The following is a 41,427-nucleotide window of genomic DNA, read 5'->3' as shown; positions in this document are numbered from 1 at the left end:
AAATTGTATTTTTACCCATGTCTAACTTTTTGGTGTGGTAACTCAAAAGTAGACATACCGGGTGGTTCTTTAAAATGTACTGCCCGGTAAATTTTTACCGGACACTAATGTTTAAAAATGTAAAGATGACATCCTTTTTCAATTATCCGAGCTGCGAGGATTGAGTATCCAGAAATCAATATCCAATATTGAATGTTCAATACCCAATATTGAATGTTCAATACCCAATATCCAAAGACTCTACAAAAAATAAGGTTTATAAGGTTATTGCAGGGGGAACAATGATGGCTACTAAGGTTTTCTGAGGAGGGAATAAGGTTATATGGCAGCACAAAAAAAACTTGGAGCGTTTAAACAAAACAATCAAACAATTCTATAGCATCTGGTATCCAGCATCCGATATCCTTTTTCAATTTCTCGATTATCCGAACTGCGAGTTCTCATTTAAGCATTATCGCAATAAAGCATTTATGCATTTTTCTTTCAATCCTTCGCAAGGCAAAAGTAAAAAGTAAAAAGGCAAAAGTAGCCGCTAGCCACGAGCTACTAGCGGTGAGTTGATAGGCGGAGATTGCTTCTACCGATTGGAAGAGGTAGTGATAAAGTAGGACGGATGAATCAAGTAAAAAGGCAAAAGTCGCTTCTAGCTGTGTGACACGAGCTGCAAGTTCTCATTTAAGCATTAGTGCAATAAAGCATTTAAGCATTTCTTCTTTTAATCCTTCGCAAGGCAAAAGTGATTCGTGGGTTGAGCAGCGAGTATCGAGATTCCAGCATCCAGTATCCAGTTGAGCGAAGCGAAATCCCGACCGGAAACGTCGGGGTATCCAGACAAAAAAAATCCCGACAAAATGCCGGGATAAATTAAAAACGAAAATGTATCACTGTTAATTATCAGTTGTTAATTCTGAACCAGTTTATTTTTAATCTTGTCTTCAAAGGCTGAGAGGGCAGCTTTCGATCCTTCGCCCATTGCAATTACAATTTGTTTGTAAGGCACCACCGAAACATCTCCGGCGGCGTAAATGCCCGCTTGTTTTGTACGGCAATGTGCGTCAATCTCAATTTCTCCTATCCGGTTGGTATCAACCATTTCGGAGAATACCTTACTGTTGGCTTGCAATCCAATCTGAACGAATACGCCATCAGTGGTAATTGTTTCTGTTTTTTCTGTTTCTCTGTTTTTGTATTCCAATGCGATAACTTTGTTGCCATCACCTTTAACGGCAGTTGTTTGCGCATTGGTGTGAATTTTTACATTCGGTAATGTTTTTAGCTTGTCTTGCAGAACCTGGTCGCCTTTTAGCTCGTCCATAAACTCAAGCACTGTAACTTCGGCTGCAATTGATGAAAGGTCGATGGCAGCTTCCAAGCCAGAGTTTCCTCCACCCACAACAACCACTTTTTTGCCTTTGTAAAACGGGCCGTCGCAGTGCGTACAGAATGCCACGCCAGAACCGATGTATTCGTTTTCTCCGGGAACGCCCAAACGTCTCCAGCTGGCACCGGTAGCAATAATCAGTGCCGGAGTTTTAAATGTTTCGTTTAACGAAGTTTTCACTTCTTTAAGGCCGTCTTTTAATGATACGTTTTCAACCCGGCGGTTTTCAAGTACGTCGATTGGGTAGTCTCTTAAGTGGCTCATTAAATCGGCCGAAAGTTTTGTTCCGGTAGTCTGAGGGATCGAAATCATGTTTTCGATTGAAACGGTTTCGTTCAGCTGGCCTCCAACTTTCTCGGCAACCAATGCTACCGAAAATCCTTTTCGTGCTGAATAAACTGCAGCAGAAACTCCGGCAGGTCCGCCGCCTACAACAACTACATCGTATTCTTTTTCAACGGGTGCACTTGCAACCGGTTCCGATCCTACTTTGTCTTCCAGTTTTGCCAGCAACTCACCAATTGATGAACGGCCTACATGCAATTGTTCGCCATTGGCGTAAACCGTTGGAACAGCTTGTATTCCCAGCGCTTCAACTTCTTCCTTGTTAATTTGTCCGTCGATAATTTCGTGACGAATATTTGGGTTTAACAAGGTTAAAACATTCAAGGCCTGAACCACTTCGGGGCAATTGGTGCAGGTTAAGGAAATGTAGCTTTTCAGCACAATCTCGCCTTTTAATCCTTTAATTTGATTGGCAACCGCTTCGTCAGGAAGGTTCTTGCCAATACCGTCGAGGTTTAAAATTGCGGTTAACAACGATGGAAATTCGTGTCCGTTGGGTATTGCACGAAAAATAATATTCGTAGGCGTATTGTTTTTTAAAATAGTAAATTCCAGCCCTTTTCCTTCTTCAGCAGTAACATTAATTTTTTCAGAAGTAGATGCAACATCATCCAACAAACCGGTTAGTTGGGCTTTGTCTGGATGTGAATTTGCAACTGCAACCTGAAAGGTGTAATTGTTTTTTAGCGGGCTGAAAACTTCTTGTAATTTATCTTTAATGGTTTGTTGTAACATGACTTTGGTTTTTTGAAGGAGCAGCAAAAAATGCTGCTCCTGGTTTTTTGAGTTTCTTTTCTGGCGTATTATTAGATCACACCAACAAGGTCGATGCTTGGCTCTAATGTTTTCTGTCCTTCTTGCCATTTTGCAGGACACACTTCCGATGGGTGCTCAGCAACAAACTGAAGTGCTTTCAAACGACGAAGCAGCTCGTCTGCATTTCTTCCAACGTTTCCGGCTACAACTTCGTAAGCAACAATTTCGCCTTGTGGATTTACAATAAAAGTTCCACGCTCGGCCAAACCTGCTTCTTCAATCATTACATCAAATCCGCGAGCTAAAACACCTGTTGGATCGGCCAACATCGGGTAATTGATTTTTTTGATTGTATCTGAAGTGTCGTGCCATGCTTTATGAACAAAGTGTGTATCGGTTGAAACCGAGTAAATTTCTGCGCCGGTGGCTTTAAATTCTTCGTACTTGTTTGCCAGGTCTTCCAGCTCGGTAGGACACACGAAAGTGAAATCGGCAGGGTAGAAGAAAAAGATTGACCATTTACCTAATACATCTTCTTTTTTTACGGTTTTAAAAGCGTTGTTTGCAAATGCTTGTACTTCAAAATCTACTACTTGTTTTCCAATTTGTGACATAATTTTTTCTTTAAATATTTAACTTAATTGTGTTGTTCTAAAATTCTGTTGCAAACATAATGCGAGTTGATTTATTAATCAAACAGATAAATTGTATATTTGTATTGATAAAATCAATATTATGACATTGCAACAATTGGAATATATTTTGGCGGTGAATAAATACCGGCATTTTGTAACTGCATCGAAACAATGTGGGGTTACACAACCTACTTTAAGTACGATGATACAAAAGCTGGAGGCCGAACTGGAAGTTGATATTTTTGACCGGTCGAAACACCCGATAGAGCCAACTGCGCTGGGCAAAAAAATTATTGAACAGGCTGAGCGGTCGATAAAAGAGATACAAAAAATCGGTGAATTGGTATCGAATGAAACGGATTCGTTAAGTGGGGCCTTACATGTTGGTGTTATTCCCACTTTGGCCAACTATCTGGTGCCTCGTTTTATTAAATCGTTTGGCGAGAACTGTCCAACAGTACAATTGACCATATCGGAAATGAACACGGCCACTTTGGTTGATATGCTAAAAAAGGACCGGATTGATATGTTTATTGCGGCCACACCGCTTGATGAGCCCGACTTTTTGGAGATACCTCTGTTTTACGAACGGTTTTATGCCTATTTCGCTGCCGATCATCCGCTGAAAGATGTTCCGTTGAATCCTGCAAATATGCCCCAGGAGAAACTCTGGGTACTGGAAGAAGGGCATTGTTTGCGCGACCAGGTTTTTAATTTTTGCACCACTAAATTGCCGTATAATCATGTTTTCGAAGCGGGAAGCATTGATACGCTGGTGCGAATTGTTGATATAAACGGTGGCTATACTTTGATACCGGAATTGCATTTGCCTCTGTTAAGTGATGAGCAGCGCAAAAATGTACGCGAAATAAAAGACCCGCCGGCTATTCGCGAGGTGTCGATTGTTATTCACAAGAATTTTGTGAAAGAGCGGATCATTAATGCTGTTGGTGATGCGTTTAAAACAATTATCCCCGATGAAATGATTAATGAGCGTTTAAAGAGGTTTGCGATTCGTTTGTGAATGGTTAGTAACTATATTTAGAGTCCGGGGCTGTATATACGAAATTCATACAGCCCCGGACTTTTTTATTTACTATGAGCTAATCAAGCTTCAAACTCTTTCAGCGTAGTTTTTATAATTTCAATTGCATGCATCAATTGCTCTTCGGTAATTACCAAAGGAGGGGTAAAACGGATAATGTGTTCGTGTGTTGGCTTGGCAATCAGTCCGTTTTCTTTTAAGGCAAGGCACACATCCCATGCAGTTTTTCCGTTGATTGGTTTTATGGCAACAGCATTCAGCAATCCTTTACCGCGCACCATTTCAATCAGTGGCGAATCAATCGATCGCATTTCTTCACGGAATATTTTGCCCAGTCGCTCGGCATTTTCAACCAGCTTTTCTTCCTGAATAACATCAAGTGCAGCCATGGCCACTTTTCCGGCAATCGGGTTTCCTCCATAAGTGCTGCCGTGCTCGCCGGGTTTTATGGTCAGCATAATTTCATCGTCGGCCAGCACGCACGAAACCGGGTAAACCCCACCCGACAGTGCTTTTCCCAGCACCAAAATATCGGGGCGAACATTTTCGTGGTCGCAAGCCAGCATTTTTCCTGTGCGGGCCAATCCGGTTTGCACCTCGTCGGCCACAAATAACACATTATATTTTTTACACAACTCACTGGCTTTTTTCAGGTAGCCATCTTCCGGAACATAAACGCCTGCTTCGGCCTGAATGGGTTCAACAAGGAAACCTGCCACATTCGGATCCTGCAACTCTTCTTCCAATCGATTAAGATCGTTGTACGGAATATTTACAAAACCGGGTGTGTATGGCCCGTAATGGCTGTAGGCATCCGGATCGCTCGACATGGAAATGATGGTAATCGTTCGCCCGTGGAAATTACCATCGCAAACTACAATTTTGGCTTCGTTGCCTGGTATTCCTTTTACTTTATAAGCCCACTTGCGAATCAGTTTTAAGGCTGTTTCATCCGCTTCGGCACCCGAGTTCATGGGCAACATTTTATCGTAGCCAAACAATTTGGTCATGTATTCTTCCCATTCGCCCAGCACATTGTTGTAAAAAGCCCGCGATGTTAATGCCAGCGTTTGTGCCTGATCGGTAAGTGCCTTCAGAATTTTTGGGTGAGAATGTCCCTGGTTTACCGCCGAATAGGCTGCCAGAAAATCGAAATACTTTTTTCCCTCAACATCCCATACAAACACGCCTTCGCCTTTCGATAGAACTACCGGCAGCGGATGGTAATTGTGAGCGCCAAATTTATCTTCTTTGGCCATGTAGTCTGCAGAACTTAGTTTAGTCATAATAAGTTGTTTAATTTTAATGCAGAAATACAATTTTTGCGCCGAAAAAGCAACCGGATTAGTGGTGTTAAAGAGCAGTGAGAAAAATCAGTTAATTAAGTTGATATTAACTGTAAGGTTTATTTCCAGAAACGCGCAATGAGCACTTCACAGAGAATAAAGAACAATGCCAGCAGTAAACACCACTTCCATAATTGGCGGCCGTTCTGAATATCGTCGAATAGTTCTGAAAAATTGCGGTCAACTTCTTTAATAACCGTTGCGTTGGTTAATTGATTGGTTTGCAGTCGGGTGATCAGTTCGTTGCTCTGAAAATAACGCAAGTCCGATTCTAAACGATTATAATTGAAGGCCATTGAGGCAATAGTATTGTCGTCGTTTTCAATCAGGTAATGGCCGTCGGTAGTTATCTGTTCGCCAAACTCGAGACGTATATTTCTGCCGGTAATATTTTTTACTGGAATAAATTTTTCGTCTGTTCCGGCATGCTCGATTTCTATGGATGAGTTTAGGTCAACCGTCAGGTTTCGGGGCAGGTTGATAAAGCTGTTTTTACCAACAATAAACGACATTTCCTGTTTGGGCAAACTATTCAGAACAATATTGTACAGTGTTGGCACAAATAATACATCGCGGGCAAACGATTCGTTTTTTTGCGACAGCGGAAATGCAAATACCCACACTTTGCCATCCCGGTAATTGAGTTGCGAAAGTGCTTTGTCGCCATTTTGAAATGCCAGCAGTGTGTGTTCATCGGTTTGCATGGTTTGAGCAAAACGGAAGTGACCATCAACCTGTGGCAAAACCGGGTTTTCTTCCCGCTTTTTAAAAACATCGGCGTAAAACTTATTCTCGTAATCGATGGCCGAAATATCTTGCTTTGTGGAGTCGATACGCACCATCCGGTTGGCTCCAAAAGTGGCCAGTAAACGGTTGCCTGCCGTCATGTCGCTTATCCATTTCGGGAATAGCACTATTGAAGTTCCGGCGCTTACAACAGATTCCAGCTCGTTTAACAAGCCGCTTGAGAAATTGTCGATATTCAGCAAAAATATAGTGTTGTAGTCGCTCAGTCGGTTGGCCTGCAGGTTTTTCCGGTTCATCTCGTCGAGCACCACGTAATCGTCGTTATTGAAGAGGGCGCGTAAATAATTCAGCCCTTCCTGCGAGTCGGCAGCATCGGTGTAAAGTGCCAGTGCTTTTAATTTGGGCTCCACAAAATAACTGATGTACCAGTTGTTATCGTGCGTAAACGGATAATCGGTGATTTCAATTTTCCCCAACTGCACTCCGCTGTTGGTATTGTTATATTTCAGACTGGCAATAATTTCGTTTTTCGCTTCAACCGAAAAATTCGTTATTGATTTTATCGAATCGTTCAGAAATAGCTTTAAGGGCAAATTCCGGTAATTGTGGTTTGAGCTGTTTTTAATGCGTACGAACATATTTTCTTCCTGCCCCAAGCGGTGCGCCGGGTATTCCACCCAACACGAATCGATATAAAGATTAGCCACCTCGTTGGCAACCAGCGGCAGATAATAGCTGAAAATTCCGTTATCCGAAAAATTATAGATGTCGGTAATGCTGCGTTGAAAATCGGAAATAAAATACAGGTTTTTGTCGGCCTCGTTATCGTTCGTTTCGCTGGCAAAGCGGTTGTAAATAATCGATAACGGTACCACTGCTGGGCTGGCCTGAATGCCTGAAACCTGCTGAATAAACTGTTCTTTATTAAAAATGTGCCGGTGTTTCGGATTTAAATCGTTGGTAAATAACCTGAATTTTGTTCCGGGAGGGTAGGCCATACAAATCTCCAGGGCTTTGTTGCGCGCCACTTCCAGCAGCTGTCCCTGTTTCGAAAGGGCATTCATCGAAAAGGAGTTGTCGATGTAAACGGCTACCAACTGTTTGTTTTGTTTTTGTGTATCGGTGTTGGTGGGAATAAAAGGCTGCGCAAAAGCAAAAACCAGGAAAATGATGGTAAGAATTCGTGCGGCAAGAAGGAGCAACTGTTTCAGCCTCGATTTCTTTTTCGACTCTTTTTTGATGTCTTTTAAAAAACTGACATTGCTAAAATACACGGTTTTATAGCGCTTGAAGCTAAACAAGTGTATCAATATTGGGAGGACAACTGCCAGTAGTGCAAACAAAAATGTTGGATAAAGAAACTTCATGCCGTTTTATTGCTGTGTCTTTTTTATTATGGGACAACAGGTTTTTTATTCGTTTTCAAAAATAGCAATTTCTTTTTCGCCGCTCGATTTTATGTAACCACGAAACATTCCGCTGGTATTAAATTCCATGGCAATATTACCATCGGCATCAACAGCAATAACGCCGCCGGTGCCTTCAAGTTCGCTCAGCTTGCCGATTTCTTTTTTACAGGCTTCGGTAACACTCCGATTTTGGTATTCCATCATGGCCGAAATGTCGCGGGCAAAACCCAGCCGAATGTAGTATTCGCCATGGCCGGTGCACGAAACCGCGCATGTTTTATTGTTGGCGTAAGTACCGGCTCCAATAATTGGCGAGTCGCCAATGCGGCCATATTTTTTGTTGGTCATTCCACCGGTTGATGTTCCTGCGCATAAATTTCCGTGCGTGTCGAGCACTGCACAACCCACCGTTCCGGTATTGTCTTTTTGGGTGCGCTCGCGTTCGTGTTTCAATAAACTTTGCAGCGACTGGTAACGGCGTTCGGTATAAAAGTATTTGTTCGGAACGATTTCAAGTCCCTGTTCTTTCGCAAACTCCGAAGCGCCTTTGCCGCTCAGCATAACATGTTCAGAGTTGTCCATTACAGCGCGTGCCGCATTTATCGGATTTTTAATATCCTGAACACCGGCAACGGCACCGGCATTTAATGATTTACCTTCCATAATTGATGCATCCAGTTCGTTTACTCCGTCGTGTGTAAATACGGCGCCTTTGCCCGCATTAAAAAGTGGCGAGTTTTCCATTACGTTAATCACTTTCACCACAACATCGGTGGCGGCAGCGCCATTTTTTAGCAGTTGTTCGCCCAACTCAAGTGCTTCGTTTAACCTGGCTTTGTATTTGGCGCGGGCCTTTTCATCCATTTTGTCTTTCGACATAACGCCGGCTCCTCCATGAATAACAATGGCGTATTTCTGAGCATGAACGGTGAGTAATCCTGCCACAAAAAACAGGGCGAGAAATAAGGTCTTTTTTAACATGGTGTGCAATTTCTTACAAAAATGACATAAAATTTAACATGTTGAAGCATTCAATCTTCAATGTTTCAAAAATTTATTTGAGCAGAATGTAATGTATTTTTGTTTATTATTTATAGTTTTAACATTAAACAAAAAACCGGTTGCCTGTGTTGTAAGTATAGTTTTGATACGCATGACAACATAATTTCTCGAAAAATGAAAACAGAAGGATATTCAATAAAAGACTTGGAAACCCTATCGGGTATAAAAGCGCACACGATACGAATTTGGGAAAAGCGGTATGATTTACTGAAGCCCGAACGAACCGATACCAATATAAGGTATTACACCGATGACGACCTAAAACGCATGTTGAATGTTTCGTTGTTGGTACGCAACGGCTACAAAATTTCGAAAGTAGCCGCCTGGAAAGAAGATGATATTAAACAAACGGTGCTTGATGTTGCCAAAACAAAAAAAACGGAGGCAGATTATGTCGATCAGCTTCTACTATTTATGGTAAACTTTGATAATGTTGGTTTTACTGCACTGGTTAACGAGATTATTGAGAAATATGGCATCGAAGAGGCAATGCAAAATTTATTCTTCGCCTTGTTCGAGCGTATTGGTACCTTTTGGCAGGTTGGTTCTATTTTTCCTGCGCAGGAGCATTATGTTTCCAATATTATTCGGCAGAAGATGATCGCTGCTATCGATGCGCATGGTATTACCAATACCAAGGGAAAGACTATTCTGTTTTATCTCCGTGAAGAAGAATTGCATGAATTGAGTTTGTTGTTTTATTCTTACCTGGCGGTAAAGTCGGGGTACAACGTTATTTATTTGGGGCAGTTTGTGCCGTTTGCCGATTTGGAGAAACTTCGGAATCACGTGGAGCTGGATTTTATTTTTACTGCATTCATCACTCCAATTCAAAAAGAGGATTTGGAAAATTACCTTGAAAAATTGAAAGAATTGTACCAGCACCAAAAGGTATTTATAACCGGTTGGCAGGTAAAAGAACATGCTCCGAAATTACCCCGAAACTTTAAGGTGGTTAAAGATTATCGAGAGTTTAAAAAATACCTCGGATAAGTTGCTGATACTAATCGGGGTAATGGTTTTTGTGCTTGTCGGGGGCAAAAACATTCACCCATATCAGAAATAATAACAGCAAAAGAAGTATCGCTATCGATGTATAGATAATGATGGTGTAAATTCTTTGATTATCAAATGCTATTGGAAAAAACAGAACTATCGATGTTAGAATGGTAACCACGCCAACAACGGGTGCTGCATTATTTTTTAAGATTTTCATTTCCCCTCCTTGTATGATTTACAATTTAGGGAAAATAACAACTTAAGTCAATCAAAAACAGTAAAATGAACAAAGATTTTATAACCAATCGGTTATTTACAAAACTTATTTTTCTTTAGAAGTGGTATTGGCTTCCTGTGTCATTCCGGGGTATAGGCTGAAGCGTTTTACATCGGTGGTGTAAATTTCAATCATCTCGTCGTCATCGTTTTGTGGGGTGTTACTGAAATATAAATTGTAGGCAGCGTGCATGGGCACCATTACTTTGCAGTTTAATTTCGGAGGAATACGAATATCCATAAAATCGCAGTAGTTTTTATCGTCCCAAACCAAATCTGTAAGCATATTCACGTAAATGGTATCGTTTGTGGGATTTATCAGTTTGAGCTTTTTAAATTGCTGTTCAGAAGGAATGTAGTCGATTTCGCACTCCAACATTGCACCAACAAAAGCCGATCCTAATCCTACCATTACTTCGGCAAAAATATTTCCTCCCCGGCTGCTGCGCAATTCTTTTTGTCGTTCGTAGCTCGATTTATCATAAATATACCTGGGGCTCGAACAACTTTGAAAAAGAAGAAGGATGCTTATAATCAGTAGAAATGGCAGGTGTTTTCTCATGGCCAATTTGTTTTGAAAGTAAATTTTACAATTTTCATGCCTGAATTGTGTGGAAAAGATACGGAGACATTTATAAAAACAAAGTATACTTGAAACCGAAATTTAGCGTTATAAACAAAATACAAAACGAATAGTTATGAAACGAACATGAATTTTCCTCATTCTAAATTCACAAACAAGAATGATTAAAATTTATGTGAGTTCCTGAATGTCTTCAAATTTTTTGAACATTCAGAAATCAAAAAATTTTAAACAGATGAAACGATTCCTTTTTGCTTCTCTCTTTGTTTTAATTGCAACGATTGGTTTTGCCCAACCTTTTTTTGATTTGGGAGTGAAAGCCGGTGTACATTACTCAAACATGAGTTTTGAAGGAGATAACGACCTTAGTTCAGATGCCATTACCAAAATGCATTGGGGAGCCTTTGGTCGGGTAGGGGTTAACCGTTTGTATGTTCAACCCGAGGTTTATTTTAGTAAAAAAGGTGGCGATTTATCTTTCAATGCCTTATCTGGAGGTTTCGATTATAAAAACGTTGATGTACCGGTTCTTTTGGGATACAAACTGGTAAAAACTCCTGTACTCGATATTCGCGTTATGGCCGGCCCGGTATTTAGTTTTGTAACCGATGCTGATTACCCGGACGGTTCGGATAGATTTAATGATGAGTTTCTCAACGATAATTTATTTGGGGTGCAATATGGTTTGGGTGTTGATGTTCTGTTCTTTACACTTGATGCCCGCATGGAGCATGCAGGAAAAGTGTACGACGACCCGGATTTTGTTGATGGAAAATCAACATCGTTTATGTTAACACTTGGTTTTAAAATTTTGTAATAGAAAAACAGGAGGCTTCGGTTTTAATCGAAGCCTTTTTTTGCACTTAATTTTCAACAACTTCAATAAGTGATTTGAATCGTTCGTATGAAATGTTTTTTGTTTATTTCTATCGGAATTCAATGAACCATCTTTCTTTTAAGAATTGATTTGATTTCTGCCATCTGGCTCTTATTAAGCGGGCCAAACTCCAAAGCACCGGCATTTTCTTTAACCTGTTTTACGGTTTTAAATCCCGGAATTGGAATCGTTCGTTTGTTTTTGCCCCATATCCACGATAGTGCTCCCTGTGCCAGTGTACGGCCATCGCTTCTTAAAATCTCGCCGATAGCTTCCAGTTCTTTCAGTAGTGCAGACTTTGGTTTTCCTTCTTCGAAAAACATGTAATATTCATCGCCCAAAAGATGTACGATTGAGCGACAGTCATCTTCAGGAACGATTGACTGGTTGTTGTATTTTCCGGTAAGTACACCCATTGCCAGTGGTCCGCGGTTAATGCTGGCGAGTTTTCGGTTTTTGCACAGTTTCAGTATTTTTTTGTTGCCAACAAAAACATTCAGCTCGTGTTGAACGGCAATACAGTTATCTCCGTCGGCAAAAAAGGCGGCACGTTCTTCATCGTCGGTACTCCAGCCATAACCTCTTATTTTTCCTTCCTGCACGAGGTCTTCAAGCGTATCGCGAATAAGTCCGGCAGCTTCCAGGTTCAGATTGGCAATGTGCAGCTGGTATAAATCAATGTAATCTGTTTTCAGGCGTGCAAGGCTGCTCTCCAATGCTTTTCGGGTGTATTCAGGTGTTACTTTTATCCCGAGAACAGCTTCCTTCGTTTGCGGATTATAGCCCATTCCAAATTTAGTGGCAATCACCAATTTATCGCGACGGCCTTTAATCACCTGAGAAATCAATTTTTCAGAATGGCCGGCACCATAAACATCGGCTGTGTCGATAAAATTAATGCCCATTTCAATTCCTTTTTCCAATGCCCGTATCGATTCCGCATCCTCCACTTTCCCCCAGCCAAGCGGTAACGATTGAAGGTTTGTTGGGCCGCCAATAGCCCAGCAGCCTAGTCCCATGGCACTTACTTCAATGCCAGAATGTCCCAGTTTTCTTTTTAAATTGTTTTCCATAATTGTTGCTTTAATTTATTTTACCACATATTCCATTTAGTTATCAGGTCGCATATTTGTACCTGGTTTTTTTTGTCGTGATATTTATCGGAGAATTTTCCATTAACCATCACGTCTTCATCCATAAAGGCTGCAACCGGTTTTGCTACAAAAACGGTGTGATCTCCTGTGATATAACTGATGATTACTTTGCATTCGATATTCATAAAACATTCTTTTATCAGCGGGGCGCTAATTTTTTTGCCGGTCATGGGTGTTAAACCGGCTTCTGAAAACTTGTTTACCACGTTGCTGTGTGTTGTTCCCACTTTTAAAATGGCCTCAGTTAATTCCGTTGTTGGAATATTCAGCCCGAATTCTTTGGTTTCGTTAATCAGCGAATGACAAAAGCGATAGGCCTCGGTGCCTTCTTCTCCATTTCCAATAGATGCTGTCAATAAGAGCGGATCATGAGAAGTTGGTGTTATCCAGCAAGCTGTAATTATTCCGTTTATCGTTTTATCGGCATTGGTACAACTGAGCATAAAAACCTGGCCATTACTGAGTAACCACGATAGTTTTATTGTATCTGGGCCGTTCAGATCAAACTCTGTTTTTTTCATGATTATTCGTTTTATTGATTTTTAAAACTGATTAAACCTTCCTCTTCATCCTTCTCAATTTTCGATGTGTGCAGCGTTAGCAATTGAGATTTGATCGGGCTAATTAAGGCATCATTTCAATCTGATTAATCACAATGCCCAAACCTGTAATAATATCCGATTCTTCAATGGTACAATGTCCGAAGTTCGATACAGGAAGACTTGTGTGCAGCATTTCGTTACCATTTGATACTATCTTCCCCTGGTAAATTTCATCGTGCCAGAAAGGCGTAACGTGGTCTCCAGTAGTGTGTATGGTTACAAACGGGATTTGGATGTTGCCTGTGGTTTCATATTTTTTTACGCTCATCGTTGCAGCCAGGTAACTGTTTGCGTTAATTCGCAGAATGTTGTTGTTTAGTGCGTCATCGTTCATAGAACCACTGTAAACGGTTTCCAGGTTATTAAACGGAACAATTCCATCCAAACGATCAATCAAATCGTCGGTAATCATTATGTTGTAACGCAAACATTGGAGTGCTGCAGTTCCCATGGCCACCGGATCTTTCATGTCTGTTGTTACATGGGCACAAGTTAATAGTTGTAATAGTTTTAGGCCTCCTTGCAATGCATCGGCATATAAAACCTGTTGCACGGCCGCAGAAAGTTCTCCTGATCGCCACTGGTCCATAATGTCTTCGCCAACTCCCAGAGGACTGCCGATACTGTAACCTAGCGCAGCAAGGTCTTCTCCAAAGAAGTAATTGAATAGAACATGGAAATTTCCGTTGTACTGAACTTGTTCAAAGAAGTTTCCGATGGGACCGCATATCGACAGAGCTCCGTCAAAGCTCTTTGGGTATCTTTCAAGTGTAAGCGCAGTAACCAATCCTCCTTCTGATGGACCTCCAAGAATGAAAACATCCGGTGGCATTTTTTTTAGCACTTTACATACTTTTTTATGTAGCGCCTGAATATCTTCTACTGCTTCGTAAGCAATAAAACCATCATCACGGTAACTGGTGGTAGCATAACCCAATCCCATTCCGGTTATAATATCCTCAACTGACCTGTTACTTATTGTGTCGTTTGGTAAATTGGGACCTTCTTCCGGATCTTGCAACCCGTGGGCATAAAAAATCATGTAGCGGGGATACATGTCTTCCCAGCCTTCGGGTAGCGAAATATACCACTCGGCTGCTCTTGGGAGGATTCCTTTATATTTTCCTTCTTCAATTTGATGACTTTTTAACAAGTCATCGTCATCGAGAACTTCTTCTGCAACTTCATCTTGAACGCAGGATGCCATTGCAAATAGCAAAAACGAAATAAGAATTGATAAATAAGTTTTCATGACAATCAATTTTTAGTTTGATTAAAGTTGATTTTATCACAAAAACGGGCAGTAGGCAGGGCGTGTAAACGTCAGAAAGTCAGGTGTTCAATATTTTCTTCGTTCATTACATCGCTCAGGCTCCAGAAATGTACATCGCCGGCACTTACTTTGAAGATCTCGCTAAACGGCTCCAGGTTTCTTCCTGAGATATCGTCGAGGTACAGGCGTTCTTTGTGTAGTCGGTGTATCAATTTCGGATCGTCAACAAATTCTACGGTACCAGTTAAACGAAGCTGTTTGGCTTGTGCCTGATTGTGGGGATTGTTATAGAAACAAACTTCAACTTTGGGGTTGAGGTGAAGTTGTTTCGACATGTCTTTTGGTGAGAGCGTGCCAAAATAAAAGCCCGTTTTATCGGCAAAAAACAAAAGTACGGTTCGCACACGGGGCTGGTCGCCTTCGCAGGTTGCCAAATAGCAAACCGGGTTTGCTGAGGCAAACGAAATATAGTCATTTATATTCATGGATAACGATTTTTGGTGTAACACATAAGTTACAAAAAATCGGTGTGAAATGCAAGATGAGAGACTGCTCTTACGGGGTGAAATTCAAGTGGTTTTATTGGGTGGGAATTCTTAAGTTTTAACCGTTTTGTTCCTTCTTTTTAAACCAGTTTAGCGGATTTAACCGGTTTTTATATTTGGTGAAAAGTTCTTTGCCAACCAGTAGTCCTCCGGCCCAAAACACCACTTCCATCAGTATAAAACTGGTGGTTGATGCAGCCACTTTGGTTTTGGTGGGCAAATCAAAAAACGGGATGATTAGTGTGGCGGCAAAGAATACCCCGGAAAAGATCATCAAGAAAATCCCGATTTTTATTTGTCTGTTTTTTCGACTCATAAAATCCAAAACAGCAAACGCGGGGGATTGTTTCGTCATTTATTTTCTAGTTAATGGTTAAAACCCTGCAATTTTATTGCAGCTACTTTAATTTCTATAAATTTCCATTAGAAAAGGAAGTAGATTTGAGTACAAAGATTTGAGTATTGAGACTCATTTTGCTTTTTATCTCTACTCAATACTCATGTCTGCTTTGTCAATTATTCTTTTTTTGAATTTCATTCAATCTTAAACCTATGTACTTTCAGTGACAATGGTTTTTTTTTGCTGCAAACTTTGCAAAAGAATGGTGTAAGCATTTGGCCCTTCGTTAAAAAGCAGATCGAGGATGCTTAAATTCGGTAAAAAACCGTATTTGTCGGAGAATACCTGGGTATAAGTTTGCGGTTGAAAGTCCGCATCAGGACTGTGTTTTAGTTTTGGCGAAATACCATCGCGCAAATTGAAGGTGTTTTCTGGTACTTTTTCAAAGTCATCGGTTAAGCGGATTTTATTTTCTACCTCAAAAAAATCGCAAAGTTGTTCGTGAATTTGCAGGTTGTAGTCGAGCAGATATTTTGTTTTGCGCTCAAAAAACGGATACAGTTCATCCTGGTAATACTCGAAATATGGTGACGAGTTGTAGGCCGAAACAATGGTTTGCCAGTGGTTGCGCTGCCAGTTTTCTTCGTACGAAATCTGCAGATCTTTTATCAGCACTTTAGGGCCGCGCCCTTTTACCACCGGAATAACGAGCGAAATTGGCCCGTTTCCTCCCAATATCTGGCAGCGGTTGCGATAGGTTTGTTTGGTGAAGTTCTCGAATTGTTCGATGTAAACTTCATAATGGTGTAAATAGCGTGTATAAAAATGTACCGGCGCAAAGTATGCGGTACTTAGTAAAAGTGCTCTGTTATCCATGTTTAGTCTTTAAAAAAGGTGTCGTCGGTATCGTCGTCATCGTCCAGTTCAATACCTTCCGGATCGGTTTCTTCCTCCGGATTTTTAGTAGCGTTCATCTGGTGTAATTCCTGTAGTTCTGTGTTGAATTTCAGCATTTGTTTGTATTCGCGTTTTACCTTCCACAGGCGCGGATAAAAATAAAATGCTGAGATTAAATAACCCAGAAAAATACAGCTTAGTAAAACCAGTACCAACGGAGCATCCTTAATTTCCCAGAAAAATATATTGAGGGTGATGTCCATAGCATTTTGCAGGGTGAAAATTACCAGCAAAACGGCCAGAATAAGTAGAATGACAACGATTAACTGCATAACTGATGGTTTTCAAGTATCAATCCCGAAATTATAAAAAAAAGGATAACAGTTGTCTGCTATCCTTTAAACGAATATAATTTGTGTAAATTGTTAATGCACTTTGGTAAACAGACGTTTAAAACGAATGTTTGCCGGGAAGCCTTTGTCTTTATCCAACGAAAGCCAGATAAATTTAGCTTTTCCAACCACGTGGTCTTCCGGCACAAAACCCCAGTAGCGCGAGTCGGCCGAGTTGTGGCGGTTATCGCCCATCATCCAGTAATAATCCATTTTAAAGGTGTAGGATGTGGCTACTTCTCCGTTAATTTTTATCTGGTCGCCGTTCACTTCCAAATCGTTCGCTTCGTATATGTCGATTATACGTTCGTAAAGCGGCAGATTATCAACAGTAAGATCGATTGTTTCGCCTTTTGCCGGAACGGTTAGCGGCCCAAAATTGTCAACATTCCAGGGGTAACGACTGTCGGTTGGGAAAATAGCCTGTTCCCAGTCGCCGGGCTCTTCCAGCATTTTTTCAACCGAAGTAACGTTGGCAAATTCTTTAATTTTTCCAGCTGCCTCTTCGGTTAGCGGCAATAAATATTGTTTGCTTGAAAAAGTGTTGCGGTCGGCTTCCGAAATGTGCAGTCGGTCGAGCGCTTTCGGATTAATTGCTGTTCCGTTGGTTTCAACCAGGTAGTTGTACTGAACGCCATCGTACTTTTTCTGCGCCTCGTCGTTAACATACAACTGGCCCATTTTAATTTCGATTTTATCGCCCGGAATACCAACACAGCGTTTAATGTAGTTTTCGCGTTTATCCACCGGTCGCGAAATAATATCGCCAAAATTTCTTTTATCTGTCCAAACTCGGTTACGCCCATACGATCTGATCAGCTGGTAATAACTTTGCGTTGGCGCTCCTGTAGCTACCGTGTCGCCTTCCGGAAAGTGGAAAACAACCACGTCGTTATTCTTTACTTCGGTAAAACCTGCCAGTCGTTTGTAAGGTCGCTGAATGGCTTCAGAGTACGATTTTCCGCCAACAATTGGCATGGTATTGTGCACAAACGGAAACGATAGCGGCGTGTTTGGCGTTTTTGGCCCGTAAGCCGTTTTGCTAACAAAAAGGTAATCGCCCACCAACATCGATTTTTCCATCGATGAGGTTGGAATGGTGTATGCTTCAATAAAAAACATACGAATAAAAGTAGCTGCAATTACTGCGAAAATAATAGCGTCAACCCATTCAACAACTTTGGTTTGTTTGCCGTTGGGCGGGTTTTTCTTTTTCCAAAAAGCCCAGTGTACTTTTTCGGTAATGTAAATGTCGAAAATTATGGCCAGTCCCAGGAACCACAGGTAGCTCCCCAGCCAGATTACCCAAAGCGAGTAAAGAATTCCTACAGTGATGAATTTAAACCACTTATTTGTCAGGATGGAACGTATCATTAATTCTTATTTTATAGTTTTAGTAAGTCTTTCATTGTAAGAATGCCTTTGTTATCAAGGCAATATTCGGCTGCCAGTACGGCGCCCGATGCAAATCCGGTGCGACTTTTTGCACTGTGTGTAATTTCAATAAAGTCGATTTCCGATTCGTATTTTACCGTGTGAATACCGGGTACTTGTCCAACGCGCTCCGATTTTATGTTCATTTCATTGTTGGCAGGCGTTTTGTCGTTTACCCAGGCATCTTTTCCCGGAAGGTTTTCCAGAATATCTTCTGCCAGGCTAATGGCTGTTCCGCTAGGAGCATCAAGCTTTTTGGTGTGGTGAACTTCGGTCATTTCAACACCATACTCCGCACGTGGAGCCATCAACTCGGCCAGTTTTTTATTCAGCTCGAAAAACAGGTTTACACCCACCGAAAAGTTACTTCCATAAAAAAATGTACCATCGGTTTCGGCACATTTACCATACACTTCGTCTTTTTTATCGAGCCATCCGGTTGTTCCGCTAACCACGGGAATGCCCGCTTCGAAACATAATTTATAATTATTTACTGCCGATGCAGGAATAGTAAATTCAATGGCAACATTGCATTTTTTGAGATTCTCTACCGTAAGGTCGTTTTGATTATCGAGATCAATGATAAGGCCAATTTCGTGCCCGCGTGATACCGCGATTTTTTCAATTTCCTTTCCCATTCTCCCGTAGCCAATTAGTGCTATTCTCATTATTTTGCTGATTATCTGTTTTTAGAATAAGCCACAAATATAAAACAATACTCAAATGTAGCCATAGTAGTTATGCACTTAAAATTATTTCGATGAACACAGGTGGATAAGGGGTGAAAAGGGTTAACAGAAATTTAAAGCCGCAAATATTCAGACAATTGATTTTTAGCTAATTTTATCGGAATAATTGAAGGTGATGAAAAACATAAAACTGGTTGCAACCGATTTGGATGGTACTTTTCTGAAAAACGACCGTACCGTAAGTGCCGCAAATATTGATGCCTTGCACAAACTGGGCGAGAAACAGATTGTTCGGGTCGCAGCAACGGGCCGGAATTTGCAGAAAGTAAAAGAGGTGTTGCAGCCCGATTTGCCGTTTGATTATGTGGTTTTTTCGTCGGGTGCAGGCGTTTACAACTGGCAAAAAAAGGAATTGATCGCCAACCAGAATATAAAAGTTTCGTCGGCACAAAAACTGCTAGCTCACTTTATTAACCGCGATGTAAACTTTCATGCTTTTTACCCGGTTCCCGATAATCACAAACATTATTACTACCGCGGGAAGGACGATTGCGAAGAGTTTGAACGTTACTTTAAATTTAATGTCGCTCATGCCGAACCTTTAAAAACCGACGATTTACCAAAAGGAGAATTGTGCCAGTTTCTGATTATTATTAAACAAAACGAAGAGCGGTTTAATTGCCTGAAAGCAGAGATTGAAGCCTTATGCCCCGAGATCAGAGTTATTCGTGCATCGTCGCCAATTACGCCTGGATTTATTTGGATTGAGGTGTTTCATCATTCCGTTTCGAAAGGAAACGGTGTGAATGAAATTTGCAAGCGACTGGGAATTTCGAAAGACGAAACCATGGGGCTGGGAAACGATTACAACGATTTTGATTTGCTCGAGTTTACCATGCACTCGTTTTTAACCGACAACTCGCCCCACGAAATAAAACATAAATATCCGGTGGTGCCCAGCAACGAAGAGGATGCCTTTGCTTTTTCAGTGAAGTCGTTATTTGCATAGCATCTTTACCCAATACAGGAAACTTTTCTTTCTGTTAAAGTTGGTAGCACTATCTCTTTTTCGAAAGGCCGTAAGGCTTAATTCTTAACTTATTAAAGCCATTGGTTCGGGGGTGTTGTTTTGCGCTTGTGGCAGGAACTCCGGAGAACACTATTCTTTCCAAAAAAATGTTGCTTTACCGGGCGGCAGTATTTCACATTGGTTTAATTATATGCCTAAAAACGAGTTGAATTGTTCCAATTTTTCTAATTTTGAAGCTTCTGGAAAAATTAATTTCGATATAAATAATTATGAAAAGAATTTTAATATCTTTTTCGCTACTGTGCATAGTAGCGATTTCGGCGCATGCACAAATGGATAACCTGGCCAATATGAGTGCCAAATGGATTCGGTCGAATGTGCGTAATGCAGCCCTTGATGGTGGTGCTGATATGGTAAATTATAACCCGGCCGGGTTAGCCATTTTACACGATGGTATTTACCTTAGTTTTAGTAATCAAATGTTGTTTCGGAGTCCGCAGCATGCCTTTAATTTTGGAGCCGGAGAGCTTTCGTACGAGCAAGATGGAAGCGATCCGTTTTTGCCCATGTTTTACGCGGCATATAAAAAAAATAAGCTGGCCGTTTCAACCGGTGTTTATGTAGTTGGTGGCGGTGCTACCGTGGATTATCCGTATGGCTCGTTTAATACCAACTTAATCGGAAATATGATGCTTCCGGTAATGGGAGGTGATTATAGCTCGCTGGATAAGCAAATGCTGGAGGCTTCATCGTATTACCTGGCAGTGCCGCTGAATTTTTCTTATGCCATTTCTGAAAAAGTGGCCGTTTCGCTTGGTGGTCGTTACATTCGCGGGATTAACAACACCAAAGCCGGAATTACTTTCTCTGGCTCGAACCTGGCTCCCGATTATGCCTTAAACATCGATTATAAAAGTAGTGCAACTGGTTATGGCGCAATTGTGGGAGTGAATTATAAGGCCAACGACAAACTAAATATTGCTATTCATTATGAAAGCAGGGTAAAACTTGAGTTTGAGGTTGACGATAACAGTGGGAACTACGAGTTGGAAAGCGATGGAACAAAACGCCGACGCGATTTGCCGGCAGTGCTGAATACCGGACTTACCTACCAGTTAACAAGTAAGTTGATTGCCGGTGCCGATTTTAACTACTATTTCCAAAAAGGTGCCGAATGGGGAAAAATGCAGCATCCGGAAACTGGCCAATATGTTGATGCATCGGACGCAGCAGGCGATTGCTTTACTGCCAACCTCGGATTTACCTATTTGTTAAACGACAAATGGCAATTGAGTGCCGGGGGTAGTTTTACGAATTTTATGTACGATGATATGGAATTGTATTATACAAAAATGGGGCTTTACGAAGCCTTAAAATACGATAACCTCAATATCGGGCTGGGTGCCGGCTACAACATCACCAAAAATATTATGGTTGATTTGGGTGTGGCACGAGCTTTCTGGCAAGACAAAACAATTCGTTCGTTGCATGCCGGAATTCCGGTGTCGGTAACCGATAAAAGTTATGTAGCCGCCATTGGTGTCGACATCCGGTTTTAATCCGTTGAATCGCCACAAAATTAAAAAGTGTAAAAACTGATTATCCTTTTAATGGGAATGAATACCTGGAGAATTTATACCAATTTGATTATAAAATGCCGTATTGGATATGCCGGTTATTTTCTGTTTATACAAGGCGAAAAATTTTAGCATAGCCGAGCTACGTTATAATTTTTCAACGCAGTAGAAACGGAAAAGAACAAATTTATATGCGGCATTTTGTGGTCAATTTGGTATAAATTCTTCAGGTATTTTTTTTGCTAAAAGATTCGATCCTGAATTGCGAAGTTATGTAAATGCCGGGTAGCAGAAATGATAAAACTAACAGTAAACCTTCGCTGACTTAGTCGTTTTTCAAAAGAATTACCAACACAACTTTTTACGCATTAGCTGCCATAAATCCGGCGGGCCTCCTCCAGTTGAGCCGGTTTGCCAACATCCATCCACAATTCAGAAGTGTCGAAATAGCCTTTTATACTTTTTGTTTTTGCCAGTTCGAGGTACACCTGAACAATTGAAAAGCGATCTTCTGCAGGCATAAAATCAAAAATCTGTGGCTCAACAATGTGAATTCCGCTAAAAGCCATTTCTGTGGCTTTCTCGAAATTTCCGGGCCGCGATACTTTTGTTTCGCTCGTTTTTTTATTGATCCAGCCCACCAGGTTGTGCTCCGAATCAAATTTAAAGTAGCGTTGCGTTTCGCGCTGCCGAACCACTAAAGTCGCAATTGCATTTGATTGTTTATGTGCCGAAATAACATCCTGCAAATTAATGTTGCTCAGAATGTCTACATTATAAATAAGTATCGGTTCGTTGGGCGTAAAAAGATGAGATGCGAATTTTAGTCCGCCACCTGTTTCCAACAGTTTGTTGCTTTCATCGGAGATAAGAACCGGAACGCCCCAATCTTTACTGTTTATAAAATTGATTACCTGAGGCGCAAAATGATGAACGTTCACCACGATTCTCGAAGCACCTTCATCACTCAGTTTCTCAATGGCATGCTGTAGCAACGGTTTCCCGCCAACATCAACCAGGGCTTTGGGTTTATCGGCCGTTTCGTCTTTTAAACGGGTGCCCAAACCGGCGGCGAATAGCATTGCTTGCATAGTTCAGATTTTAGGATTTGAATTTCGAATGTAGATTAACGAATAATGATTTCAGAAGTCGCTAAACACGAGTGTTGTTTGTGCTTCAACAAATCATCAATCAAAAATCGTTAATCAACATTCGTCATTCGGTTTCTATCTTATTCGATCCAGACTTCTTACCAAAGCTTCGTCTTTACCGATGGCGCGAATAGCCAGCCAGTCCAGAATAACACAAACAAGCGGTAGGGCAACGGCAACTTTAAAGGCCACTTTTACTTCCTCGAAACTGGCGTAGGTGAAATAAAAGAAAAGTCCGAAAAGGCCCAGCATCAGGATTATTGTAAATGCAAGAATACGGATTTGCAGTATCCGCTTTTTGTATAAAAAGATGGTTACCAGGTGAAGCACGGCAATAATGCCAATTAAAATCATAAGCGGCAAACCACTAAAAAGCAGCTCTTCGTCTTTAAAAATTCCAAAAGCGTTGAAAATATGCAGTTGGTCGTTAACGATGATGTTTGCAAATTTCTGAAGGTATAACGAACCGATCAGCATGCCGGCTGCCAGTATAAACAAGGTCTGAATTCTTTGAATCATTGTCGTAATTTTTCAGCAAAAATAGCCAATCAAAATATTTCTCAAAACCAAAATGGCTGTGCGTGGCTAAAAATCATCAGGAAAGCTTAATTTTGATAGGAAAAAACTATGATTGCCGATAAACAATAAAAAAACTGCATTGTTTCTTGAATATCATATAAAAGTTAATTAAAAATCAACTATGGATAAATTTTCGTCTGTGGGAAACCAGGAAATCGAGGCGATTGAGAACCTTTACCAGGCTTATCTTGAAGACCCGGAATCGGTAGATAAAAGCTGGCAACAGTTTTTTTCGGGTTTTGAACTGGCCCGGAAGCAATACCCTGAAAAAACGTCGGGAATAAAGCTCGATAATATCGATAAAGAATTTGCCATTTTAAATCTCATTCATGGCTATCGTCAGCGTGGACACTTGTTCACCAAAACCAACCCTGTTCGTGCGCGTCGTAAGTATTCACCAACGCTCGATATCGAAAATTTCGGACTGGAAAAGGCTGATCTCGAAAAAACATTTCAGGCCGGTAACGAAATTGGAATCGGGCCGGCAAAACTAAAAGACATTATTTCGCATCTTGAGGCTACTTATTGCCGGTCGATTGGTGTAGAATACGTATATATGCGGCATCCGGAGGTAGTGCAATGGTTGCGCGAGCGAATGGAAAGCACCAAAAACTCGGAAGAGTACACTGAAGAAAAACGAAAACACTTTTTCTATCACCTGAAGCTGGCTGTTGGATTCGAAAATTTTATCCATAAAAAGTTTGTTGGGCAAAAGCGATTTTCGCTTGAAGGAGCGGAAGCAATAATTCCGGCGCTTGATGCGGTTATTGAACGTGGAGCCGAACTGGGCATGGAAGAATTTATCATGGGAATGGCACACCGCGGACGTTTAAACATTTTGGCAAACATTCTGGAAAAGCCTTATCAAAATATATTTAAAGAATTTTACGGAACGGAATACGAAGATGATATTGCGCAGGGCGATGTAAAATATCACCTGGGTTACGAAAACGAAGTAGTGACCGATTTCGGCAAAAAAGTAAAGCTGAAACTGGTTCCCAATCCGTCGCACCTGGAGACGGTTGCCCCGATTGTGGAAGGAATGGTTCGGTCTCAGATTGAATACGAATACCAGCGCGATTACAGCAAAGCAGCAGCCATTGTAATTCATGGCGATGCGGCAATTGCAACGCAGGGAGTGGTTTACGAAACCGTACAAATGGCGCAGTTACCGGGCTATAAAACCGGTGGAACCATCCATTTGGTAATCAACAACCAGGTTGGATTTACAACTCCATATCTCGAGGCGCGTTCGAGTACCTATTGTACCGACGTGGCCAAAGTAACACGTTCACCCGTTTTTCATGTAAATGGCGACGATGTGGAGGCGTTGATCTGGACGATAAAACTGGCTATGGAGTTCCGTCAGAAGTTTCATTCTGATGTGTTTATCGATATTCTGTGTTACCGCAAATACGGCCACAATGAAGGCGATGAACCGCGTTTTACGCAGCCGATGTTGTACAAAGCCATCTCAAAACACAAAAATCCACGCGATATTTATGCCGATAAACTCAACAAGCTGGGAATTATGACTCATGAAGAATCGCGAGAGAAAGTTCGTGAGTTCGACCAGTTACTGGAAGGTAAATACAAGGAATCGGAAAAGATTGAAAAGTTGAAGATTCGTAAATTCCTTGTAAAGGAGTATGAACAATACGAAATGCCTTCGAAAGCCAACTTTAATGAGCCGGTTGAAACAGGCGTTGGAGAGGAAACCATTCGAAATATTGCTGAAAAGATTTATACGCTACCTACTGATGTTCCATTTTTCAAAAAAGTAAATCGGATTATTTCCGACCGGAAAATGATGATTCATGATAACCGTTTGGATTGGGCAATGGGAGAGTTGCTGGCTTACGGAACACTGGTTGCCGAAGGTCATCCGGTGCGTTTAAGCGGACAGGATACCGAGCGCGGAACCTTTGCACACCGTCATGCAGCTTTTGTTATTGAAGGTACGGAAGACAAATATTTTCCGCTGAAACATGTGTCGGAAAATCAGGCGCGGTTTAAAGTATATAACTCACCGCTGTCGGAGTATGCCGTAATGGGGTTTGAATACGGTTACGCCTTGTCGGAACCCAACGGACTAACCATTTGGGAAGCCCAGTTTGGCGATTTCCATAATGTGGCGCAGGTGATAATCGATCAGTACATTACTTCGGCTTTCGAGAAATGGGGGCTGATGAATAACCTTACGCTGTTGTTGCCTCATGGTTTTGAAGGGCAGGGGCCGGAACACTCGTCGGCACGCCTGGAGCGTTTCCTTGAGCTTTCGGCAAACAACAACATTCAGGTGGTAATGCCAACTACGCCGGCCAATATGTTCCACCTGTTGCGCCGCCAGGTGAAAATGAAAATGCGCCTGCCGCTGGTGGTGTTTACGCCAAAGAGTTTGTTGCGTCATCCGATGGTGCATTCAACCATTGAAGAGTTAGCAGAAGGACATTTTAAAGAAATTATCGACGATCCGGTTGCAGAACCCGATTTGGTGGAAAAGGTGGTATTTGTTTCCGGTCGTTTGTATTACGATCTGGCAAAATACAAAACCGAGCACGGCATTTCGAATACGGCAGTTGTGCGTTTGGAGCAAATTTACCCGATTCCGAATAAGCAGATCAATGAAACATTGAGTAAGTATTCAAACTCAACCGAGTTGATTTGGGCACAAGACGAACCCGAAAATATGGGAGCGTGGCCGTTTATCAATCGTAAGTTAGACTGCCTGGGCTTTAAAGTTGTTGCCCGCCCTGAAAGTGCCAGCCCAGCGGTTGGACTGATGGAAAAACACAAAAAAGGCCTCGACCAGATTTTGGAAACCGTGTTTAAACAAAAAGAAGTTGTAGCGTCATAAAAAACCAAAATATGATTATTGAAATCAAAGTTCCCAGTCCGGGAGAATCCATAACCGAAGTTGAAATTGGCAGCTGGCTTGTTGAAGACGGAGCCGTTGTTGCCAAAGATCAGGAAATAGCCGAAGTGGAATCGGACAAAGCCACACTGACCATTGTTGCCAGCGAAGGTGGTAAAATAGCCATTAAAGCCGAAGAAGGAGAAGCCGTGGAAGTTGGTGCAGTGGTTTGTACCATTGATACAAGCGTGGAAGCACCGGCTGCAGAAAGTAGCCAGTATCAGTCTCAGTCAACAGATAAGGAACCTGCAACCAGCACCAAGGATCAAGAATCCAGTATCGAGTTGAGCGAAGCGAAATCCCGACCGTCAGCGTCGGGGGATCCAGTATCCAGTACCGAACACGACAAAGTAAAAGTAACATCGGTAGCTAAGGAAATGATGAAAGAGCATGGCCTGTCGGTTGACGATGTGATTAACGGCTTAAAACGCTTAGGCAAAAAAGAAGTGGAAGCTGTGGTAAATGCACCGCAGGCCGCTGCTGCCGCCATTCCGCAAAAAGAGGCTACACGCGATGAGAAACGTGAGCGGATGTCGAGCCTGCGACGAAAGTTAAGTGCGCGCCTGGTTTCGGTGAAAAACGAAACGGCAATGCTCACCACATTCAACGAGATCGACATGAGCTACGTAATGGATATGCGCAAAAAGTATCAGCCAAAGTTTGTGGATACACACGGATTCAAACTGGGTTTTATGTCGTTTTTTACCAAGGCGGTTGCTACGACTATGGACTTCCATCCGATGGTGAATGCACAAATCGATGGCGAAGAAATTGTGATCCCTCAGTTTGTTGATGTGGGAATTGCCGTATCAACACCAAAAGGTTTGATGGTGCCGATTGTGCGTAATGCCGAAAGTAAAACGATTCCGGCAATTGAGTTGGAAATAAAAGAACTCGCCGAAAAGGCACGGAATAAAAAAATATCGGTTGAAGAACTCACCGGCGGAACATTTACCATTACCAATGGTGGTGTTTTCGGGTCGCTGTTATCGACGCCGATTATTAACCCGCCGCAATCGGCTATTCTGGGCATGCACAATATTGTTGAGCGCCCTGTGGCGGTAAACGGTCAGGTGGTAATTCGCCCGATGATGTATGTGGCCTTGTCGTACGATCACCGTATTATCGATGGCAAAGACTCGGTTGGTTTCCTTGTAAAACTAAAAGAATTACTGGAGAATCCGGAACGCTTATTCACAGGAGGTAAAGATGCAGGTGAACTGATGCTGGGGATTTAGGTTCAGTTGACACAGTTGCTGTCATCTCGAAGCGCAGCGAGAGATCTGTTCCAAAGAAGTTGCAAGTTGCAAGTTGCAAGTTACAGGTTGCAAGTTCGCAGTATCCAGAATCCAACATCGAGAAAAAAGGATGCCATCCGTATAAGTTGAAAAACTTAGGGATGGCATCCTTTCTTCTTACAAGTTGCAAGTTACCAAAATGTTCAATAATCAATATTGAATATCCAATATCCAGTATGCTACTGGCAATTGTATCGTATTCTGGTTTGTTTGCTTTACCCTTTTGTCTGTCGACATTCCTGCCTATCGCAGGCAGGTTCCCTTAAAAAGGGAAAACCGCTTCGAAGATATGCAGAACTTGGCTTGATGCCGGCTCCCCTTGTGAGGGGAGTTTCCGTCAATTGAAGGGTGAGAGGTAGTGAAATTGATAAAGAAACACTAACTTTATGATTCAATAAAAACCCAAAACAAAACATCATGCTTTACGAACATATTAAACAAACAACCCGAAATTTAAGAGGAAACGCAACATCTGCAGAAAAGAAATTATGGAGATACTTACGCCGAAAACAATTATGTGGAAGAAAATTTTTGCGTCAACATGCAATCGTTTATGAATCGGTAGGCGATGAACATTTCTTTTTTGTGCCAGACTTCTACTGCTTCAAAGAAAATATGGCAATTGAATTGGACGGTGAAATTCATAAATTCAATAAAAAGAGAGATGAACGCCGCGATGAAATATTGAAGAATATGGGAATAAAAATATTGCGTTTCAAAAATGAAGATTTAGATGACATAGATTCTGTTTTACAAAAGATTTCTACTGAGTTTACGGATTAAACACTACCCTTTTGTCTATCGACATTTTCCCTTAAAAAGGGAAAACCGCTTCGAAGATATGCAGAACTTGGCTTGATGCCGGCTCCCCTCATGAGGGGAGCTCCCGAAGGGTGAGGGGTAAAGTGTTGAAAAATGCTTTACCCTTTTGTCTATCGACATTTTCCCTTAAAAAGGGAAAACCGCTTCGAAGATATGCAGAACTTAGCTTGATGCCGGCTCCCCTCATGAGGGGAGTTCCCGAAGGGTGAGGGGTAAGGTATTGAAAATTAGAAAAAGTATTTAAAAATGCTTTACCCTTTTGTCTGTCGACATTTTCCCTTAAAAAGGGAAAAAAGCTTCAGTGAAACTTAGAACCGGGCTTGATGCCGGCTCCCCTCATGAGGGGAGCTCCCGAAGGGTGAGGGGTAGGGTATTGAAAATTAGAAAAAGTATTGAAAAATGCTTTACCCTTTTGTCTGTCGACATTTTCCCTTAAAAAGGGAAAAAAGCTTCAATGAAACCTAGAACTTGGCTTGATGCCGGCTCCCCTCATGAGGGGAGCTCCCGAAGGGTGAGGGGTAAGGTATTGAAAATTGGAAAAAGTATTGAAAAATGCTTTACCCTTTTGTCTATCGACATTTTCCCTTAAAAAGGGAAAAAAGCTTCAATGAAACCTAGAACTTAGCTTGATGCCGGCTCCCCTTGTGAGTTTCCGTCAATTGACGGATGAGGGGTAGGGTATTGAAAATTAGAAAAAGTATTGAAAAATGCTTTACCCTTTTGTCTGTCGACATTTTCCCTTAAAAAGGGAAAAAAGCTTCAATGAAACCTAGAACTTGGCTTGATGCCGGCTCCCCTTGTGAGTTTCCGTCAATTGACGGGTGAGGGGTAAAAAGAATTAAAGTGGATAGAGGTACAACTTTTGGCCTGCCTAATAACAATTGCGCATAAAATAAAAGATCCGATCCGTTTAATTTTTAACAATACGGATCGGATCTTTCTGCTCACTGCGACTGCAAACTGAGAACTAATTCTGAGGAGGGAAGCCACCCTGGCCTCTGCGTGCTCGTCTTTCTTCCTGCATTACCTGGTATTGCTCCCATTGCTGTTCCGAAAGAACGGTTTTCATTTTGGCATCTTGCTCCTCGCGTACTTTTTGCATTTTCTCGCGCATGCCTTCAAAACCGGCGCCGCTGTTTTGCATTTCTTCGCGCATGGCAGCCATATTCTCAAAATTCTCTTCCATAATTTTACGGATCTGGTCTTCCTGTTCGTTGCTTAAATCCAGTGTTTCGTCCATATCGTCCACCATGCGGTCCATCATGGCCTGCGGATCAAAATTTCCGGGGCCCATTCCGCCACCGTTGCCAAATGGTAGTTGACGCGAATTATTTCCTCCGTTGTTGCACGAAATTACCAGTGCACTTACCAGCGCCATTACTAAAAATACTGTTCGTTTCATTTCAATTTTGTTTTTTATTGTGAAGTTCAACCGCTTTAGATGATAACCAAAAGCAAAAGTTTAATTCCCGGAGTAGTTTTTCATGAAGTATTAGAGAACCACACCGCAAATTGAGCAGCGCCGGGAGGAAATATCTCATTGTATCAAAAAAACAAGCACTTCAACTTAAAAAATAACTGCTTCAATTCAAAAAATAAGCGCTTCAACTCAAAAAATTACCACTTGAACTCAAAAAATAAGGACTTGAACTCAAAAAAGAACCGCTTCAATTCAAAAGATTGACTGTCGAAAACAAAAAAGCACTTAAAATATTGATTTTAAGTGCTTTTGATTTTATTTGGATTTCTCCTGGTGCCCAGTAAAGGACTCGAACCTTCACATTCATAAGAATACTAGTCCCTGAAACTAGCGCGTCTACCAATTCCGCCAACTGGGCAAATCTGTTAAGAACTTTCCAAATCGCTCAGTGTTTATAGCTGTTCGATTTTGGTCGTGCAAATATATAAAAAATCCGCCTTCTTGTTTCTTTTTAAAGGCGGATTTAGCTGAAAACAGTTATTTCTTACAACATTTTTATTTGGTCTTCTGCCGTTATCTTTTCGCAGTATTTACATTTTAAAGCAACCGGGTTTGTATTAATTACTCTAAAAGAGGTAGTTATCTTTTCGTGGTTGGTAATACACTTCGGATTAAAGCATTTTACAATTCCTGTAATTTTTTGTGGGATCTCAACAATTTTCTTTTCGGCCACCTCGTAATCTCTGATGATGTTGAGTTTGGCGTGTGGTGCAATCAGTGCAATTTTGTTGATCTCGTCGTTTTCAAAAAACTTATCCGATACTTTTATAATGGCTTTTGCCCCCAATTTCCCACTTTCCAGATTGGTTCCGAAAGTGATTTGGTTTTCAATTTTATCGAGCCCTAATATTGAAATTACCTCAAATAAACTTTTTGCAGGAATATGGTCGATCACTGTTCCATCTTTAATGGCGCTAACTTTTAATTTTAGCTTCTTTTTCATGTCATTCTTTTCCATGGCGGTATTATTTAAGGTTCATTACGTGAGAGATAATTGCTTCGCGGGTGAAAACGCCGTTCAGTGCCTGATCGAAATAGTAAGCTTTTTCACTACTGTCAACATCGGTGGCAATTTCGTTAACGCGTGGCAGTGGATGCAACACCCGAACATTTGGTTTGGTGTTTTCCAGCATCGCTTTATTTAAAATGTAAACATCTTTCACTTTTTCGTACTCCATGGGGTCCGAAAAACGTTCTTTCTGAACACGGGTCATGTAAATAATATCGGCTTCCGAAATAATATCGGTAAATTCTTCGTGCTCAAAATAACGAATACCTCTTTCTTCCAGGTGGTGTTTATAGCCGCGTGGCATTTGCAAACTTTCTGGTGCAATGAAGTTAAAAATCGGATTTTCGAATTCGGACATGGCCTGCAAGAGCGAATGTACTGTCCTTCCGAATTTCAGGTCGCCAACCATAAACAGGTTAATGTTGTCGAGCGTTCCCTGCGTTTTTAAAATCGAATACATGTCGAGCAGGGTTTGAGTTGGGTGCTGGTTCGCTCCGTCGCCGGCGTTAATAATAGGCACGCTGGAAACCTCAGCAGCATAGCGTGCTGCTCCTTCCAGCGGGTGGCGCATAACAATCAGGTCGGCGTAGTTGCTTACCATCCGTATGGTGTCGTGCAGTGTTTCGCCTTTTGTTGCACTGGAGCTATCCGGATCGGCAAAGCCAACAATTCGTCCCCCCAAACGATTAATGGCTGTTTCGAAACTTAAGCGTGTGCGTGTTGATGGCTCAAAAAAAAGGGAGGCAACAACTTTCCCTTTCAACAGTTCCTGGTTCGGATTTGCTTCAAAATCTGCAGCCAGGTCCATAATTCTCAGATATTCATCTTTCGAGAAATCTGTGATTGAAATTAAATCCTTCTTCATTGCCTTAAATATTGAATTTGATAAATTGATTGACCTAAAAAACGAAGACCAACATTTTGGAAAATAAAATGTTGGTCTTCGTTATTGTGAAAAAAAGTAGAACCTTTTTTATAGAAAAATACGATTGCTTTTAAAAATCGTCTGATGCAGCGATGGGAAAGAGAAATCTTCTCAAAGCAATTTTTAGTGCCTCGCTCAAGAAAATTAAAGTGGAATATCACGCGTAGCATCATGGTTCAAAAATACAGTGTTACTTAATGTTTGTCAAAAATAGTGTAGCGTACTTATCAGCATTTTATTAACACCGATAAATACTAATCCAGTCGTTTTATTTCTATCCCGTAGATTTCGTTAAACGATTGGAAAGCCTTTTCAGCTTCCGACTTTCGTGTTTTAAATATCAGCCGGCAGCTTTCCTGAAAATCGGTGGTTACAATATCGTAATTATCCTGTTTTAGCTTGTTCATAACGGTATTCAGCAGGGCGTATTCAAATTTTAGTTCATGCTGAATTTCAATGAGTTTTGATAAAATATCGGCATTGTTCAGTGCTTCAACTGTCGCCTGGCGATAGGCATTGATAAGGCCGCTAACGCCAAGCAGCGTTCCGCCGAAATAGCGAACTACCACCACCAGAATATTGGTTAGCTCGTAGCTTTGCAATTGCCCCAAAATCGGTTTACCGGCCGTTGATGAAGGTTCTCCGTCGTCGTTGGCGCGGGTACGGATTTCTTCGGTGCCCAATCGCCATGCATAGCAATGATGGCGGGCACTGTGGTGTTCTTTCTTTAATGCGGCAACCAGCTCTTTTACTTCTTCTTCATCTTTTAATGGGTAGGCATACGAGTAGAACTTGCTGCCTTTATCTTTAAAGTAGCCGGTACTTGGTGTTTCTATGGTTTTGTATTGATCGTCCATTACAACAAAAAATATAAACTGATGAGTGCTAAAACAACACCCGCAAAGTTAATTTTATTCAGGCGTTCTTTAAAAAGTACCTTGCCTAAAATGGCCGTAAAGGCGACGATTGCCATATTATTCAGGGCGAAAACGAGCGAACTTTCCAGTCCCGAATTATTCAATGCTTTTATTATAAAGTAGAGTGAACCAAAATTTACCACACCCAAAAGTGTTCCGAATAGTAGTGTTGCCGGATTCAGTCGTTGCCGGTATGTTTTTGTGAAAACAGTAACGAGAACTCCACATAAAAAGGCTACCATAAACACTAAAATGGTGTATAGCGAGGTTTCACTGTCGGAGATTTTTTCAGCCTGAACATATTTTACCAGCGAGTCGATTACTCCGCTTCCTAAAAACAAAAACAGCGGCAAAACAATATAAATGAGGTTTGTTCTGGTTATTTCTTTTTTGTAAACTGTTAATCCAACGGCAATTATGGCGGTAACTATTCCAATAGCTTTTATTATTGAAAGCGCTTCGTTAAAATAGATTAGCGAGAATGCCACCGGAAAAACCAGCGATAATTTATTGGCCAGTGTGGTTACGGTAATTCCTGCTTTTTGCGAGCTGTACCCAATAAGGTAAAACACGGCAATAAAAAGGATGCCAAGGATTACAGCGAAAGGCATCCAGTGGGGAAGTGCTAACGGGTTTTCGTTTTCGGCAAAGGGTTGAAACAAAAGGATGCCCAGCAAACTGGCTGCCAAATAATTTATTGTGATTAGCGACTGGAGTTTACAATTGTAATTTTTTGCAACTCTGAAAATCACATAAATCATTGACGATGAAAGGATGCACAGGATCAGATAAATCATACGGGCAAAAAAAAGGCAGGCTTAAAAGCCTGCCGGTATTACATTTTTAATTTCTTTTCTATGTCTTCAACAAACTGTCGGAAATTCTTATCGGTATCCTTCAGGTTGTTTACCGTTTTGCAGGCGTGGAGAACCGTGGCGTGGTCTTTACTGCCAATTTGTGCCCCAATACTTGCCAGCGAGTATTTCGTTAAACTTTTCGAGAAATACATGGCGATTTGCCGTGCCTGAACGATTTCGCGTTTCCTGGTTTTGGTTTGCAGTGCATCAACGGGCATGCTGAAATAGTCGCAAACAACCTTTGAGATGTACTCGATAGAAAGCTCGCGTTTTGAGTTTTTAACCAGTTTGTTGATCAGCTTGGCTGCCAGCTCCAGGGTGATTTCGCGTTTGTTCAACATCGACTGCGCCAGCAACGAAACCAATGCACCTTCCAGCTCGCGTACGTTATTGGTTACATGCGATGCAATGTATTCCATTACTTCTTCCGAAAGGGTAATGCCGTCTTTATAAATTTTCCGACGCAGAATTTCCATGCGGGTTTCAAAGTCGGGAGTTTGCAAGTCAGCTGTTAGTCCCCACTTAAAACGCGACAGTAAGCGCTGTTCCATTCCTTTTAACTCAATAGGCGGCTTGTCTGATGTTAAAATCAGCTGCTTACCCATTTGGTGCAAGTGGTTGAAAATGTGGAAGAATGTTTCCTGTGTTTTTTCTTTCCCGGCAAATTCATGCACGTCGTCAAGAATTAACACATCAACCATTTGGTAGAAGTGTAAAAAGTCGTTGCGGTTATTATTACGTGTTGCCTCGGTAAATTGTGTTTGAAATTTATTTGCGTTTACATACAAAACCACTTTGTCGGGGAAGTTTTCTTTTACCTGAATACCAATGGCTTGCGACAAGTGTGTTTTTCCCAAACCAGAGTTACCGTAAATCATTAAGGGATTAAAAGCTGTTCCTCCCGGATTTTGTGCAACGGCAAAACCTGCACTGCGCGCCAGTCGGTTACAATCGCCTTCAACAAAATTTTCGAAGGTGTTGTCTGCTTTTAATTGCGGGTCGATCTGTAATTTCTGGATCCCCGGAATTATAAACGGATTTTTTATTGTTGCTTTTTCCTCTGCTTTTAAAGGCACAGTAAGTGGTTTATTTTGAATTTTGTTGTTGTTATTCGTTGGATAACTAACAGTATACGGTTCATTACTGTTTTTATTGCTTAAAACAACGTTATATTCCAATTTGGCTCCGTTACCCAAAACCATACGAAGTGTCTTGCGAAGAATATCGATAAACTGTTCTTCAAGGTACTCGTAAAAAAAGGCACTTGGCACTTGAATAGTTAATACTTTATTTTCCAATTTAACCGGTTCTATCGGCTCAAACCAGGTTTTAAAACTGCTGCTAGGAACGTTATCTTTAATAACGTTGAGGCATTTTTCCCATGCAGATCTGTATTCGTTGTTCATTTACAATTGCTGGATAATGAGGTTCTACAAAAAAATTTCCCTAGTGGTATTCCGAGGACAAAAGTTGCGAAAAAAAAGTTAAAAAAAAAATCATAATTCTATTGTAAAAACAACATTTGTCATAGTTGGTTATAGGTCAGGCGTTTAAAATTTTAAATTTGCAAAATATTTATAAGACACTAAGAATCAGGCGCTTGTTTTTAAGTAGTTGAACGATAACTATATAGCCGGTGGGGTCTGGTGGGGTCGTTTTTTTGAGCACATGGCTATTAACATATTGCAGTTAATTACTGTATTTGTTTCAACGCCTTCTTAAGCTTGATAAGCCGGCCATTTTTGAAAGCAACGATACTCGATTCAGGAAATTGAAAACGTAAATTTTGATAGATTTCTTCTATCTCGCTGTACTTGCTCGTTGCTCCGGTTAAATAGTTATAAACATTTCCTGTGGTGTATTCTTCCACATCATCTATTTCTTCAAAAATTTTGGCATTGGTACCCAGCTGTGTTTTGGTTGAAAGCAGGTGAACTTTAAAAACGATATCTTTTGCTGAAGCATCGTTTTTGGTATTAATATATACTTCCTTGCCAAAATCGAAGGCTGAAACCTGAAGGTAGCGTTTTGGGTTTTGTTGAATATCGCCAATCAGGAATCCCATATTCTCCGAAAGTGTATTTATCGACTGGTATAAGTCGTCGTCGTTGAGCAAAAGGCCGGCTGAGTTGTCGTCGCTGTTCAGTTTTTCCAGTATATTTTCTAGTTCGGCCGATGCGTTGGCCAGGTTATTTAATACAGGGGTAACAGAAACATTGGCCAGTGTATCTGAAAATCGATTCAGGTTTTGAATGGTTGCTTCAAATTCGGCTGCGTTATTTTTAAACGTTGCCGTTAGTTCTTCAATATTCGAAACAATATTTTTTACATTTCCTTTCTCGGAGGCCATAATTTCCTGGAGATCGGCAGTTGTTGCTTCAATGTTTTCAACAGTTTGGTTTATTTTGGCAAAACTGGTGGTGAGGTTTTCGCGCGCATCTTCATTAAAAATAATGGTAAGTACGGTAATGGCCGAATCAACGGTGCTCAGCAATTCTTCTGCTTTATTTTTTAGCGGAAGTACCTGCATGCTCACCTGGTCCTTCAGCCCGGCTTCAATCGATCCGGGAATGGTATCGTTCGATTTATACATTTCGTTTTCGCCGCTGTACACAATTTCTATCGATCGCGTTCCCATAATGTCGCTGCTGATAATACGGGCGGTAGAATTTACCGGAATTTTGAATGATGAATTAACGGCAAAGCTTACGATCAGCCGCCCGGAGTTATCGGGAGCAAATTTTAAATCTGTAACCTGGCCGATCTTGAATCCGTTGAGTGTTACGTCGTTCGATTTTACAAGCCCGTCAACGCGGTTATAATACACATGGTAATAGTCGTTTTGTTTAAATATGTCGTTGCCTTTCAGAAAACTTAAACCCCAAATCAATGCGGCTAATGAAAAGACGATTAAAATTCCAAGTTTCGTGTATTTTGCATTCTTCATGGCGGAAAAATAAGATTTTAATGTAAAAGTAGCCAATTCCCGAGGGATTAATCAATGCCCGCTTAGCTTTTTTACCGAAATTAACTTATTATTTTTGAAAGCAACAACAAAGGCATTGGGGTACTTCGTGCGTATCCGATGTTGTTCCTGCTCGGCTTCTTCAAGCGATTTAAAGTTTCCCGAAAAGTAACGGTTGAGGTTTTGCCCTTCCAGGCGAAAGATATTTTGTTCGCCCTTGAAATTATCGGGCGTAGTTTCCAGTTTTCGTGTTAAGGCCATTATTTGCACCGAATAAAATACATCATCAGTCTTTTGTTGCTGCGCCCGGCCAGCTGATTGTGCCAGCGGTAATTCCGATGGCGCTGAACCGGTATTTTGATTGTTAACAGGCTTCGTGTTGTTTTCGGTTACCAGGTGAAAACTACTGCGCTGCTCGATATCCGATTTATATTCGCGAAAAGCCCTGAAAATGGCATAGGCAAGTCGTGTTCTGCCGGCTTCGCTGGTAAGGTATTGCCGCTCGCCGTTATGGCTTATAAAACCGGTTTCGATTAAAACGCTGGGCATGGTTGTTTGGCGTAAAACCAAAAAACCGGCCATTTTTACACTTCGGTCGAGGCGTTTGGCATAATCGCGAAATTCATTCTGAATACTCGATGCCAGCATAACACTTTGTCCCTGAAATTCTTCCTGCATGGTTTCAAACATAATGTACGACTCGGGAAGATTCGGGTCAAAACCTTCGTACGTGGTGTTGTAATCGTCTTCTAAAAGAATTACAGCATTTTCCTTTTTGGCTACTTCCAGGTTATCCTCGTTTCGGTGAAGCCCCAGCACAAACGTTTCGGTTCCCTGCACACTTCGGGCGCCAACTGCATTTACATGGATTGATATAAAAAGATCGGCCTCGTTTTTATTGGCAATTTCGGCCCGCTTATATAATGGTATAAAAACATCGGTGGTGCGGGTGTAAATTACTTTTACATCGGGGTAGTTCTCTTTTATTGTGGTGCCAAGTTTTAAGGCAATATCGAGCACAATGTTTTTTTCAACGGCGTTGCCAAACGATGCACCAAGGTCGCGGCCGCCATGTCCAGGGTCGATAACCACAACTGAAACGCCTTCTTTTTGGTTTTCAGCTGAAATCAGGTTGTCGGAAAAAGATGTTATTGCCCAACAAACGCTACAAATGAACAGAAGTAATTTTAAACCTTGTTGTGTCATGTAAATAACTGGTCAGTATTTTTATATATAAACACATAAAAGCAAAGTGTTAGTATTTGTTCGGTACCATTTTATTTATTTGTTTTGCCCCGCTAACAGCTTATGAACGTAAAAATAGAAATATTAGTAATATTTTACATTTTATAGCACTTCAGTATTCGCCATATTTATATTTTTGTGCAGCCAAGTAGATTTTGAAACGCAGAAAACATTTTGTATAAAATAATCATCACATATATATTCCTGGTAGCTCCTTTTTTAATTCTGGCTCAGGAACCAACCATTAGTGTGGCTCCGCAGCAGCAGGAACCCGATTCTATTCTGACAGAGTATTACAGCTTACAGGACACCACTGTAATTGATAGTACCAGTACTGATACAATGGGAATGGCAAACGAGGAAAAGCCCGTAATTGATGCGCCTATTGATTACACCGCCGCCGACTCGATGATTGTTTCGCTCGACGGGCAAAAGGTGTATTTATATAACCAGGCAAAAGTTACTTACCAAAATATTGAACTGGAGGCCTACTATATTGAGCTGGATTTGGAAACCAAGGAAATTTATGCCGAAGGAATTCCGGATTCGTTGGGAGAGATGACGCAAAAACCCTTGTTCCGGCAAGGTTCTGAAGAATACGAGTCGGAAACGATGCGCTATAATTTCGAAACAGAGAAAGCGTTTATTACCAAAGTGGTATCGGCACAGGGCGAAGGATTTATTCACAGCGACCGAACCAAAAAGATTGGCAAAGAAGTGTTTATAACCAAAGATGCCAAATATACCACCTGCGATGCCGATCATCCGCACTTTTACCTGCATTTAACCAAGGCAAAAGTAGTATCGAACAATAAAATTATTACCGGACCGGCCTACATGGTTCTGGAAGATTTTCCGATTTACTTTCCCATTCTGCCGTTTGGGTATTTCCCTAATTCGCCAACGTACTCGTCGGGTATTCTTATTCCGAAATACGGTGAAGAGCAAAACCGTGGATTCTTTTTGCGCGACGGAGGTTATTACTGGGCAGCAAGCGAATATTTCGATTTAGCCGTTCAGGGCGATATTTATTCGCGTGGTTCGTGGGGTACACGTATTAGAACAAATTATAAAAAACGTTACAAGTTTGGTGGTAACTTCGGGTTTGAATATGCCAAAAACAAATACGGAGAACAAGGTTTGGCGAATTATTCGGTAGGTACACAATATAAAATTTTGTGGTCGCACTCGCAAGATGCAAAAGCGAATCCTAACCAAACCTTCTCGGCAAGTGTGAACGTTTCGTCGAGCGGATATGATAAGCAAAATGCCTACAACATGAACGATTACCTGACGACCACAAAATCGTCGAGTATATCGTATTCGCGAAATTTTGAGAATACGCCTTTCAACTTTTCGATGAACCTGCGTCATTCGCAAAACACAAAAGACAGCACCATGTCGTTGTCGTTACCCGAAATGACCTTTAACATGGCAAAAGTCTATCCGTTCAGGAAAAAGAACCGTAGCGGATCGGTAAAGTTTTACGAAAAATTTGGTATTAATTATACGGCCAACTTCAGAAACTCGATTAACGCCAAAGAAAGCGAAATACTTAGCAGCTCGTTTGCTACCGACTGGAAAAACGGTATTCGCCATAATTTGCCTATTTCGTTCCCGAGTTTTAACCTGGGTACTATTAATTTTAGTCCGGGCATTAGTTACAACGAAAAATGGTATTTCAAAAAATACAATTACAACTATGTTGAAGATGGTGAGTTTACCGACAATCCTTCAAACATTCCCGATAATATTAGAATTGATACGATTACCGGTTTAAACCGCGTTTACGATTATTCGTACAGTATTAGTGCATCAACCAATATTTATGGTTTTTACACCCCTCGGAATCCCAATTCCAAAATTCAGCGCATTCGCCACAAAATGTCGCCATCGGTATCGTTTAGTTACCGCCCCGATTTTGGTAAGGAACATTACGAATACTGGCAGGAGGTGCAGGTTGATGACGAAGGTAATACCCGCTACTTCGATACCAACTTGGGTGGTATTTATGGTGGCTCGCCCGGAAGGGGAGAATCGGGATCGATTAATTTCTCGCTGAACAACAACCTGGAAATGAAAAAGCTGGATGTGCGCGATTCAACCAAAACCGATGAAGAACAGCAATACAAGAAGGTAAAAATTATTGACAACCTGAGTATTTCTTCATCCTACGACCTGATTCGCGACTCCTTAAACCTGGCGCCGTTTTCTATCCGTGCACGTACTACTGTGGCTGGTGTTAGTATTAACATGGGAACCACGCTCGATCCGTATATGGTGGACGAGAACTATCGGCGCATTCATAAATATGCCTGGAACGAACGCAATGGTTTGGGCAAACTGGGGCGTGTAACCCGGGCCAACCTTTCGTTTGGAATGAATTTTAATTCGAAGGACAAGAAAAAGGGCGAAAACAACGAAGGAAGCGACCAGGAAGAAACTCCCGGGCCTGAAGAAGAAGTGCTGCCGCCTATTTTTGATGATTATCTTGATTTTAGTATGCCCTGGGATTTTGGTTTCGACTACAGTTTAAATTATACCGGAGCAACCAGCGCCAGTAACCCGAATGGGCGGGTGACACAAACTTTAGGTTTACGTGGTAATGTTAGTATCACCAGTAAGTGGCAAATGAGCGCCATGACGAACTTCGATATTCAGGAAGGCGAGTTTGCATTAACCTCGTTCCGCCTGAACCGCGACCTGCACTGCTGGAACATGTCGTTTAACTTTGTGCCTTTTGGCTACCGTAAAAGTTACAGCTTTACCATTAGCGCCTCTTCATCGATGCTACAGGATCTGAAAATCCAGAAACAGCAAAGCCACTACGACAACTTCCGGTTCTAAGCGATAATTACATTGCAAAAACGTTTGTTTCTGTAGTTAAAGGGCAGCGTTTTTGTCTAAAAGCGTATCCTTCCGCATGTGGAGAGCCGCGGTTTTATAAAAAAATGGCCCCCTTTAATCGCGGAAGGCAGTGTTTTTACAAAATAATGCCCCCCTCCAGGTGCGGAGAGATGCATTTTTACAAGAAAATGAGGCCCTTTAAGTGCGGAGAGATGCATTTTTGCAAAAAAATGAGGCTCTTTAAGTGCGGAGAGATGCATTTTTGCAGAAAAATGGCTTCTTCCGCATTTAACAATAATCGGGAATATGTATTTGTTTACTTTCCATTAATAAGTTTTATTGCTTCTTTGCCGATCTTGAAAATTGGGGCATATTCTTGTATCTTCACACGAAAAATTTACACGATGAAACGTATTATAGCTACAGAAAAAGCACCTGCAGCCATTGGCCCCTACAGCCAGGCTGTTGAAGTAAACGGAATACTTTATATTTCAGGTCAGGTACCACTCGATCCGGCAACGATGAAAGTTGTTGAAGGTGGGATAACAGAACAAACCGAGCAGGTAATGAGAAATATTGGCGAAGTTTTAAAAGAGGCCGGTTATTCTTTTTCTGATGTGGTAAAATCGACTTGCCTGTTAAGCGACATGGCCAATTTTAAAGCCATGAACGAAGTTTACGGAAAATATTACAGCGAAACTCCACCGGCAAGAGCAGCTTTTGCCGTAAAAGAACTGCCGCTGGGGCTGATGATTGAAATTGAAACGATTGCCGTAAAGTAGTTTTATCGAATGAATAATGCGATTCGCCTCGAAGTGCTGGAGAAGAAAGACTTAGGTCTGATTAAAGACATCTACAATTATTACATCGCTAATTCAACAGCTACTTTTCATCCCGGCTCGGTAAGCGAGGCTGATTTAAAGGAGAATGAGGCTGTCCAAAAAGTAAAATTGGACAGCCTTTGTTTTTATTGTCCCTTTAAGATTTGTATCTTAAAGGTGGATATGACAATAAGATCAAACGT

36 protein-coding genes, 1 tRNA gene and 1 pseudogene are annotated in these 41,427 nt (G+C 41.3%); 11 read left to right on the top strand and 27 right to left on the bottom strand.

Annotated elements, in window-relative coordinates:
- Positions 1 to 901: 901 nt before the first annotated feature.
- Positions 902 to 2,461, bottom strand: a complete 1,560-nt coding sequence (gene ahpF, locus BMW53_RS18120) for an alkyl hydroperoxide reductase subunit F (protein WP_038554070.1) — start codon at positions 2,459 to 2,461, stop codon at positions 902 to 904.
- A gap of 71 nt (positions 2,462 to 2,532) precedes the next feature.
- Positions 2,533 to 3,096, bottom strand: coding sequence for an alkyl hydroperoxide reductase subunit C (ahpC, locus tag BMW53_RS18115; protein ID WP_038554067.1), 564 nt, complete (start codon positions 3,094 to 3,096; stop codon positions 2,533 to 2,535).
- Between the two features lie 121 nt (positions 3,097 to 3,217).
- Here ahpC and BMW53_RS18110 point away from each other — a divergent pair, with 121 nt between their 5' ends.
- Positions 3,218 to 4,141 (top strand): hydrogen peroxide-inducible genes activator, encoded by a 924-nt coding sequence (locus tag BMW53_RS18110; RefSeq protein ID WP_038554064.1) that lies wholly within the window; start codon positions 3,218 to 3,220, stop codon positions 4,139 to 4,141.
- An 83-nt stretch (positions 4,142 to 4,224) separates the two neighbouring features.
- Here the strand turns inward: BMW53_RS18110 and rocD are convergent, their stop codons facing one another.
- The 3 genes from rocD to BMW53_RS18095 form a co-directional block, all read right to left on the bottom strand.
- Positions 4,225 to 5,448, bottom strand: a complete 1,224-nt coding sequence (rocD, locus tag BMW53_RS18105) for an ornithine--oxo-acid transaminase (RefSeq protein ID WP_038554061.1) — start codon at positions 5,446 to 5,448, stop codon at positions 4,225 to 4,227.
- A 119-nt stretch (positions 5,449 to 5,567) separates the two neighbouring features.
- Positions 5,568 to 7,622, bottom strand: coding sequence for a BatA domain-containing protein (locus BMW53_RS18100; RefSeq protein ID WP_074781092.1), 2,055 nt, complete (start codon positions 7,620 to 7,622; stop codon positions 5,568 to 5,570).
- A 45-nt stretch (positions 7,623 to 7,667) separates the two neighbouring features.
- Positions 7,668 to 8,645, bottom strand: a complete 978-nt coding sequence (locus BMW53_RS18095) for an isoaspartyl peptidase/L-asparaginase family protein (RefSeq protein WP_038554056.1) — start codon at positions 8,643 to 8,645, stop codon at positions 7,668 to 7,670.
- A 195-nt stretch (positions 8,646 to 8,840) separates the two neighbouring features.
- Between BMW53_RS18095 and BMW53_RS21620 the strand changes: the two genes are divergently transcribed.
- Positions 8,841 to 9,719 (top strand): MerR family transcriptional regulator, encoded by an 879-nt coding sequence (locus BMW53_RS21620; RefSeq protein ID WP_038554053.1) that lies wholly within the window; start codon positions 8,841 to 8,843, stop codon positions 9,717 to 9,719.
- Between the two features lie 10 nt (positions 9,720 to 9,729).
- Here BMW53_RS21620 and BMW53_RS18085 read toward each other — a convergent pair whose 3' ends face one another.
- Together BMW53_RS18085 and BMW53_RS18080 are read right to left on the bottom strand one after the other, a co-directional pair.
- Positions 9,730 to 9,942: a hypothetical protein gene (locus BMW53_RS18085; protein WP_038554050.1), complete on the bottom strand. Its 213-nt coding sequence runs from the start codon at positions 9,940 to 9,942 to the stop codon at positions 9,730 to 9,732.
- 105 nt (positions 9,943 to 10,047) lie between these two features.
- On the bottom strand, positions 10,048 to 10,563 hold the full coding sequence (locus BMW53_RS18080) for a hypothetical protein (RefSeq protein WP_038554048.1): 516 nt from the start codon (positions 10,561 to 10,563) through the stop codon (positions 10,048 to 10,050).
- A 256-nt stretch (positions 10,564 to 10,819) separates the two neighbouring features.
- Between BMW53_RS18080 and BMW53_RS18075 the strand changes: the two genes are divergently transcribed.
- Positions 10,820 to 11,401, top strand: coding sequence for a porin family protein (locus BMW53_RS18075; RefSeq protein WP_168136373.1), 582 nt, complete (start codon positions 10,820 to 10,822; stop codon positions 11,399 to 11,401).
- Positions 11,402 to 11,520: 119 nt separating this feature from the next.
- On the opposite strand, the gene BMW53_RS18070 is transcribed toward BMW53_RS18075, so the two are convergent.
- The 9 genes from BMW53_RS18070 to dapB all read right to left on the bottom strand — a co-directional run bounded on the left by BMW53_RS18070 (position 11,521) and on the right by dapB (position 18,766).
- The gene (locus BMW53_RS18070) at positions 11,521 to 12,534 is read right to left on the bottom strand and encodes an aldo/keto reductase (RefSeq protein WP_038554043.1); all 1,014 of its coding nucleotides are present in this window, start codon (positions 12,532 to 12,534) and stop codon (positions 11,521 to 11,523) included.
- A gap of 20 nt (positions 12,535 to 12,554) precedes the next feature.
- Positions 12,555 to 13,136, bottom strand: coding sequence for a flavin reductase family protein (locus tag BMW53_RS18065; protein WP_051567478.1), 582 nt, complete (start codon positions 13,134 to 13,136; stop codon positions 12,555 to 12,557).
- 103 nt (positions 13,137 to 13,239) lie between these two features.
- Complete coding sequence (locus BMW53_RS18060) at positions 13,240 to 14,469, bottom strand: hypothetical protein (RefSeq protein ID WP_038554039.1); 1,230 nt, start codon at positions 14,467 to 14,469, stop codon at positions 13,240 to 13,242.
- A 71-nt stretch (positions 14,470 to 14,540) separates the two neighbouring features.
- Positions 14,541 to 14,975: a pyridoxamine 5'-phosphate oxidase family protein gene (locus BMW53_RS18055; protein WP_038554035.1), complete on the bottom strand. Its 435-nt coding sequence runs from the start codon at positions 14,973 to 14,975 to the stop codon at positions 14,541 to 14,543.
- Positions 14,976 to 15,093: 118 nt separating this feature from the next.
- Entirely contained in the window at positions 15,094 to 15,390 is a 297-nt protein-coding gene (locus BMW53_RS18050; RefSeq protein ID WP_083404964.1) for a transporter suffix domain-containing protein, read from the bottom strand.
- Positions 15,391 to 15,585: 195 nt separating this feature from the next.
- Positions 15,586 to 16,251, bottom strand: coding sequence for a WbqC family protein (locus tag BMW53_RS18045; RefSeq protein WP_038554033.1), 666 nt, complete (start codon positions 16,249 to 16,251; stop codon positions 15,586 to 15,588).
- Between the two features lie 2 nt (positions 16,252 to 16,253).
- Complete coding sequence (locus BMW53_RS18040; protein WP_038554030.1) at positions 16,254 to 16,604, bottom strand: LapA family protein; 351 nt, start codon at positions 16,602 to 16,604, stop codon at positions 16,254 to 16,256.
- Between the two features lie 93 nt (positions 16,605 to 16,697).
- Positions 16,698 to 18,038 carry a signal peptidase I gene (lepB, locus tag BMW53_RS18035; protein WP_038554027.1) on the bottom strand — a complete coding sequence of 447 codons (1,341 nt, stop codon included), beginning with the start codon at positions 18,036 to 18,038 and terminating at the stop codon, positions 16,698 to 16,700.
- A gap of 11 nt (positions 18,039 to 18,049) precedes the next feature.
- Positions 18,050 to 18,766, bottom strand: coding sequence for a 4-hydroxy-tetrahydrodipicolinate reductase (dapB, locus tag BMW53_RS18030; protein ID WP_038554024.1), 717 nt, complete (start codon positions 18,764 to 18,766; stop codon positions 18,050 to 18,052).
- Positions 18,767 to 18,962: 196 nt separating this feature from the next.
- On the opposite strand from dapB, the gene BMW53_RS18025 reads away from it, so the two are divergent.
- Positions 18,963 to 19,796: an HAD-IIB family hydrolase gene (locus BMW53_RS18025; RefSeq protein ID WP_038554021.1), complete on the top strand. Its 834-nt coding sequence runs from the start codon at positions 18,963 to 18,965 to the stop codon at positions 19,794 to 19,796.
- A 290-nt stretch (positions 19,797 to 20,086) separates the two neighbouring features.
- Entirely contained in the window at positions 20,087 to 21,376 is a 1,290-nt protein-coding gene (locus tag BMW53_RS18020; protein ID WP_081804725.1) for an OmpP1/FadL family transporter, read from the top strand.
- A 386-nt stretch (positions 21,377 to 21,762) separates the two neighbouring features.
- Here the strand turns inward: BMW53_RS18020 and BMW53_RS18015 are convergent, their stop codons facing one another.
- Both BMW53_RS18015 and BMW53_RS18010 read right to left on the bottom strand, forming a co-directional pair.
- On the bottom strand, positions 21,763 to 22,485 hold the full coding sequence (locus tag BMW53_RS18015) for a nucleotidyltransferase family protein (protein WP_038554015.1): 723 nt from the start codon (positions 22,483 to 22,485) through the stop codon (positions 21,763 to 21,765).
- A gap of 135 nt (positions 22,486 to 22,620) precedes the next feature.
- Positions 22,621 to 23,064 (bottom strand): DUF4293 domain-containing protein, encoded by a 444-nt coding sequence (locus tag BMW53_RS18010; protein WP_038554013.1) that lies wholly within the window; start codon positions 23,062 to 23,064, stop codon positions 22,621 to 22,623.
- Between the two features lie 181 nt (positions 23,065 to 23,245).
- On the opposite strand from BMW53_RS18010, the gene BMW53_RS18005 reads away from it, so the two are divergent.
- From BMW53_RS18005 to BMW53_RS17995, 3 genes are all read left to right on the top strand, one after another.
- On the top strand, positions 23,246 to 25,981 hold the full coding sequence (locus tag BMW53_RS18005; RefSeq protein ID WP_038554010.1) for a 2-oxoglutarate dehydrogenase E1 component: 2,736 nt from the start codon (positions 23,246 to 23,248) through the stop codon (positions 25,979 to 25,981).
- 11 nt (positions 25,982 to 25,992) lie between these two features.
- Positions 25,993 to 27,276 (top strand): 2-oxoglutarate dehydrogenase complex dihydrolipoyllysine-residue succinyltransferase, encoded by a 1,284-nt coding sequence (gene odhB, locus BMW53_RS18000; protein WP_074781090.1) that lies wholly within the window; start codon positions 25,993 to 25,995, stop codon positions 27,274 to 27,276.
- A 477-nt stretch (positions 27,277 to 27,753) separates the two neighbouring features.
- Complete coding sequence (locus tag BMW53_RS17995; RefSeq protein ID WP_038554008.1) at positions 27,754 to 28,119, top strand: endonuclease domain-containing protein; 366 nt, start codon at positions 27,754 to 27,756, stop codon at positions 28,117 to 28,119.
- A gap of 1,006 nt (positions 28,120 to 29,125) precedes the next feature.
- Here the strand turns inward: BMW53_RS17995 and BMW53_RS17990 are convergent.
- The 9 genes from BMW53_RS17990 to BMW53_RS17945 all read right to left on the bottom strand — a co-directional run bounded on the left by BMW53_RS17990 (position 29,126) and on the right by BMW53_RS17945 (position 37,517).
- Positions 29,126 to 29,560: a DUF4890 domain-containing protein gene (locus tag BMW53_RS17990; RefSeq protein WP_139178240.1), complete on the bottom strand. Its 435-nt coding sequence runs from the start codon at positions 29,558 to 29,560 to the stop codon at positions 29,126 to 29,128.
- A gap of 349 nt (positions 29,561 to 29,909) precedes the next feature.
- Positions 29,910 to 29,996: transfer RNA gene (locus tag BMW53_RS17985), tRNA-Leu, on the bottom strand.
- Positions 29,997 to 30,122: 126 nt separating this feature from the next.
- Positions 30,123 to 30,596 carry an aspartate carbamoyltransferase regulatory subunit gene (pyrI, locus tag BMW53_RS17980; protein ID WP_245749068.1) on the bottom strand — a complete coding sequence of 158 codons (474 nt, stop codon included), beginning with the start codon at positions 30,594 to 30,596 and terminating at the stop codon, positions 30,123 to 30,125.
- Positions 30,597 to 30,603: 7 nt separating this feature from the next.
- Positions 30,604 to 31,512 (bottom strand): aspartate carbamoyltransferase, encoded by a 909-nt coding sequence (gene pyrB / locus BMW53_RS17975; protein WP_038554002.1) that lies wholly within the window; start codon positions 31,510 to 31,512, stop codon positions 30,604 to 30,606.
- A gap of 314 nt (positions 31,513 to 31,826) precedes the next feature.
- Positions 31,827 to 32,429, bottom strand: a complete 603-nt coding sequence (locus BMW53_RS17965) for an IMPACT family protein (RefSeq protein ID WP_038553997.1) — start codon at positions 32,427 to 32,429, stop codon at positions 31,827 to 31,829.
- Positions 32,429 to 33,286, bottom strand: a complete 858-nt coding sequence (locus BMW53_RS17960) for an EamA family transporter (protein WP_074781087.1) — start codon at positions 33,284 to 33,286, stop codon at positions 32,429 to 32,431. The genes BMW53_RS17965 and BMW53_RS17960 overlap by 1 nt, the downstream gene beginning before the upstream one ends.
- Positions 33,287 to 33,324: 38 nt before the next feature.
- A complete protein-coding gene (gene dnaA / locus BMW53_RS17955; protein ID WP_038553987.1) occupies positions 33,325 to 34,752 on the bottom strand; it encodes a chromosomal replication initiator protein DnaA in 1,428 nt (475 codons plus the stop codon).
- A gap of 287 nt (positions 34,753 to 35,039) precedes the next feature.
- The gene (locus BMW53_RS17950) at positions 35,040 to 36,293 is read right to left on the bottom strand and encodes an MlaD family protein (RefSeq protein ID WP_038563395.1); all 1,254 of its coding nucleotides are present in this window, start codon (positions 36,291 to 36,293) and stop codon (positions 35,040 to 35,042) included.
- Between the two features lie 51 nt (positions 36,294 to 36,344).
- Positions 36,345 to 37,517 (bottom strand): N-acetylmuramoyl-L-alanine amidase, encoded by a 1,173-nt coding sequence (locus tag BMW53_RS17945; protein WP_038563391.1) that lies wholly within the window; start codon positions 37,515 to 37,517, stop codon positions 36,345 to 36,347.
- 213 nt (positions 37,518 to 37,730) lie between these two features.
- On the opposite strand from BMW53_RS17945, the gene BMW53_RS17940 reads away from it, so the two are divergent.
- The 3 genes and pseudogenes from BMW53_RS17940 to BMW53_RS21155 form a co-directional block, all read left to right on the top strand.
- Complete coding sequence (locus BMW53_RS17940) at positions 37,731 to 40,403, top strand: putative LPS assembly protein LptD (RefSeq protein ID WP_051568123.1); 2,673 nt, start codon at positions 37,731 to 37,733, stop codon at positions 40,401 to 40,403.
- 404 nt (positions 40,404 to 40,807) lie between these two features.
- Positions 40,808 to 41,185: a RidA family protein gene (locus BMW53_RS17930; RefSeq protein WP_038565721.1), complete on the top strand. Its 378-nt coding sequence runs from the start codon at positions 40,808 to 40,810 to the stop codon at positions 41,183 to 41,185.
- Between the two features lie 9 nt (positions 41,186 to 41,194).
- A pseudogene (locus BMW53_RS21155) lies at positions 41,195 to 41,427 on the top strand (hypothetical protein); the annotation flags it as partial.

Source organism: Draconibacterium orientale, from assembly GCF_900111425.1.
Taxonomy (GTDB): Bacteria; Bacteroidota; Bacteroidia; order Bacteroidales; family Prolixibacteraceae; genus Draconibacterium; species Draconibacterium orientale.
This window is presented reverse-complemented; position numbering and strand designations above follow the sequence as displayed.

Excerpts from the sequence above, each read along its gene's own strand:
- ahpF (WP_038554070.1), bottom strand. The coding sequence starts at position 2,461 with ATGTTACAACAAACCATTAAAGATAAATTACAAGAAGTTTTCAGCCCG.
- ahpC (WP_038554067.1), bottom strand. The coding sequence starts at position 3,096 with ATGTCACAAATTGGAAAACAAGTAGTAGATTTTGAAGTACAAGCATTT.
- BMW53_RS18110 (WP_038554064.1), top strand. The coding sequence starts at position 3,218 with ATGACATTGCAACAATTGGAATATATTTTGGCGGTGAATAAATACCGG.
- rocD (WP_038554061.1), bottom strand. The coding sequence starts at position 5,448 with ATGACTAAACTAAGTTCTGCAGACTACATGGCCAAAGAAGATAAATTT.
- BMW53_RS18100 (WP_074781092.1), bottom strand. The coding sequence starts at position 7,622 with ATGAAGTTTCTTTATCCAACATTTTTGTTTGCACTACTGGCAGTTGTC.
- BMW53_RS18095 (WP_038554056.1), bottom strand. The coding sequence starts at position 8,645 with ATGTTAAAAAAGACCTTATTTCTCGCCCTGTTTTTTGTGGCAGGATTA.
- BMW53_RS21620 (WP_038554053.1), top strand. The coding sequence starts at position 8,841 with ATGAAAACAGAAGGATATTCAATAAAAGACTTGGAAACCCTATCGGGT.
- BMW53_RS18085 (WP_038554050.1), bottom strand. The coding sequence starts at position 9,942 with ATGAAAATCTTAAAAAATAATGCAGCACCCGTTGTTGGCGTGGTTACC.
- BMW53_RS18080 (WP_038554048.1), bottom strand. The coding sequence starts at position 10,563 with ATGAGAAAACACCTGCCATTTCTACTGATTATAAGCATCCTTCTTCTT.
- BMW53_RS18075 (WP_168136373.1), top strand. The coding sequence starts at position 10,820 with ATGAAACGATTCCTTTTTGCTTCTCTCTTTGTTTTAATTGCAACGATT.
- BMW53_RS18070 (WP_038554043.1), bottom strand. The coding sequence starts at position 12,534 with ATGGAAAACAATTTAAAAAGAAAACTGGGACATTCTGGCATTGAAGTA.
- BMW53_RS18065 (WP_051567478.1), bottom strand. The coding sequence starts at position 13,136 with ATGAAAAAAACAGAGTTTGATCTGAACGGCCCAGATACAATAAAACTA.
- BMW53_RS18060 (WP_038554039.1), bottom strand. The coding sequence starts at position 14,469 with ATGAAAACTTATTTATCAATTCTTATTTCGTTTTTGCTATTTGCAATG.
- BMW53_RS18055 (WP_038554035.1), bottom strand. The coding sequence starts at position 14,975 with ATGAATATAAATGACTATATTTCGTTTGCCTCAGCAAACCCGGTTTGC.
- BMW53_RS18050 (WP_083404964.1), bottom strand. The coding sequence starts at position 15,390 with ATGACGAAACAATCCCCCGCGTTTGCTGTTTTGGATTTTATGAGTCGA.
- BMW53_RS18045 (WP_038554033.1), bottom strand. The coding sequence starts at position 16,251 with ATGGATAACAGAGCACTTTTACTAAGTACCGCATACTTTGCGCCGGTA.
- BMW53_RS18040 (WP_038554030.1), bottom strand. The coding sequence starts at position 16,604 with ATGCAGTTAATCGTTGTCATTCTACTTATTCTGGCCGTTTTGCTGGTA.
- lepB (WP_038554027.1), bottom strand. The coding sequence starts at position 18,038 with ATGATACGTTCCATCCTGACAAATAAGTGGTTTAAATTCATCACTGTA.
- dapB (WP_038554024.1), bottom strand. The coding sequence starts at position 18,766 with ATGAGAATAGCACTAATTGGCTACGGGAGAATGGGAAAGGAAATTGAA.
- BMW53_RS18025 (WP_038554021.1), top strand. The coding sequence starts at position 18,963 with ATGAAAAACATAAAACTGGTTGCAACCGATTTGGATGGTACTTTTCTG.
- BMW53_RS18020 (WP_081804725.1), top strand. The coding sequence starts at position 20,087 with ATGAAAAGAATTTTAATATCTTTTTCGCTACTGTGCATAGTAGCGATT.
- BMW53_RS18015 (WP_038554015.1), bottom strand. The coding sequence starts at position 22,485 with ATGCAAGCAATGCTATTCGCCGCCGGTTTGGGCACCCGTTTAAAAGAC.
- BMW53_RS18010 (WP_038554013.1), bottom strand. The coding sequence starts at position 23,064 with ATGATTCAAAGAATTCAGACCTTGTTTATACTGGCAGCCGGCATGCTG.
- BMW53_RS18005 (WP_038554010.1), top strand. The coding sequence starts at position 23,246 with ATGGATAAATTTTCGTCTGTGGGAAACCAGGAAATCGAGGCGATTGAG.
- odhB (WP_074781090.1), top strand. The coding sequence starts at position 25,993 with ATGATTATTGAAATCAAAGTTCCCAGTCCGGGAGAATCCATAACCGAA.
- BMW53_RS17995 (WP_038554008.1), top strand. The coding sequence starts at position 27,754 with ATGCTTTACGAACATATTAAACAAACAACCCGAAATTTAAGAGGAAAC.
- BMW53_RS17990 (WP_139178240.1), bottom strand. The coding sequence starts at position 29,560 with ATGAAACGAACAGTATTTTTAGTAATGGCGCTGGTAAGTGCACTGGTA.
- pyrI (WP_245749068.1), bottom strand. The coding sequence starts at position 30,596 with ATGGAAAAGAATGACATGAAAAAGAAGCTAAAATTAAAAGTTAGCGCC.
- pyrB (WP_038554002.1), bottom strand. The coding sequence starts at position 31,512 with ATGAAGAAGGATTTAATTTCAATCACAGATTTCTCGAAAGATGAATAT.
- BMW53_RS17965 (WP_038553997.1), bottom strand. The coding sequence starts at position 32,429 with ATGGACGATCAATACAAAACCATAGAAACACCAAGTACCGGCTACTTT.
- BMW53_RS17960 (WP_074781087.1), bottom strand. The coding sequence starts at position 33,286 with ATGATTTATCTGATCCTGTGCATCCTTTCATCGTCAATGATTTATGTG.
- dnaA (WP_038553987.1), bottom strand. The coding sequence starts at position 34,752 with ATGAACAACGAATACAGATCTGCATGGGAAAAATGCCTCAACGTTATT.
- BMW53_RS17950 (WP_038563395.1), bottom strand. The coding sequence starts at position 36,293 with ATGAAGAATGCAAAATACACGAAACTTGGAATTTTAATCGTCTTTTCA.
- BMW53_RS17945 (WP_038563391.1), bottom strand. The coding sequence starts at position 37,517 with ATGACACAACAAGGTTTAAAATTACTTCTGTTCATTTGTAGCGTTTGT.
- BMW53_RS17930 (WP_038565721.1), top strand. The coding sequence starts at position 40,808 with ATGAAACGTATTATAGCTACAGAAAAAGCACCTGCAGCCATTGGCCCC.